At 70.7% G+C, this 57671-nt stretch carries 50 protein-coding genes, 1 tRNA gene and 1 riboswitch (1 of these 52 only partly in view); of the genes, 25 read left to right on the top strand and 26 right to left on the bottom strand.

Annotated features, from left to right (window positions below):
• The 4 genes from ACYVNR_RS04830 to ACYVNR_RS04815 all read right to left on the bottom strand — a co-directional run.
• Positions 1–598, bottom strand: the 5' portion of a protein-coding gene (locus ACYVNR_RS04830; RefSeq protein WP_461048282.1) for a nitrate reductase subunit alpha. 3158 nt of this gene lie to the left of the window's left edge; only the first 598 of its 3756 coding nucleotides appear in the window; it begins with the start codon at positions 596–598; the stop codon falls past the left edge of the window.
• 137 nt (positions 599–735) lie between these two features.
• On the bottom strand, positions 736–1197 hold the full coding sequence (locus ACYVNR_RS04825; protein WP_045191083.1) for a hemerythrin domain-containing protein: 462 nt from the start codon (positions 1195–1197) through the stop codon (positions 736–738).
• 46 nt (positions 1198–1243) lie between these two features.
• Positions 1244–3940, bottom strand: coding sequence for a multicopper oxidase domain-containing protein (locus ACYVNR_RS04820; RefSeq protein ID WP_461046936.1), 2697 nt, complete (start codon positions 3938–3940; stop codon positions 1244–1246).
• Positions 3941–3986: 46 nt separating this feature from the next.
• Entirely contained in the window at positions 3987–4286 is a 300-nt protein-coding gene (locus ACYVNR_RS04815) for a DUF2249 domain-containing protein (RefSeq protein ID WP_461046934.1), read from the bottom strand.
• A 121-nt stretch (positions 4287–4407) separates the two neighbouring features.
• On the opposite strand from ACYVNR_RS04815, the gene ACYVNR_RS04810 reads away from it, so the two are divergent.
• Together ACYVNR_RS04810 and ACYVNR_RS04805 are read left to right on the top strand one after the other, a co-directional pair.
• Positions 4408–5121, top strand: coding sequence for a helix-turn-helix transcriptional regulator (locus tag ACYVNR_RS04810; RefSeq protein ID WP_461046932.1), 714 nt, complete (start codon positions 4408–4410; stop codon positions 5119–5121).
• A gap of 107 nt (positions 5122–5228) precedes the next feature.
• On the top strand, positions 5229–5900 hold the full coding sequence (locus tag ACYVNR_RS04805; protein WP_461046930.1) for a hypothetical protein: 672 nt from the start codon (positions 5229–5231) through the stop codon (positions 5898–5900).
• A 339-nt stretch (positions 5901–6239) separates the two neighbouring features.
• Here the strand turns inward: ACYVNR_RS04805 and ppsA are convergent, their stop codons facing one another.
• The 3 genes from ppsA to ACYVNR_RS04790 all read right to left on the bottom strand — a co-directional run bounded on the left by ppsA (position 6240) and on the right by ACYVNR_RS04790 (position 10057).
• Positions 6240–8684: a phosphoenolpyruvate synthase gene (ppsA, locus tag ACYVNR_RS04800; protein WP_461046928.1), complete on the bottom strand. Its 2445-nt coding sequence runs from the start codon at positions 8682–8684 to the stop codon at positions 6240–6242.
• 65 nt (positions 8685–8749) lie between these two features.
• Positions 8750–9592, bottom strand: a complete 843-nt coding sequence (locus ACYVNR_RS04795; protein WP_045190889.1) for a pyruvate, water dikinase regulatory protein — start codon at positions 9590–9592, stop codon at positions 8750–8752.
• A 204-nt stretch (positions 9593–9796) separates the two neighbouring features.
• Entirely contained in the window at positions 9797–10057 is a 261-nt protein-coding gene (locus ACYVNR_RS04790) for a hypothetical protein (protein ID WP_461046926.1), read from the bottom strand.
• A 166-nt stretch (positions 10058–10223) separates the two neighbouring features.
• On the opposite strand from ACYVNR_RS04790, the gene ACYVNR_RS04785 reads away from it, so the two are divergent.
• The 4 genes from ACYVNR_RS04785 to treS all read left to right on the top strand — a co-directional run bounded on the left by ACYVNR_RS04785 (position 10224) and on the right by treS (position 17729).
• Positions 10224–13718, top strand: a complete 3495-nt coding sequence (locus tag ACYVNR_RS04785; protein ID WP_461046924.1) for an ATP-binding protein — start codon at positions 10224–10226, stop codon at positions 13716–13718.
• A gap of 130 nt (positions 13719–13848) precedes the next feature.
• Positions 13849–14439 carry a carboxymuconolactone decarboxylase family protein gene (locus ACYVNR_RS04780; RefSeq protein WP_045190892.1) on the top strand — a complete coding sequence of 197 codons (591 nt, stop codon included), beginning with the start codon at positions 13849–13851 and terminating at the stop codon, positions 14437–14439.
• Positions 14436–15323 (top strand): RNA polymerase sigma-70 factor, encoded by an 888-nt coding sequence (locus ACYVNR_RS04775; protein ID WP_461046922.1) that lies wholly within the window; start codon positions 14436–14438, stop codon positions 15321–15323. Before ACYVNR_RS04780 ends, ACYVNR_RS04775 begins: the two co-directional genes overlap by 4 nt.
• A 114-nt stretch (positions 15324–15437) precedes the next feature.
• Positions 15438–17729, top strand: coding sequence for a maltose alpha-D-glucosyltransferase (gene treS / locus ACYVNR_RS04770; protein WP_461046920.1), 2292 nt, complete (start codon positions 15438–15440; stop codon positions 17727–17729).
• A gap of 91 nt (positions 17730–17820) precedes the next feature.
• Here treS and ACYVNR_RS04765 read toward each other — a convergent pair whose 3' ends face one another.
• Positions 17821–18192, bottom strand: coding sequence for a hypothetical protein (locus tag ACYVNR_RS04765; RefSeq protein ID WP_045190894.1), 372 nt, complete (start codon positions 18190–18192; stop codon positions 17821–17823).
• 625 nt (positions 18193–18817) lie between these two features.
• Here ACYVNR_RS04765 and ACYVNR_RS04760 point away from each other — a divergent pair.
• From ACYVNR_RS04760 to ACYVNR_RS04725, 8 genes are all read left to right on the top strand, one after another.
• On the top strand, positions 18818–19000 hold the full coding sequence (locus ACYVNR_RS04760; protein WP_045190895.1) for a hypothetical protein: 183 nt from the start codon (positions 18818–18820) through the stop codon (positions 18998–19000).
• Between the two features lie 191 nt (positions 19001–19191).
• Positions 19192–19449 carry a type II toxin-antitoxin system Phd/YefM family antitoxin gene (locus tag ACYVNR_RS04755; protein WP_045190896.1) on the top strand — a complete coding sequence of 86 codons (258 nt, stop codon included), beginning with the start codon at positions 19192–19194 and terminating at the stop codon, positions 19447–19449.
• 1 nt (position 19450) lies between these two features.
• Entirely contained in the window at positions 19451–19708 is a 258-nt protein-coding gene (locus ACYVNR_RS04750; RefSeq protein WP_045190897.1) for a Txe/YoeB family addiction module toxin, read from the top strand.
• A 160-nt stretch (positions 19709–19868) separates the two neighbouring features.
• Positions 19869–20456 (top strand): ATP-binding protein, encoded by a 588-nt coding sequence (locus ACYVNR_RS04745; protein WP_461046916.1) that lies wholly within the window; start codon positions 19869–19871, stop codon positions 20454–20456.
• A 426-nt stretch (positions 20457–20882) separates the two neighbouring features.
• Complete coding sequence (locus tag ACYVNR_RS04740) at positions 20883–22808, top strand: LuxR C-terminal-related transcriptional regulator (RefSeq protein WP_461046914.1); 1926 nt, start codon at positions 20883–20885, stop codon at positions 22806–22808.
• 80 nt (positions 22809–22888) lie between these two features.
• The gene (locus tag ACYVNR_RS04735) at positions 22889–23152 is read left to right on the top strand and encodes a hypothetical protein (protein WP_461046912.1); all 264 of its coding nucleotides are present in this window, start codon (positions 22889–22891) and stop codon (positions 23150–23152) included.
• 1198 nt (positions 23153–24350) lie between these two features.
• Positions 24351–24758: a hypothetical protein gene (locus tag ACYVNR_RS04730; protein ID WP_461046910.1), complete on the top strand. Its 408-nt coding sequence runs from the start codon at positions 24351–24353 to the stop codon at positions 24756–24758.
• Positions 24759–24927: 169 nt separating this feature from the next.
• Positions 24928–25188, top strand: coding sequence for a transposase (locus tag ACYVNR_RS04725; protein WP_082080913.1), 261 nt, complete (start codon positions 24928–24930; stop codon positions 25186–25188).
• Between the two features lie 845 nt (positions 25189–26033).
• Here the strand turns inward: ACYVNR_RS04725 and ACYVNR_RS04720 are convergent.
• The gene (locus ACYVNR_RS04720) at positions 26034–26807 is read right to left on the bottom strand and encodes a beta/alpha barrel domain-containing protein (protein ID WP_045190901.1); all 774 of its coding nucleotides are present in this window, start codon (positions 26805–26807) and stop codon (positions 26034–26036) included.
• A 535-nt stretch (positions 26808–27342) separates the two neighbouring features.
• On the opposite strand from ACYVNR_RS04720, the gene ACYVNR_RS04715 reads away from it, so the two are divergent.
• Together ACYVNR_RS04715 and ACYVNR_RS04710 are read left to right on the top strand one after the other, a co-directional pair.
• On the top strand, positions 27343–27720 hold the full coding sequence (locus ACYVNR_RS04715) for a nuclear transport factor 2 family protein (RefSeq protein WP_461046908.1): 378 nt from the start codon (positions 27343–27345) through the stop codon (positions 27718–27720).
• 627 nt (positions 27721–28347) lie between these two features.
• Complete coding sequence (locus tag ACYVNR_RS04710) at positions 28348–29814, top strand: PQQ-dependent sugar dehydrogenase (protein ID WP_461046906.1); 1467 nt, start codon at positions 28348–28350, stop codon at positions 29812–29814.
• 180 nt (positions 29815–29994) lie between these two features.
• On the opposite strand, the gene ACYVNR_RS04705 is transcribed toward ACYVNR_RS04710, so the two are convergent.
• Together ACYVNR_RS04705 and ACYVNR_RS04700 are read right to left on the bottom strand one after the other, a co-directional pair.
• Entirely contained in the window at positions 29995–30327 is a 333-nt protein-coding gene (locus ACYVNR_RS04705) for an HAD-IA family hydrolase (protein ID WP_461046904.1), read from the bottom strand.
• Complete coding sequence (locus ACYVNR_RS04700) at positions 30264–30713, bottom strand: HAD family hydrolase (protein WP_461046902.1); 450 nt, start codon at positions 30711–30713, stop codon at positions 30264–30266. Before ACYVNR_RS04700 ends, ACYVNR_RS04705 begins: the two co-directional genes overlap by 64 nt.
• Positions 30714–31281: 568 nt before the next feature.
• Here ACYVNR_RS04700 and ACYVNR_RS04695 point away from each other — a divergent pair.
• The 3 genes from ACYVNR_RS04695 to ACYVNR_RS04685 all read left to right on the top strand — a co-directional run bounded on the left by ACYVNR_RS04695 (position 31282) and on the right by ACYVNR_RS04685 (position 34240).
• Positions 31282–32838, top strand: coding sequence for a replication initiator (locus tag ACYVNR_RS04695; protein ID WP_461046900.1), 1557 nt, complete (start codon positions 31282–31284; stop codon positions 32836–32838).
• Between the two features lie 45 nt (positions 32839–32883).
• Positions 32884–33039, top strand: coding sequence for a helix-turn-helix transcriptional regulator (locus ACYVNR_RS04690; RefSeq protein ID WP_461046898.1), 156 nt, complete (start codon positions 32884–32886; stop codon positions 33037–33039).
• A 121-nt stretch (positions 33040–33160) separates the two neighbouring features.
• On the top strand, positions 33161–34240 hold the full coding sequence (locus ACYVNR_RS04685) for a tyrosine-type recombinase/integrase (protein ID WP_461046896.1): 1080 nt from the start codon (positions 33161–33163) through the stop codon (positions 34238–34240).
• A 44-nt stretch (positions 34241–34284) separates the two neighbouring features.
• Here ACYVNR_RS04685 and ACYVNR_RS04680 read toward each other — a convergent pair.
• From ACYVNR_RS04680 to ACYVNR_RS04665, 4 genes are all read right to left on the bottom strand, one after another.
• Positions 34285–34357 (bottom strand) — tRNA-Thr (locus tag ACYVNR_RS04680).
• 134 nt (positions 34358–34491) lie between these two features.
• Positions 34492–35151: a transglycosylase family protein gene (locus tag ACYVNR_RS04675; RefSeq protein ID WP_458798764.1), complete on the bottom strand. Its 660-nt coding sequence runs from the start codon at positions 35149–35151 to the stop codon at positions 34492–34494.
• A gap of 5 nt (positions 35152–35156) precedes the next feature.
• Positions 35157–35330, bottom strand: a riboswitch (cyclic di-AMP (ydaO/yuaA leader).
• Between the two features lie 267 nt (positions 35331–35597).
• Positions 35598–37421: a serine/threonine-protein kinase gene (locus ACYVNR_RS04670; RefSeq protein WP_461046894.1), complete on the bottom strand. Its 1824-nt coding sequence runs from the start codon at positions 37419–37421 to the stop codon at positions 35598–35600.
• 162 nt (positions 37422–37583) lie between these two features.
• On the bottom strand, positions 37584–38015 hold the full coding sequence (locus ACYVNR_RS04665) for a CBS domain-containing protein (protein ID WP_045190907.1): 432 nt from the start codon (positions 38013–38015) through the stop codon (positions 37584–37586).
• Between the two features lie 206 nt (positions 38016–38221).
• Between ACYVNR_RS04665 and ACYVNR_RS04660 the strand changes: the two genes are divergently transcribed.
• Both ACYVNR_RS04660 and otsB read left to right on the top strand, forming a co-directional pair.
• Positions 38222–39757, top strand: a complete 1536-nt coding sequence (locus tag ACYVNR_RS04660; RefSeq protein ID WP_461046891.1) for an alpha,alpha-trehalose-phosphate synthase (UDP-forming) — start codon at positions 38222–38224, stop codon at positions 39755–39757.
• Positions 39754–40557, top strand: coding sequence for a trehalose-phosphatase (gene otsB, locus ACYVNR_RS04655; RefSeq protein ID WP_461046889.1), 804 nt, complete (start codon positions 39754–39756; stop codon positions 40555–40557). The genes ACYVNR_RS04660 and otsB overlap by 4 nt, the downstream gene beginning before the upstream one ends.
• A 70-nt stretch (positions 40558–40627) precedes the next feature.
• Here the strand turns inward: otsB and ACYVNR_RS04650 are convergent, their stop codons facing one another.
• The 5 genes from ACYVNR_RS04650 to ACYVNR_RS04630 form a co-directional block, all read right to left on the bottom strand.
• Positions 40628–41641 carry a LacI family DNA-binding transcriptional regulator gene (locus ACYVNR_RS04650; RefSeq protein WP_458798768.1) on the bottom strand — a complete coding sequence of 338 codons (1014 nt, stop codon included), beginning with the start codon at positions 41639–41641 and terminating at the stop codon, positions 40628–40630.
• 1 nt (position 41642) lies between these two features.
• Entirely contained in the window at positions 41643–43529 is a 1887-nt protein-coding gene (locus ACYVNR_RS04645; protein WP_461046887.1) for a glycoside hydrolase family 13 protein, read from the bottom strand.
• Positions 43526–44470 (bottom strand): sugar ABC transporter permease, encoded by a 945-nt coding sequence (locus ACYVNR_RS04640; RefSeq protein WP_461046885.1) that lies wholly within the window; start codon positions 44468–44470, stop codon positions 43526–43528. Before ACYVNR_RS04640 ends, ACYVNR_RS04645 begins: the two co-directional genes overlap by 4 nt.
• Complete coding sequence (locus ACYVNR_RS04635) at positions 44470–46011, bottom strand: ABC transporter permease subunit (RefSeq protein WP_461046883.1); 1542 nt, start codon at positions 46009–46011, stop codon at positions 44470–44472. The genes ACYVNR_RS04640 and ACYVNR_RS04635 overlap by 1 nt, the downstream gene beginning before the upstream one ends.
• 178 nt (positions 46012–46189) lie before the next feature.
• Positions 46190–47515 carry a sugar ABC transporter substrate-binding protein gene (locus tag ACYVNR_RS04630; protein WP_461046881.1) on the bottom strand — a complete coding sequence of 442 codons (1326 nt, stop codon included), beginning with the start codon at positions 47513–47515 and terminating at the stop codon, positions 46190–46192.
• A gap of 305 nt (positions 47516–47820) precedes the next feature.
• On the opposite strand from ACYVNR_RS04630, the gene ACYVNR_RS04625 reads away from it, so the two are divergent.
• The 3 genes from ACYVNR_RS04625 to ACYVNR_RS04615 all read left to right on the top strand — a co-directional run bounded on the left by ACYVNR_RS04625 (position 47821) and on the right by ACYVNR_RS04615 (position 50962).
• Complete coding sequence (locus ACYVNR_RS04625) at positions 47821–48924, top strand: ABC transporter ATP-binding protein (RefSeq protein ID WP_045190913.1); 1104 nt, start codon at positions 47821–47823, stop codon at positions 48922–48924.
• 137 nt (positions 48925–49061) lie between these two features.
• Positions 49062–49721, top strand: coding sequence for a Pr6Pr family membrane protein (locus ACYVNR_RS04620; RefSeq protein WP_461046879.1), 660 nt, complete (start codon positions 49062–49064; stop codon positions 49719–49721).
• Positions 49718–50962, top strand: coding sequence for a DUF4032 domain-containing protein (locus tag ACYVNR_RS04615; RefSeq protein WP_458798774.1), 1245 nt, complete (start codon positions 49718–49720; stop codon positions 50960–50962). Before ACYVNR_RS04620 ends, ACYVNR_RS04615 begins: the two co-directional genes overlap by 4 nt.
• A gap of 9 nt (positions 50963–50971) precedes the next feature.
• On the opposite strand, the gene ACYVNR_RS04610 is transcribed toward ACYVNR_RS04615, so the two are convergent.
• The 4 genes from ACYVNR_RS04610 to cysS all read right to left on the bottom strand — a co-directional run bounded on the left by ACYVNR_RS04610 (position 50972) and on the right by cysS (position 54976).
• Positions 50972–51469, bottom strand: coding sequence for a vitamin K epoxide reductase family protein (locus tag ACYVNR_RS04610; RefSeq protein ID WP_461046877.1), 498 nt, complete (start codon positions 51467–51469; stop codon positions 50972–50974).
• A 5-nt stretch (positions 51470–51474) separates the two neighbouring features.
• A complete protein-coding gene (locus ACYVNR_RS04605) occupies positions 51475–52326 on the bottom strand; it encodes a DUF929 family protein (protein WP_045190916.1) in 852 nt (283 codons plus the stop codon).
• A 189-nt stretch (positions 52327–52515) separates the two neighbouring features.
• Positions 52516–53484, bottom strand: a complete 969-nt coding sequence (gene rlmB, locus ACYVNR_RS04600; RefSeq protein ID WP_461046874.1) for a 23S rRNA (guanosine(2251)-2'-O)-methyltransferase RlmB — start codon at positions 53482–53484, stop codon at positions 52516–52518.
• A gap of 1 nt (position 53485) precedes the next feature.
• Positions 53486–54976 (bottom strand): cysteine--tRNA ligase, encoded by a 1491-nt coding sequence (gene cysS / locus ACYVNR_RS04595; protein WP_045190918.1) that lies wholly within the window; start codon positions 54974–54976, stop codon positions 53486–53488.
• A gap of 118 nt (positions 54977–55094) precedes the next feature.
• Here cysS and ACYVNR_RS04590 point away from each other — a divergent pair, with 118 nt between their 5' ends.
• Positions 55095–55844: a hypothetical protein gene (locus ACYVNR_RS04590; RefSeq protein ID WP_045190919.1), complete on the top strand. Its 750-nt coding sequence runs from the start codon at positions 55095–55097 to the stop codon at positions 55842–55844.
• A 5-nt stretch (positions 55845–55849) separates the two neighbouring features.
• On the opposite strand, the gene ACYVNR_RS04585 is transcribed toward ACYVNR_RS04590, so the two are convergent.
• Both ACYVNR_RS04585 and ACYVNR_RS04580 read right to left on the bottom strand, forming a co-directional pair.
• Entirely contained in the window at positions 55850–56515 is a 666-nt protein-coding gene (locus ACYVNR_RS04585; RefSeq protein ID WP_461046871.1) for an MBL fold metallo-hydrolase, read from the bottom strand.
• Positions 56512–57594 carry an S-(hydroxymethyl)mycothiol dehydrogenase gene (locus ACYVNR_RS04580; protein ID WP_461046869.1) on the bottom strand — a complete coding sequence of 361 codons (1083 nt, stop codon included), beginning with the start codon at positions 57592–57594 and terminating at the stop codon, positions 56512–56514. The genes ACYVNR_RS04585 and ACYVNR_RS04580 overlap by 4 nt, the downstream gene beginning before the upstream one ends.
• Positions 57595–57671: the final 77 nt, after the last annotated feature.

Raw genomic sequence — 57671 nt, 5'->3', positions numbered from 1 at the left:
CGGCGACGCGGTCGGGGCCGTACTCCTTGATGGTGTGCACGTGTGCGGCGGCGGCGATCTCGACGGCCTCGCCCCACGATGCCCGTACGAGGCCGCCCTTGCCCCGGGCGCTCTGGTAGCGGCGGCGCTTCTCGGGGTCGGTGGTGATCTCGTGCCACGCGGCGACCGGGTCGCCGAGACGCGCCTTCGCGTCGCGGTACATCTCGAGCAGCACACCGCGGACGTACGGGTAGCGCACCCGTGTGGGCGAGTAGGTGTACCAGGAGAAGGCCGCGCCGCGCGGGCAGCCGCGCGGTTCGTACTCCGGCCGGTCGTGGCCGACGGAGGGGTAGTCGGTCTGCTGCGTCTCCCACGTGATGATCCCGTCCTTGACGTAGACCTTCCACGAGCAGGAGCCGGTGCAGTTGACGCCGTGCGTGGAGCGGACGACCTTGTCGTGGCTCCACCGGTCGCGGTAGAAGACGTCGCCGGCGCGGCCACCCTCCCGGAATACCGCTCTGCCGTCAGCGGACTCGTCCCACCGGGTGAAGAACCGGCCGGCCCTGAGCAAGGCGGCCGATGCGGGGCCGTCGATGCCGGGGGCTCTGGGACCGGGCACGCTCGTGCGATCTCCGCTCGCCGTGGTCGCTCTCTCAGTCACAGGTCGCACTCCCTTGCGCTCCGTTGCTGGCACACGCCACCCCGGGGGGCGTCGTCACGAGCACCCTGTCACCGGTGTGGCCTGTGTGACTAGGGCTAGGACCCGATGTGGTTTCCACCTGATACTCCTCCTCGAGAGCGGGTGAGGGTGTCGACTTCGGCCCACTCGGGGCCACCGAGATGGATCGCCGCGGCCGGGAAGAGCCCGTTGTCCTCGCGGTCGATGTGCTCGCGCAGCAGCTTCTCGAAGCGGGCGAACTGTTCGACCTGGCCCGACCCGATGCGGGAGAGCAGGTCATCGAGCTCGTCGTGCTCGTCGCAGAGGGCGCCGATGTGGTCGGTGAAGAGCTCGTCGCGCGCCATGACCGTGAAGAGGCCGGCCTCCTCCGACGCCACGTGCGGGTCGAGGTGGGCGGCCAGCTGCTCGACCGCCGCGCACCGGCGAGGCTCGTCGTCGAGCGAGCGCCGGAGCTCGCCGAGGTGGTTGACGATGTGCTCGTGCTCGGCCATGAACCGGCCGATCACCTCGAGGTCGGCACAACCGCAGTAGCTGCACATCATCGGCTCCCGTCGAGAGCGGCGGTCTCGGTCGTGGTCTGTGTGGTCACGGGCGCACCTGCACGACGCCGTGCGCCCCACGTTCGGCGTCGGCCATGACGTGGCTGACGAAGGGGTAGTGGCCGGCCTCGTCGAAGACGGTCTCGACGAACCCGCCCTGGCCCGGGCCGAGCGAGAGCGACTGGCTGCCGCCGCGGGCGGTTCCGGGCCGCAGCAGCCAGACGCCTTCGGCGTAGGCCGTGTCGAACTGCGCGCCGACGACGTGGAAGATCGTGGGGCGGTTCGGCCCGGCGTCCAGCACCCAGAGGCGAACTCGCTCGCCGACGCGCGCGTCCAGCGGTGACGTGTCGTACTGTTTCGCGACCCCGTTGAAGGCGAGGAGGTCGGGCGCGTCGGCCTGCGCCTTGGCTGCGTCGACCTCGGCGGCAGACCCGCGGGAGGTGTCCGCGCCGAGGTAGAGCTCCGACTGCACGAGAACGTAGGAGCGGTCGACGGCGGGCAGGCCGGGCGGTTCGATGACGACCGCGCCCACGAGACCCGCGGCGAGGTGGGCCGACATCGGCATGGTCGAGCAGTGGTACATCCAGATGCCGGCCCGGCTCGCGGTGAACCGGTAGACGAGGCTGCCTCCGGGCGGCACCGTGCGCATCACATTGTCGGGCGCCCGCGAGCCCGCGTGGAAGTCGACCGAGTGGCCGATGGAGGCGTGGTTGACGAGGGTGACCTCGAAGACGTCGCCCACGCGCCCGTGCAAGGTGGGTCCCGGACTCGATCCGTTGAACGTCCACCGCCGCTGCCACCGTCCCGGCGCCACCTCCTGCTCGGCCTCTCCGACGGTGATGGTCACGCGGTGGAGGCGCTCGCTCGTCAGGGGCGGCAGCGCGGGGTCGTATGCCGTGCGGCCCGGTGACAGGGCCCCGGTCGCCGGCCCGGAGGTCGGGTTCGCCGTCGCCGCGTGGTCGTGGGGGCCCGCGGCGTCCGCCGGCGACACGTCACCGGAGACGATGACCTGCAGGAGCATTCCCATCTGCCGGTGGCCGACCACGGAGCACCAGCCCTCGAGAGGCCCGCTGACGACACCCGCGTCCAACGTCGCTGAGGCGCCCGGCGCGAGCCGCGGCGTGCGGTGACCGCCGGCCAGCACGAGGTCGTGCGTGGTGGTGCGGTCGCGGTTGGTCAGGCGGATGACGAGCCGGTCCCCGCGCGGCACGGTCACCGCCGAGGGGCTGAACGCCATGCCGTTCGCCGCGACCTCGACGGTGGTCGTGTGCCCGGTGGGCGTCACGGTGTCTCCGGTCCCAGCGCCCGTGGCCGTCCCGCCGAGACCCAGACTCGCGGCGACCACGAGGGCGACGAGGGAGACCGCGGCCGGCAGCTGCGTCGAGGACCAGAACGGCCTCTCCCCCAGGGGAGCTCGTGTCACGCCGGCCTGCGCGGCGGCCGTGGCGGCGGGGACGTCGGTGGTGTCGGCGGCGGTGTCGGCGGCCCGGCGCGAGCGCACGCTCGCCAGCACGGCGAGCACCGTGAGCGGCAGGAAGGCCGCGACCGAGACACCCACGAGCACCGCAGCAGCCACCCGAGTGGCCGCGGGCAGGGGCAGCAGCCACAGGACGAGGCCGAGGTTGAGCGCGGCGACCCGTGTCGGCGCGGCCCGCTCGAACCAGCCGAGACCGGCGCGGACGGCGGTCGGACCACCTCCGAGGACGCTCGGCACGAGATGGCTCAGGGCCGCGAGCACGAGCTGGAGCGCGAAGCCGACGGCCACCGCGGCGGCGACGCGGTCGTAGCCGTCGCCCACCTGCGGCCAGTCGGTCGCACGAGCGACGAGCACGGCGACACCGACCACGCTAGCGACGAACCATGCGAGCGCGCAGGAGGCGGAGACCGTGGCGAAGCGGCGCGGCGGGTTCCTCCGCGCGGGGGCGAGGAGGGCGCGGGCCCACCAGCCCAGCCCGGCGGCATACGCAAGGAGTGCGGTCGACGTGAGCGCCCGCGAGCCGAGGAGGGCACCGGCTGCGGCCGTGAGCACGGCGAGTGTCAGCACCGGAAGCGCTTGGCGCGACAGCGATTCCGCGCGATCGTCCATGCGCGCACGCAGCATCGTGGGCCAGAGCGTGACGAGCGTGCCCGCCACGGTGAGTCCGAGCCAGCCGAGCGCCATGGTCATCGAGTGGGCGACGAGCAGGCGCGTGTGCCACGGGTCGGCGGGGTGCCGCGCCAGCAGGACGCCGAAGGTCGCTCCGACGGGCATGCACGCGGCGGCCACGAGGTAGTAGCGGATGGTGACCCGGAAGCGGCCGGGCAGCGCGATGCGGAGCCGGCGCCAGAGCTGCGCGCCGTGCCAGGCGACGGCGGCCGCAGCAGTCACGGCGCCGGCGAGCGTGACCCACCACCATCCGGTCGGCACGCCGACGAGGACGAGGAACGAGCCGAGGAGCAGCATCGCGAGCCGGCGCCCCTGCTCCCTGCGGCCGTCGACGGTCGGGGGCGTCTTCAGCAGGGCCTGCGCGAAGTGCGTGCTCCACACCATGACGGCGTGGGTGACCGCCCCGAGGAGCACGAGGTGGACGACGAGCCAGTCGGCGGCGGGCAGGGCACGGCCGAACGCGGCGACGACGAGCGCGGCGGTCAGCCACAGGGTCGTCGGGTGGTCACGCAGGGCCCAGGCGCCGCGACCGGGCAGGGCGCCGACCGGTGGGCGCTGGGGCGTCGCCATGGTCGTCTGCGGGTCGGTGGTGGTCACGGGCGGTCGTGGGCTGTCGTGGGCGGTCGCGGTGCGTGGTCGGGCGTCAGGCGCGGCGGCTGAGCCGGAGCGTCCAGGCCTCGGGCCCGCGCTCGAGGTAGGTGACCTCGACGGCCTCACCCTCGCGACCGGCGATCTGGGCGAGCAACGGCTTCGGGTCGTGGGGTGCGACGAGTCGCATGGACGACCCGGCCGGCACTGCTGCCAGCGCGCCGAAGACCGTGCCGTGGCGCAGGGCGTGCGGGATGGCGCGGACGTCGAGCTCGGGCTCACCGCTGTCGGCGCACCCGCAGCCGCACGCGGGCTTGCTGACGTCGGAGACGGGAAGGGGGGCGGGCAAGGTCACGGTGAGCTCCTGGGATTGCGTGGGGCCAGCTATTTATTACACTGCTTGTGTGAAAAGTAGCCGACGGGACGAAGCCGCGCCAGTGAGGGTGCCCTTCCCTGCCGTCCGGCATGCTGGACCGATGGCCGAGCGAACGGGACCCACTCCTCTGCCCGAGGTGTCGTCGGCGAGGGGCAAGGTGCTCTCGGCCCTCGCCACCCACGAGGACGGCGGGCCCCCGGCCACCATCGCCGAGCTCGCCGAGTCGCTCGGCGGGCACCCGAACACGACCCGCGCCCACCTCGGCCGACTCGTCGACGACGGCCTCGTCGAGAGGGTCGGCATCGAGAGCGGCGCACGCGGGAGGCCGGCGCACGGCCACCGGCTCACCCAGCGAGGGCGACTGGCGCTGGAGGCCGCACGCGACGCGCGGCCCGTGTCCACCGACGAGCTGGTCCTGGCGATGGCCGAGCACCTCGCCACGACACCCGACGCCGAGCTGCACGCCCGGGCCATCGGGCGGCACTGGGCGGCCCAGCTCGCCGACGAGGACGCGACCGCCGGCGCCCCCCTCGACCAGGTCGTCTCGCTGCTCACGACCGCCGGCTTCTCGCCCGAGGTCGACGCGACCGGCGACGTCGCCCTGCGCACCTGCCCGGTGCTGCGCTCCGCGCGGGAGCACCCGGAGGTCGTGTGCACCATGCACGCGGAGATGCTGCGCGCCACGCTCGAGCGATCGGGGGGCGGCGACATCGAGGTCGGGCTCGTCCCCTTCGCCCGTGAGGGCGCCTGCCTGGTGAGGCTCACGAGCGCCGCCGGCCAACCGCTCGACCAGGTCGGCAGCGTCGACCGGTAAGAACGAGCTCGCGCGCTGCCGCCAACAGGTCGTGGCCACGTCGGCCACCTGACAGGAGGCACGACATGACCCGCACGAGAACGTTTCGGCGACAGATGATCTCGCTGGTGGCTCTCCTACTCGGAGCCCTGCTCGGCACGGTCCTGGCATCCGGCATGGTGTCGGCCAGGGCGGGAGACACGACCGTCACGTCCGTCACGGCCCATGCATCGCATGCGGCCGTCGCCACGACACCGAGGACGTCGCGAGCCGCCTTCCACGACCAGATGCGCAAGCTCTGGGAGGACCACGTGACCTGGACGCGCCTCGCGATCGTGACCTTCGCCGCCGGGTCGGCGGGCTTCGACGCCACGGCCGCCCGCCTGCTCCAGAACCAGCGCGACATCGGCAACGCCATCGCGCCGTACTACGGGACCGCAGCCGGCAACCGGCTCACCGCCCTGCTGCACGACCACATCACCATCGCCGTCGAGGTGCTGCAGGCCGCCAAGGCCGGCGACACGGCCGCGTTCACCGCCGCCGACGCCCGCTGGTACGCCAACGCGAACGACATCGCCGACTTCCTCGCCGCCGCGAACCCCCGGTCCTGGCCCAGGGCCGTGATGCGCGCCGACATGAAGGCGCACCTCGACCAGACCCTCGCCGAGGCGGCTCACGAGCTCGGCGGGCAGTACGCCGCGAGCGTCACCGACTACGAGGCGGTGCACGCCCACATCCTGATGATGGCCGACCAGCTGAGCGCCGGCATCATCGCCCAGTTCCCGTCCCGCTTCCGCTGACCCTCTCGTGTGCGGGGCCTTCCCTTCATCGAGAAGTCGGCCATCCGCAGGCGCGGGCTTCCCCATCAGGCGACGGTGCCTGGCCACGCCGAGGGCGTGTTGCTCTGCAGCGCACGGGCCGCGTCATGGCATGCTCCTGCTGCGTGACCGTCCGTCCCCCTGGCTCGACGGTCACGCTCACGCTCCGGCGCAACCCCCCTCCGCCGGAGCCACCGGCGCGGCCCGTCCACCCCCCACCCGGACGGGCCGCGCCACCACGACGCGCGACGCCCGCCGGTCGAGGACCGGCGGGCGTCTCTGTTGCGGGGGCGTCGCCGTCGCGGGGCGGATCGCGCGCGGTCAGCCGCCTGTGGAGCCGGCGACCTCCGCGCGGTGCTTCGCCAGACGGGTCCACGTCTCGACGACGGTGTCGGGGTTGAGCGACATCGACTCGATGCCCTGGTCGAGCAGCCACTCGGCCAGGTCGGGGTGGTCCGAGGGCCCCTGCCCGCAGATGCCGACGTACTTGCCGCGGTCGCGGCAGGCCTTGATCGCCATGGCGAGCATCTTCTTGACCGCAGGGTCGCGCTCGTCGAAGGAACCGGCGACGAGCGATGAGTCACGGTCGAGGCCGAGCGTCAGCTGCGTCATGTCGTTGGAGCCGATGGAGAAGCCGTCGAAGTGGTCGAGGAACTCGTCGGCGTTGACGGCGTTGCTCGGGATCTCGCACATCATCACGACCTGCAGGTCGTTCTCGCCGCGGCGCAGGCCGTGCGAGGCGAGCAGGTCGATGACGCCCTTTCCCTCGGCGACGGTGCGCACGAAGGGGATCATGATCTTGACGTTGGTCAGGCCCATCTCGTCGCGCACGTACTTGAGCGCCTCGCACTCCATGGCGAAGCACTCGGCGAAGTCCGACGAGAGGTACCGCGCGGCGCCGCGGTAGCCGATCATCGGGTTCTCCTCGTGCGGCTCGTAGCGCTCGCCGCCGAGGAGCCCTGCGTACTCGTTCGACTTGAAGTCCGACATGCGCACGATGACCGGCTCGGGCGCGAAGGCCGCTGCGATGGTCGCGACGCCCTCGGCGACGCGCTGCACGAAGAACTCGCGCGGCCCGGCATACGCGGCGATGTGCGCCTCGATCTCGGCCTTGAGCGCGGGCTCCTGGTCGTCGAGCTCGAGCAGCGCCTTGGGGTGGATGCCGATCTGGCGGTTGATGATGAACTCGAGGCGGGCGAGTCCGACACCCTTGTTGGGCAGGCTCGAGAACTCGAAGGCCTGCTCGGGGGTGCCGACGTTCATCATGATCTTGACCGGCACCTCAGGCATCTCGTCGAGGGCCGTCTCGGTGACGGTGAACTCGCGCAGCCCCTCGTAGACGAAACCGGTGTCGCCCTCGGCGCACGAGACCGTGACCTCCTGCCCCTCCGTGAGGGCCGAGGTCGCCGAGCCGGTGCCGACCACGGCAGGGATGCCGAGCTCGCGGGCGATGATCGCGGCGTGGCAGGTGCGGCCGCCACGGTTGGTGACGATGGCGCTGGCGCGCTTCATGATCGGCTCCCAGTCGGGGTCGGTCATGTCGGCGACGAGGACCTCGCCCGGCTGGAAGTCGTGCATCGCGTCGATGGACTGCAGCACGCGAACGGCCCCGGCACCGATCTTCTGACCGATGGCGCGACCCTCGACGACCACCGGCCCGCGCTCGTCCATGCGGAAGCGGCGCATCGTCGACCCCGTCTGACGCGACTGCACCGTCTCGGGACGCGCCTGCAGGATGTAGAGGCCGCCGTCGACGCCGTCCTTGCCCCACTCGATGTCCATCGGGCGCCCGTAGTGCTCCTCGATGCGCAACGCGTGCGTGGCCAGCTCGGTGACGTCCTCGTCGGTGATCGACAGCCGCGGGCGCTGCTCCTCCGGCACCGGCACGAACTCGATGGTGCGCCCGACGCTCGCGTCGGAGGTGTAGACCATCTTCGTCGCCTTGCCGCCGACCCCACGCTTGAGGATCGCCGGGCGGCCCGCTCGCAGCGCCGGCTTGTAGACGTAGAACTCGTCGGGGTTCACGGCGCCCTGCACGACCGCCTCGCCGAGGCCGTAGCTGCTCGTGATGAAGACGGCGTCGCGGAAGCCGGACTCCGTGTCCATCGTGAACATGACACCGGAGGCGCCGATGTCCGAGCGCACCATGCGCTGCACGCCCGCCGACAGCGCGACCACCGAGTGGTCGAAGTCGCTGTGCACGCGGTAGGCGATGGCGCGGTCGTTGTAGAGCGAGGCGAAGACGAGCTTGATGGCGTGCAGGACGTTGTCGATGCCGCGCACGTTGAGGAAGGTCTCCTGCTGCCCGGCGAAGGACGCGTCGGGGAGGTCCTCGGCGGTCGCGCTCGAGCGCACCGCGAAGCTGACCTCGTCGGCGCCGTCGCCGCCCTGTCCGCCGCCCTGGCCGCCGCCCTGTCCGCCGCCCTGCTCGCTGACGAGCCGGTCGAACGCCTCACGGATGTCCTGCTCGAGGTCGGCGGGGAACGCCTGCTCCTCGACCTGCTCGCGGATGCTGGCGCCGACCTCGGCGAGCTTGCGGGTGTCGTCGACGTCGAGGTCCGACAGCAGCGCGTTGATGCGGTCGGCGAGGCCGTCCTCGGCGAGGAAGCGGCGGTAGGCGTCGGCCGTCGTCGCGAAGCCGTCGGGCACGGTGACGCCGGCCTTGGACAGGTGCTGGACCATCTCCCCGAGGGAGGCGTTCTTGCCCCCGACCAGCTCCACATCGCCCAGTCCGAGGTCGGCGAACCTCTTCACGTTCTCGGTCACAGCAGGTCCTTCCGGTAGGTGGTGCGGCTCGGTGGTCGGGTGGGTCTGTGGTTCTTCGGGGGCCGTCAGCCGTTGCCGAGCCGGCGGCTCTGCATGATGACGGCCGCGATCTCCTCGACGGACATCGCGGAGGAGTTGACGACGGGCACCTTGTGCGCGCGGTACATCGCCTCGGCGCGGCGCAGCTCGTAGCTGCACTGGGCGAGGCTGGCGTAGCGAGAGCCCGGGCGCCGCTCGCCGCGGACCTGGCTGAGGCGGGCGGCGGTGGACAGCAGTCCGAAGCACTTGGCGGCATACGGCCGGACGGGACGCGGGAGGTCGCTCGACTCGAAGTCCTCCTCCACGAGCGGGTAGTTCGCGACCTTGATGCCGTGCTGCAGCGCGAGGTAGATCGAGGTCGGCGTCTTGCCGCAGCGCGAGGGTGCGATGAGGATCAGCTGCGCCTGCTCGAGGTTGCGCATGCTCTGGCCGTCGTCGTGCTCCATCGCGTACTCGACCGCCTTCATGCGGGCCTCGTAGCGGCCGACGTCACCGACACCGTGGAGCGCCCCGACGCTGTGGACGGCATTGACGTGCAGGACGTGCTCGACGGTGGCGAGGTGCGACCCGAAGAGGTCGATGAAGGCGCACCGCGTCCGCTGCAGCTCGGCACGGATCTCCTCGTCGGAGACGGTGGAGAAGACGAGCGGCGTCACGGTGTCGGTCATGGCGGCGTCGAGCTCGGCGACGACCTGGCGCGCCTGCTCGACCGTCGTGATGAACGGGATCTTGCGCCGGGTGAAGCTCACCGACGGAAACTGCTGGAGCATCATGTTCCCGAGCGTCTCCGCAGAGATGCCGGTGCCACCGGCGAGGAAGAAGGCCGGGGTCGGCTGGGGCGAGGACGCGGGCGTCGTCGATGAGGCCACGAGAGGAACTGTGGCACATCGTGACGTACGACTCGTCCCACGCAAGGCGCCGATGTGACCCACGACTCAACCGACTTCCATGGGTCGAGACCACCACCATCAGGTATGCCGTCGCGCACCGCCCGTGGGTCCGGTGCGGTCGCGCCGTGGTGGGGACGCAGGAGACGCGCGAGCCGCCGGCCGCGTGTCTCCGTGTCCGCTGGGTCAGAGGTCGCGGACGGCGTTCTCCGCGAGGCGGATCTCATTGTGCAGCATCGTCTTGGCCTGCAGACCCGCGGCTGCGCGACGTTCTGCCGAGAGTGACGCGATCCGGCCCGGTGCACTGCTCCCGACGGAGGCCGACGTGCCGAGCACCGGGTCCATGTAGCTCGCGGCGTCGGCGCCCGGTGCAGCCAGGACGACGGTGGCGACAGCCGCGGCCACGGCAGAGGCTGCGAGGGCGGTGGTGCGGCGAATGGCGTTCATGGCTTCCCTCTCCACTGCTTCTCAGCAACATCCCGCCGGCGCGGGGACGCACCACGGTCCACCCGTCCGGTATCAGGCCGGTCACGCACCGGGTGACGGCCGCAGCCCCACACCGAAGCGCCTCGAACCGCGACGACCGCAGGTCCGGCGGTCCTACAGTCAAGGGGTGCGGATCGCGGTTCTGGGTCCCCTCTGCGTCGACGGTGATCCCGGCAGGCTGTCGCGGCGCGACCGAGTGGTGCTGTCAGTGCTGACGGTCCGGCGGCCGGGTTTCGCCACCTCCGCGGAGCTCGCGGACGCGCTGTGGCCGGTGCACCCGCCGTCGTCGTGGGCCAAGGTCGTCCAGGGCTGCGTCGTGCGGCTGCGTCGCGAGCTCGGCTCCGACGCCATCGTCACGACGCCGACCGGGTACCGGCTCGAGGTGGACGACGACGACGTCGACGCGGCCTCCTTCGAGAGGACGGTCGAGCGAGCCCGTCGGCTCGTCGAGTCCGGAGAGCTGTCGCGCGCCGTCGCGCTGCTCGAGAGCGCCGTCGGTCTGTGGCGGGGACCTCCGCTCCCTGACCTGTCGGGCTGGCCACCCGGCGAGATCGAGGCGAGTCGCCTCGACGTCGTGGGGGCCGAGGCGAGGGAGCTGCTCGTCGAGGCCGGCATCGGGGTGGGCCGGGCGCCTGCGGTGCTCCCCGCCGCGCGGGTGCTCGTGGACGAGCTGCCCGCCTCCGAGCACCGTGCCATGCTGCTGGCTCGGGCGCAGTACCTCGGCGACGACCAGGCGCAGGCCCTGGCGACCCTGCGCAGCCTGCGGCGCAACCTGCGCGACGAGGGGCTGGACCCCGCGCCGGCGGTCGGCCGGCTCGAACGCGCGATCCTCGCCCACGATCCCGACCTCGACGTCGGGGTGCAGGGCCGAGCCGTCGTCTGGCGACGACCACCGCTGCCGTCCCGGTGGGAGTCCGAGGCGCCGACGTTCGTCGGGCGGCGACGCGACCTCGACACGCTCGAGGAGGCCTGGCGGACTGTCACGCGTGGGGCGCGTCGCGTCGTCCTGGTCGGTGGTGAGGCGGGTGCCGGCAAGTCCCGGCTCGTGGCAGAGGTGGGTGTCACCAGGTATGCCGTCGGGGCCGTCGTGCTGCTCGGTCAGTGCTCACCCGATCTGGAGCGTCCGTACGGGCCCTTCGTCGAGCCACTCCGGGTGCTCGTCGACGCCGCCGCGACGGGTGACCTCGTGCTGCCGGCCGCCACCCGCACTCAGACGATCGAACGCGTCGGCCACGTCGTCGGCCTGCGTTCTCGCGCTGCGGGTCGACCCGCCCCTGCCGCGGGCCGCCCGTTCGCCGGCGACCAGCTCTCCGACGCCGTCGTGGACCTCGTCCGGGCGGCGGCCCGGGTGAGGCCGGTCGTGCTCGTCCTCGAGGACCTGCACTGGGCCGGCGCCGCGACGCTCGAGCTGCTGGAGCACCTCGTGGCCGCGACGGCGGACGACCGGATCCTCGTGCTCGCCACGCACAGCCTCGCGCCGCCCGACCGCTCCCCTGCCGCCGTCGCTGCCATGGCCCGGCTGGCCCGTGTCGACGGGGTCGAGTCGCTCCATCTGGGCCCGCTGACCGCGACCGACATCGTGACGTACGTGAGACACGAGCTGGGTGCGACCCCCACGCAGGCTCGTCGGGCCGGGGCGCTCCTGCGGGAGCAGTCGGCGGGCAACCCGTTCTTCCTGCGCGAGATCGTGCGCGAGCTCGAGCGCCACGGCGGCCTCGACACTCTCGGCACGAGTCCCCTGGTCGCTCCCTCAGTGGTCCTCGACATCTACGAGCAGCGCCTGGGCAGGCTCGTGCCGTCCGAGCGGCGCACCCTCGAGGTGGCGGCCGTCGTGGGGCACGAGTTCGACGTCGACGTCGTCGCCGCCGCTGCCGGTGTCGACGCGGCAGCCGCCCTCGGGGCGGTCGACGCCGGCGCTGCGCTCGGCATCGTCGACGCTCGGCCCGGCGGGGACGGTCGCGTGGGCTTCGTCCACGAGATCGCCCGACAGGCGGTGCAGCAGCTCATGCGCCCCGGCAGCCTCATCGCCACGCACCTCGGCGTCGCCCGGGCACTGGAAGCCGGGTTCCAGGACGCACCCGACGTCATCGAGCGCCTGGCCCACCACTACGCCGCGGCCCACTCGACGGGGCACCGCGACACCGCCCAGAAGTACCTCAGGGCTGCTGCCCGGCTGGCGGCAGGACGTCTCGCCCACGCCGACGCCGCGGCGCTCCTCGAACGAGCCGTCGCGCTGTCCACGGGCACGGGTGACACCGACGAGCTGCGGCTCGAGGCGTCGGCGGCCAGCCGCCACGCAGGCGACTACGAGGCTGCCGCGAGGCACGCCGCGGCGGTGCTCTCCTCGGCCGACCCACGCGCCCGGCTGAGGGCCGCGGTCGCCTACGAGGACGCGGCGTTCCGTGTCGGTCGGCCGGCCGACGACACCGTCGAGATCCTGCAGCGCGCGCTGGACAGCGCCCTCACCGCAGACCCCCCGATGGAGCCGGAGGATCCCCTCGTGGTCCGGGCGCGGGCCAACCTGGCCCGGACGCTCGCGCAGGGCACCCGGCTCGACGAGCGTGGGCCCGTCTTCGCCGAGCTCATCAGGGCGGCGCGTGAGAGCGGCGACGCATCCCTCCTCGCGCACGTGCTCGAGGCCGCCGTCGTCCTGCCACCTCCGAGAAGTGCGGAGACGGCCGAGGCCCGCCTCGCCCGGGCCAGGGAGCTCGGCGACATCGCCCGGCGGATCGGCGACAGCGACGCACTCGCCTGGTCGGCCATGTCACACGCCGTGAGCGCGTACGTGCTGGGCCGTCCGGACGAGGTGCGCGAGGCGAAGGCGGTGGCGCACGCAGCAGCTCGGACCTCCGGCACGGTCACGGCAGCGCAGGTCGTGCTGTGCCAGGGCTATGCCCGCGCGATGGAGCTGGGGGACCTCGACCGGGCTGAGGCACTGGCGAAGGAGGCCGGCGACAACAGCCGGGTCACCGGCCGGTTCGCGGGAGCGAGCACGACCCAGCGCTTCCTCGTCGACCGTGAGCGGCTCGCTCTAGAGCGGATGCGCTCGGGGGTCTCGGGCGAGGAGCGCTCCACCGACGTGTGGGCGCCGGGCATGCTCGCGCTCTACCGCGAGCTCGGGATGCGCACGGCCGCTCGTCGGCTGCTGGGTGAGGCCCTCGCCCGGGGGCTGGCCCCGTGGCGAGCCCTGGGCACCTGGGAGCTCGCACTCGTCTTCTTCACCGAGTGCATCCTCTGGCTCGCCGACCGTGAGCTCGCCCTGGAGGTGAGGTCCCACCTCGAGCTGGTGTCCGGTCACAGCGTCGTCTTCGGTCCGATGATGGCGACCTTCGGTGCGGCCGACCGCTACCTCGGTTCGGTGGAGGCACTTCTCGGGAGTCCGCGAGCCGACGAGCTGCTGCAGCGCGCCGTCGAGCTCGACCGGCACATGGACGCCCCGCTGCACGAGGGCTACAGCCTCGTCGCGCTGCTGGGCAGCCGCGAGCTCGCCGGTCAGGGCGCCGGGGATGCCGCGTTGCGGGAGGAGCTCGACGAGCTGGCCCGGGCGCTGGCCGTCCCGAGGCTGTCTGCCGCGGTGGGCCGGCTGGGCGCGTCCGGCGGGACCGTGGAACCGTCCGGGTAGACCGCGGCGCCGACCCCGACGACCCCGACGACCCCGTCATGGAGAGGGCCGTCACGGCCGGATGTCACATTCCGCGGCCCGTCGGCGTCTGGATGTCGAACCCGGATGGAACCGACAGCAGGAGGACGACATGACCGACTCGACCCGCATCCCCGCCGCCCCGATCACCGGCCTGAAGGGGGCCGTCGTCAAACGCTTCGCACGCAAGGCACTTGGGCGCGTGCCGAGCTCCCTCGGCGTCTACTGGCACAACCAGAAGGTGCTCATGGGGATGACCGCCGTCGGCGGCAAGGTGCAGAAGTGGGACGCGTGCGACGAGCAGCTGAAGTCCTTCGCCCACATGGCGGTCGCCTCGCAGGTCGGCTGCAGCTGGTGCCTCGACTTCAACTACTTCGAGGCCCACAACAAGCACCTCGACCTGGCGAAGGCGCACGAGATCCCGAGGTGGCGAGAGTCGGACGCCTTCTCCCCGCTCGAGCGCGAGGTGCTGGCGTACGCCGAGGCGATGACCGAGACGGAGCCGACGGTGACGGACGAGATGGTGGCCTCGTTGCTCGCCCAGCTCGGTGAGGCCGCGGTCGTCGAGCTCACGGCCGTCGTCGCCTTCGCCAACTTCACGACCCGCGCGAACGTCGCTCTCGGCATCGAGTCCGACGGTTTCGCGACCGCGTGCGGTCTGAAGCCACTTGCGGGGCGGCCGGCCGTAGGGTCGACGGCGTGACGCAGAACGACGACCCGTTCATCGCCAACCGCGGGCTGCTCTTCACGGTGGCCTACGAGATGCTCGGGTCGGCGGCCGACGCCGAGGACGTCGTGCAGGAGACGTGGCTGCGGTGGGACGCCATCGGCGACGACGGGCGAGAAGACGTGGAGCACCCGCGCGCGTTCCTCGTGCGGATGGTGACCCGCAAGGCCCTGGACCGGCTCCGGGCGAACGCCCGGCGGCGCGAGGACTACGTCGGCGCCTGGTTGCCCGAGCCCCTGCTCACGGCCCCCGACCTGGCCGAGGACGCCGAGCTCGCCGAGAGCGTCTCCATGGCGATGCTCACCGTGCTCGAGACGCTGACGCCCACCGAGCGGGCGGTCTTCGTGCTGCGCGAGGTGTTCGACACCCCCTACGACGAGATCGCCGACGCCGTCGGCAAGTCCGCGGCCGCGGTCCGTCAGATCGGGCACCGCGCGCGTGACCACGTCGCGGCACGCCGGCCGCGGATGGACGTCGGGCGTCGCGAGCAGCAGGAGGTGGTGGAGCGGTTCCTCGCGGCCGTCACCGGCGGCGAGCTGCAGGCGCTGCTCGACGTCCTCGCCCCCGACGTGGTGCTCGTGGCCGACGGCGGCGGTGTGGTCCAGGCGGTCGTCAACCCGGTGGTCGGTGCGAAGAAGGTCGCCAACCTGCTGCGCCCGTTCGGCAGGCTCGCACCGGGGGCGCAGATCCTGCGGGTGCTGCTCAACGGCGCCGCCGGCGCGCGAATCGTCGACACCGACGACGGCTACGACACGGCGATCAGCTTCGTCGTCGAGGACGGCCGGATCAGCCGCATCTACGCCGTGCGCAACCCGGCCAAGCTCGGCCAGATCGACGTCGAGGCGACGATCAGCCGGTGACGGACGGCGCCGCCACGCCGCCGAGACCACGAGCCCGGCGCGCAGTCCCGCTGCCCACCCTCCGTCGGCGGGGAGCCGGGTGGCCGGCCCGCCACCAGGGACGAAAGTGCTTGGATGACGGACATGGAGCACGTCGACGCCAGGACCGAGACCGACCCCTCGGAGCACGGTGCTGCCGTGTCCGACCCGCGCGACCCTGCCGAGCGCGAGCCGACCGAGATCAGCTACTCCGAGCACTTCTTCGCCGCTCGCCCGCAACCGCTGCGGATGCGACCGCGGGCCCGCCTGCGCGCGCAGGGCACCCCCGAGCCGAGCGAGCGCGTCGGCGAGCCCGTCGGCACCAACCCGGCATACGTCGCGTGGCTGCGACGGGAGTCGATGCTCGCGGACGCGAAGGCGATCGCCGCCCAGTTCTCCGGCAAGGGGTCGATGTGGCAGAACCCCTACGCCCGACCCAACCCCGTCGCTGCGGTGCAGGCGGCACCCGTGTGGTTCACGGCATACCCCATCTCGATGGTGACCAAGGGCGGCACGTCGTTCCTCGGCACCCTCGCCGACCCGGACCTCTGGGACGTCTTCGCGCAGATCGGCATCCGCGCCGTGCACACGGGCCCCGTCAAGCGGGCGGGCGGGCTCTCCGGCTGGGACCCCACCCCCAGCGTGGACGGGCACTTCGACCGCATCTCGACCCAGATCGACGCGGCATTCGGCACCGAGGACGAGTACCGCTCGATGTGCGACGTCGCGGCGTCGCACGGCGGCACCATCATCGACGACATCGTCCCCGGCCACACCGGCAAGGGACCGGACTTCCGCTTGGCGGAGATGAACGTCGGCGACTACCCCGGCATCTTCCACATGGTCGAGATCGACCCCGCCGACTGGCACCTGCTCCCCGAGGTGCGCCCCGGGCGCGACTCGGCCAACCTCGACGGCGAGGCGGAGGCGGCCCTGGAGAGGGCCGGCTACATCATCGGCCGGCTGCAGCGCGTCATCTTCTACGCGCCCGGCGTCAAGGAGACGAACTGGTCCGCGACCGGCGAGGTCGTGGGTGAGGACGGCGTCACACGCCGCTGGGTTTACCTGCACTACTTCAAGGAGGGGCAGCCCTCCATCAACTGGCTCGACCCGACCTTCGCAGGCATGCGCCTCGTCATCGGCGACGCCCTCCACTCGATGGGCGACCTCGGCTCGGGGGGCCTGCGGCTCGACGCGAACGGCTTCCTCGGCGTCGAGAAGTCGAGCGAGGGCGAGGCCGCATGGTCCGAGGGCCACCCGCTCTCCGAGGCAGCCAACCAGCTCATCGGCTCGATGGTCCGCAAGGTCGGCGGCTTCAGCTTCCAGGAGCTCAACCTGACCGTCGACGACATCCGCGTCACCGCCGAAGCCGGTGCCGACCTCTCCTACGACTTCGTCAACCGGCCCGCCTACCACCACGCGCTCGCCACCGCCGACACCGAGTTCCTGAGGCTGACCCTCAACATCTCGCTCGAGTCCGGCGTGCACCCCATCTCACTCGTCCACGCCCTCCAGAACCACGACGAGCTCACCTACGAGCTGGTGCACTTCGAGACGCTTCACCACGACGACCTCTTCACCTTCCACGGCGTCGAGGTCACCGGTGCCGCACTGGCCGCGCACGTGAGGGGCCAGCTGGTCGAGCACCTCACCGGCGAGGCCGGACCGTACAACGCGATCTTCACGACCAACGGGATCGCGTCGACCACGGCGACCGTCATCGCGGCCGCGCTCGGCTACCGCGACCTCGACGTCGTCGACGGGCTCGACATCGACAACATCCGGCAGGCCCACCTGCTGCTCGCGATGTTCAACGCGCTCCAGCCCGGCGTGTTCGCCCTGTCCGGGTGGGACCTCACGGGCATGACCACGGTCGACCGCGACGAGATCGGCCACCTCCTCGCCACCGGTGACACGCGGTGGCTGCACCGCGGGGCCTACGACCTGATGGACTACCGGCCCGACCTGGCGCAGTCGGCCTCCGGCATGCCGCGTGGCCGGTCGCTCTACGGGTCGCTCCCGGCCCAGCTCGACGACCCCGACTCGTTCGCGTCCCGACTCACCCACGTCCTGCGGGTGCGAGAGGCATCGGGCATCGCCACCGCGACCCAGATCGAGGTTCCCGCCTGCAGCCACCCGGGAGTGCTCGTCATGGTGCACGACGACCTGCCCGGCGTGCTGCGGCAGGCCACGGTGCTCAACTTCAGCGCCGACCCGGTCGACGTGCGGGTCACGAGCAACCACTTCACGCCCGGGTGGAGCGTCGTCGACGAGCTCACCGGCGAGGAGCTCGGCGAGGTCGACGAGCTGCACGGCCTCGACCTCTCGCTCGAGGCCCACCAGGGCCGGTTCCTCACGTTCAGCGCGGGCGCCGCTGGGGCCGAGTGAGCGCCGTCGACGGGCGACGGCGCCCGAAGCGCAGACCAGCGGCAGCACGGGCAGGTCACTGCCAGGGACCCGGCCGGGTGGGGGCAGGACATCAGACGTAGTAGCCCCAGAAGGCGCCGGTCTCGTCCTTCTGCAGCTGGATCCCGTCGGGCTCTTCGAGCCGGAAACCGACGCTCATGAGGACCTCCTCGTAGAGGTCTGCGTCGCCCGACGCGACGGTGTGCACCGTCGGCCTGTCGGGCCCCGCGGTCGTGTGCCAGGCATGGCAGTAGAAGAACGGCCCTCCCTGGCTCTCGTCGCGCAGCTCTTGGGCGTCGCCGCGGCTACCGGACACGACCTGGATCAGGTCGGGCTGGATCAGGAGCCACGCCCCGGCATCGCCGGTCGGTACATGCCCGACCATGTCCGACGCGTCGCGCCACCCGGGCCCGGAGAAGAGGTTGACGACAACCAGGCGGCGCATCAACGGGGGAAGCTCATCCGTGCCATCGCTGTCGGACCCTCCGGTAGTGGTGTGTGCGGGCTGGATCGGCGGACGTCGCGCCACCTAGCCACGGCGGTGGCCCCGGATGCTGCGCTGGAGACGGAGGTCGTCACGCAGCCTCGTGGGGACCGGCAGGCTGAGGGCGGCAAGCTCCGCCGCGTATCGCTCCATCGCCACCAACAGCGACTCGTGCGCAGACGCCAAGGACCGTGGTGGCACGGCGACACCTCGCAGCTGCCTCACCTCATGGCGAGCACGGCGCAGGTCCTCGGCCAGAACCGTGAGCGAACGGCTACGGGGCGTTGGTGGGTCGTCGGACACTCGAGACCTCGACTCCCCCGCGGCCCGAGACTTTTCCGGTGTGCGAGACGTTCCCATGCTAGTCCGCCATGTCACCGAGCGGGTGCGTCTGCTCGGTTCGACCCTCACGCGCCGTCGTCGACGTCGAGCAACGTCGGCGTGTGACGTCGTCCCCCGTGGCGACCTGCCTCAGGGTCCCCGTGACCCATGTTCGCGGCTTGACGGTCGGTGCACACTGAAGTGAGGTCGCCTGACGCCAACCCGGCCGTTGCGTTGTCGTTCCCGCGACGGACTGGAGTCGACGATGAGCTCGCCACCTGAGGGCCCCGACCGCGAACTGCCCGACTGGGCTCTGGCGCAGGCCATGCACGGACGCGAGGAGGCCGACGACCTCGGCCGGGATGAGCGGGCACGGCTGCTCGTGCAGGCCGTGGAGAACGAGCGCCACGACGACGAGGACGACGAGGACCAGGGCGGCGAGGGATAGTCGCCCGGGCTTCAACCTCTTGAGGTCCTCGATGGTGGACAGAACGTAGCCGCTGGAGCCTGACCCGTCGTCGGCGCCAGCTGACGGGCGGTACACGACTCTCACTCTCAGCGTCGTCGGAGCGTGTGTGGTCACACACGGCTTGCCTCGAACTCCAGCCAGACGTACAATTTTCTGTACAGGAGGCGACCATGAAGACAATGAGCTACACAGAGTCCCGTGCCCACTACGCCGAGGTGCTCGACGCCGTCGCCAACGACCGCGAAGAGGTCATCATCACCCGCGCCGGGCACGAGCCGGTTGTCATCGTCTCCCTCGACGACTACGAGTCCCTGCGGGAGACCGCCTACCTGATGCGGTCGCCGGCCAACGCCCGACGCCTGCTCGACGCGATGGAGCGCCTCGAGGGCGGCCGAGGCCAGGCCCACGATCTCATCGAGACCGAGTGACGTGCTGCTCGTCTGGGACGAGAACGCGTGGGACGACTACCTGTGGTGGCAGGCGCAGGACCGCAAGGTGCTCAAGCGCATCAACACACTGCTGGTCGACATCCAACGCAACGGCAACGAGGGCATCGGCAAGCCCGAGGCGCTGAAGCACGACTTCGCCGGCTACTGGTCCCGACGAATCACCGATGAGCATCGCCTCGTCTACAAGATCACCACCGATGAAGTCCGCATCGCTGCCTGTCGATACCACTACGGGTAGCCACTCGACCTGCGGCACATGCGCGAGCGTTGCCGCACGCAGCGGGATCCCTGCAAGGGCGATCCGGAGCGCGCGCCGGCGCGCCACGGGATTCGGGACCTTCCCGACGATCGCCGCCGGAGCCGTTCCTGGATGTGCGCCGGCGATGCAGACTGGGGGGATGGCGGGGAACCCTCTCCGCGTGGTGGTCGGTCGGCGCTCTGAGCGCGCCGAGCTGGCCCATCTCCTGGACGACATCGACCAGGGGCACGGTCGCGTGCTCGTTCTGGAGGGCGAAGCCGGTACCGGGAAGACCACGCTTGCGCGCGAACTCCGCGAGGCCGCCGACGGCCGTGGGTTCACCACCCTCTGGGGCGCCTGCGTCCACTTCGCCTCGGCCCGCATTCCCTACGTGCCGCTGGTCCGAGCGACCGACGACTGGGCCGAGGGCAGGCAGGCGGGTGATCCCCTCGTCGACGTGGCCAACAGGCTGTTCGCCCGGCCCGTGGGGGAACTCGGCGAGCCCGACGTGGTGCGCAGCACCGAGCGCCTCCTCCGCAGCCTCGCCACAGCCGCGCCGACCGTCCTCGTCGTCGACGACCTCCAGTGGGCTGACACTGCGACTCTCGACGCCCTCGCCTTCGTCGCGTCCGGCCTCGTGCATCGGCGCCTGGGTCTCCTGCTGCCTCCTGCGGGCAGAGGATCGCCCCGTCGGCAGCCTGCTTCACGAGTGGCTCGCCGACCTCCGCCGACTGGAAGGCGTCGCTGAGCTGACGTTGTCGCGGATGTCGCAGGACGAGACGCTCGAGCAGGTGGCGGCACTTCGCGAGGCGGCTACGCCCGCTCTTGGGAGAGCAGTCCACGAGAGGACCGGCGGGAACCCCTACTTCACCGAACTGCTCCTCGAGGGGATGCCACCCGGGACGGCCGAGCTGCCGGCACAGGTGCCGGCGCGGCTGCGAGACGCCGTCCTGGCACGGTGGCACACCCTGTCGGCCGACGCCCGGTGGGTCACTCGCGTCCTGGCCATCGGCGGACGTCCCCGGCCCGTGGACATCCTGCGCGAAGTCGTCACCGGCCTGAGGGGGACCTCGACCTGCGAGGGTCGCTCGCGGAGGCGATGGACAAGGGCGTGGTAGCCCGGGGAGCGGTCGAAACCGTGTGGCTGCTTCACCCGCTCCTGCGCGAAGTCCTGGTGACCCAGGTGGCTCCGGGCGAGGACGATGCGGCCACGCACCTCGCCTACGCCGAGGTCCTCGGCCGCACGGCGGGTGACGACCCGGTGGCAGCAGGTGACGTGTCCGAGCACCTCGCAGCGGGCCGGGACGCCGACGGCGCGTTCCACTGGGCCCTCGTGTCCGCGGACCTCGCCGTCGAGGTCGGCGCCACCACGCAGGCCTGCCTCAGCCTCGCCATGGCGACGGACCTGTGGTCCAGCGTGTCCGACGGAGCGCGCGGCAACGAGCTGGACCACGTCGACCTCCTGCGCCGGGCCGCCCGGGCGGAGTGGTCGACCGGTGTCGCAGACCGCGGGAGCGCATGGCTCGACGAGGCGGTGTCGATCCTCGAAAGACGTGACGATCCTCTTCTGCTCGCCGAGGTCCTCCTCCAGCGCTCCGGGCAGGAGGATATCGACTTCGACATCGGGTCCTCCGCGGCGGACCTCCGGCGAGCCGCGGAGCTCGTCGAGGGCAGTCCGCACAGCGACACCGGGGTCGCCGTCCTGTCCGAGTACGCCTGCGCACAGTGGGTGATGGGAGACCGGGCCGCGGCGACAACGACCGCTGGGCGAGTCGTCGAGCTCGCTGTTGGCGCGGGACCGCGCGCCCTTGCCTGGGCGACGTACGCCTCCGCAATCGTGGACCTGTCGAGCGACCGGGCTGATCGGATGGGCGAGGCCCACCACCTCGCGAAGTCGGCCGGCGACCCGATGTGCCTGGCGTACACGGCGGGCTGGTGGCCTCGCCTGCTCCATGATGCGGAGCGATACGACGAGCAGGTCGCCGCCGCCGACCGAGCCGCCGCGGACCTCCGCGAGTCCGGCGATCTCGAGGGCCCGAAGTGGCTCGCCGTCGAAGCGGCGAGGACGCTGATCATGACCGGCGACTGGGCCCGGGTCCGGACGCTGCTCCGTGGTCCCTTCGCGACGGGGACGCGCTCCAGCGGCGATGTCGGGTTGGCTTGGGCGTCAGCCCTGCTCGGGGTGCGCGCCGGGCAGATCGGATGGGCGGCCCGACAGTTCGACCGGCTCCTGGAGTTCGGCGCCTGGACCAACTGGTTCTGGCCACTCGCCCAGCCGGTGGCCGAGCTCGCGCTGGCCACCGGACGGCCGTGGGACGCCCTCGAAGTCCTCGACTCCCGCCATGAGCCGGACCTGTTTCACCGCTGGGTCGGGCCGCTCCATGTCGCGCTCGCGACCACGGACTGCGCCGATCTGGCCGAGGAGCCGGTCCGCCCGGACGAGCTCGACTCGCGGGCGCTCGCCGCCCTCGACGGGATCAAGAGGTGGGTGGACGACGTGGCCGCGGCTCAGCCCGGCGGGGGCCGCCGACGGCATGACGTGCTGTGGGAGGCCCGAACCGCGGCCGAGGAGGCCCGGCTCCGGTGGGCTCTCTCGGACAGCTCCTACGCGAAGGCCGGCTCTGACTGCGTCGACGCCTTCTCCTCATTCCGGACCCACGCTCGCCGGGACGGGTTCCCCTGGGAGGAGGCGTACGCCGGCCTCCGGCTGGCCGAGGCCATGATCCGGAGGCAGGCGCCTCACGGCGAGGTCGCGGCGGTCCTCCGAGAGGCCCACGCCCGGGCGGTCGCCCTGGGGGCGGATCACCTGGCCGCGCGGCTCGCGACGCTGGCCAGAGTCACCCGAACCTCGCTGGAGGCGGTGTCCGCAGACCTCGGGGCCCGCCTACCCGTCGACCCACTCACCCCCCGCGAGCGGGAGGTCCTGGCGCACCTGGTGGCCGGGCGCACGAACGCCGAGATCGCCGACGCCCTCTTCCTGTCGGTCAAGACGGTCGGCATCCATGTCTCGAACGTGCTCCGCAAGACCGGCACGCACAGCCGTGGCGAGGCGGCCCTCTGGGCGACGCGGACGGATAGGGCGGCTGTGGACGAGATCTAGGGTGCCGTCCCCGATGTCCGAGCAGGCGGGACGGCGCATCGTCGAGGAGTCATTTCAAACCCTCGGATCGGAGGCTCGTCATGTCGAACCACCTCGCACATCGCGCACTGTCCGCTTTCGCGGGCGCCGCGACGGCCGGCGTCCTGTCGGTCGCCCCCGCCTACGCCCAGCTCCCCGTCCCGCCCGACCCCGGGCCGCTCGTGAGCACTCCGACGCCAACCCTTTCCCAGGACGGACCGGAGGTGCTCCAGATCGCCCTCGGTGCCCTGGGCGGAGCCGCCCTGGCGGCGGCCGCGGCCGGCGCACTGAGCCGCAGTCGCCACGCCTCCGGCGTGCCCGCCTGACCAACTGCAGCGCCACAACAGCCCCTGCCGGGGCTCATGGAGGACGTGTGGAGCTGGCGGGGGGACTCGAACCCCCAACCACCTGTTTGTGTCTGGCACTCTTGCTGGCCCTTGTTGTCTGCGCGAAAGCCCTTGGCGCTGAGCGCATTCGGGGCCTCATTCTCTGCCGTCACCTCTCCAGGCTGCTGGTCACTTCGGCGCGAAAGAGGTGGGCAAAGCGGTGGGTGATGCGAGTGCCTCCCCCAGCTACGCGGGTCTGCGCATCGACCATCACCGGGCCGCTCGAGAAGGTGCCGCGCAGAAGGCGTTTGGCCGACCCAACCGGGCGGGCCGTAATCCGCAGGTCGCGCTCGAGGTGGGCAGCGGTCCTCCAGGGGGCTCGGCCGAAGCGGCGACTGCGGGGGCTTCCCTCGTCCAGGCGCCTGTGTCGCAACGACGGAGCATCGAGCCTGCCGATGGGAGTGGCCTCGACGGGGCGGGCGCCGCCCTGAGTTCGTAAAAGTGTGGGGGCGGCGGGGTGCGCGAGGACGGCGCGCCAGCGCCGCCCGCAGCGCGGGGCCCCTGCCGCGGGTCCCCGCGCTTTTCTGCGCCGGAGGCGCAGCTTGAGCCAGTACAGAAACTCTTCACCGATTCGAGTTCCGATTGAACGTCCCCGTGGATCCAACGCCCTCGGCGGAGCGGCAGATCCACGGGGACCGCCGGGGGTGAACGAGACGGACCCGAGGAGAGCAACGTGGTCGCACGTGCGTGATCGCGAGCTGGGCAGCACGGGGATGTCGGTAGCGGAGGTCGGTTTAGGCGCATGAGCGATCGGCGGTGACGCGTGCTGGTCCGTCGAGGACAAGGCGTCGGTGGCAGCCGGGGGTGCGCTCTGTAACTGAGGGTGATCCCCTTCCACACGGCCGACGTGTACGGGACGGCCACAACCAAGAGCTCTTGGCGAAGGCCATCCAGGGCCGTCGGAGCGGGGGTTTGGTCGAGAAGCTATGGGCGCCTCCCGCCGAGGGCTTCCGTAGGTCGATGGAACCGGGGCTAAGCGACGCATTTGCGGAAGTTCCGGATATTCATAGCCATTAATGAACGAAGGTTTCGCCGCGCAGCAAAACGAAAGGCGGCACATCTCGTCGTTTGGATCCGAGGGCCACGCCCGGGGGTGTACTCTCCTGCAATCGGGGCCCGGAAAAGATGGAGGGCGATGATGAAGCGTATTGCGAAGTGCGTATCGGCGCTGGCGATGACAGCGGGGGTGCTCGTTGCGAGCGCCACTCCGAGTAGCGCGTTCATCCACGAGATGATCGGTGCGTCGTGCCGTTTTGGCGGTCAGGATGTGGAGCCTCCAGGGCAAGTCGGTGCGTCGAGCGGCAACTCGTTCATCCGTGCACTGCAGGCCACCGGGGTGATCTCGTCGATCGTCCAGTCCGCGACTGAGGTGACGATCAACTTCGATCTGGACCGGCCCAACGCAAAGTTCGTGTCCGCAGGATTCGCCCTGAGGATTCCCAATGGCTTTGCGCCTGGAGTCGATCTCGTATTGAACCCGTTGCCCACGATCAACGGGTCGACGTTCCCCGCGTTCATTCACTGCGCGAACCTTCGGACCCCGTAGCTGATTGTCGATGCTGAGCCGAATTTGAGGCGCTTAGCATTGGCTTGCGGGGAAAAGCGCATTTGCCGGGGAATTGTGCATCTCGCTCCTTGACGGGAAATGCCGGACTCAGGGACGCGGCGCAATTGTCCCGATCTCGCGTTCGGTGGATACCAAGAGATGTTCGGTGATGTGGCACTGCTCGCCACGGTCACACCGGGGGACCTCGTCTGCAGAACGAGGCCTCGGTTCGTCGGTGAGCTCATCGGTGAGCTCGAGGGGAGCGACCGCAAGATCAAGATCGCCCAGAACGAGCTTTGCCGCCCTGGTCCAAGAGCGCGGCTCGAGCCTGCCGGAGCTTACCGGGATCGGACCGACCGGCGCCGCGCGGCTGCTGGCCGACGTCGGCGACATCCACCGGTTCCGCGACAAGGACCGCTTCGCCTCGTAAAACGGAACCGCGCAGCTGGACGCCTCCTCCGGGGCCCAGCAACGGCACCGGCCGTCCCGGGCGGGCAATCGCCGGACCAACCCGCCCCGCACATGATGGCCGTCGTGCAGCTGCGCAAGGCAACCCCGGGAAGGGAGTTCCACGACGCCCGCAAGGCCGGCGGCACACCGTCATTGATGGCGATGCGTTCGCTCGAGAGACGCCTGTCCAACATCGTGTACGCACGCATGTTCGCCGACCAGAACCGGCGCGAGATCACCCACCAAATGGTTGAGGCGACGGGGGCTCGGGAGGGCCCGGGGGCAACGACTCTGACTCCAGCGCGACCGGCTCACAACCCCACACCGGCTCTTCGGACAAGCCACTTCCCGGACCGCCAGCAACCAGCGTAGAACCCCAGCCCTGGCCCGGTCTTGACCTAAAGGGGTGCGATGACAGGACGCCGGCGCGCGCGTCACATGGAGGCGCTTCAGCTGAACCGTACCGGCTGCGAATACTGTTCGGAGAGCTCGTATTCGGCTGCGTTGGGATCCCTGGAGTGCTCCTCATTCTCTGGCTCGGAGCACCATCCGACCCCCGTCTGCCGGGCGCCGCCGAGTGTGATCCAGATCCGTTCCAGGCCGATCGATGGCGTCATCGTGCGCTGACCGTAGCGCGAATCGGTCTCTCGCTTGCCGCGGTGACGAACGCGGGGCTCTGGGCAGGGTTCTGGGAGTTCAAGCGGCGTCGACTTCAGAGGAGCCGCGCCAAGGAACTTGGACGGTCCTGACCAGGTCTCGGTGAGCCGGCGATAGCGAACAGCGGCAGTAGCGGATCTCTGAGGTGGGGGTTTCGGGGCTTGGACCTTAGTAGTCCAGACCGGCTTTGGGTACGAGGAGGGGGGCGAGGCTTGCCTGTCTGGCTGCCTGCTGCAGGATCTGTGGGACGTCGGCGTTGAAACGGTCGATGCCCTCGGCGATGGCCAGGAGCAGGACGTGTAGCGACGGGACTGGGCTGGTCCATTTCAGAAGGACGGCGGTTCCGAGGGCTTCGCGCATCAGCACGGCATGGCGGAAGCCTGCCCGCTCGCCCAGCCAGGACCCGGTCTGCACCATCCACACACCCGCGGCGGCGAGATCACGACAGATCCCTATGACCTGCTGGTCGGTGAGGTCGCGCACGTCAAGATGCACCCGCAGCCGGAAGCCACGGGACTGCCCCAGTTCGACGAGCCGCTCCACGGCCGCGACGAAAGGAGCGGGGGCGTCCCTGGACAGCCGGGCAGCAGTCGCAACGACCGCCAGTTCGATCGCGCCGGCAGCAGCGAGAGCCTCCGCTTCCTCGACCCAGGCTGGTGCATCTGTCGGTGCGGCGGGGTTTGCGAACCCGAGCCCGGAGACCACCGCGACGGCGGTCCCGTCGAGGTGGCTGGCGGCGTGGGCGATGTGCTGGGGGCGGCAGGTGATCGCCGCCAGGCGATGGTCCGCAGCCAGCTGGCACCCGGCCCGCAGTTCCGGGATGCCGATCTCGGGCGCGTGCAGCCGATGGTCGAGGCGGCCGGCGACCTGCTCGAGCGTCAACGTCTGGCGCCCCTGATCGTCCAGCTCCGCCCACGGCAGATCCTGATCGCTCGTGCTCATCTCGTCAGCCCCTGTCAGTGAAAAGACACCCTCATTGGTCGTTCCGCACCGAACCAAGAAACAGCCCAGACACAGCCCGCCCCGGGACGTCGACACTGTCGACACCGTCGAGCCTACCCAAATCGGTCCTTTCCAGACGGCGCGCGTGCCGTAACTCTGCGGTCTGGTGCTCGTTGGTCCGGCAGCACCGACCGTGCCGCCGCGAGCCCGACTTCTGGGCGCTGCGTCTTGGTTCGTGCGCCTGTCGCGGCTCGCCCCCACCAGCCGGGCAGGCTGGCGCTGCCGACGTACCTCCCCCGAGCGTCGGCAGCGCCGCCGGGTCACGGCACAACAGGCACGCACTGCCTGGGCCACGCCGGCAGCCCGACGCAGTGGGTCAACCAGCTCGAACACGTCGCCGACATGCAGAAGGTCCTCCGCTGGGCCTGAGCGAGTCGCCTTGTCCGCGTGACACGGTGTCATAGAGCCGTGTCCGAGACTCGTCGAACCCGGGTTCTCCCGGCACGGGCCAAACGCGTACGACAGCATGGGGGACATGTTCGACGCCCAGAGGACGACAGAGGCGCTCCAGCAAGCCGTTCGGCTCCGCGACCGGAGGTATCTGGAAGCGGCGGTGAGCGACCGGATGATCTGGGTGATGCCGCTGCACGACAACCGGCGGTCGAAGCAAGACTGGATCGAGGCCAGCTGCACGGTGAGGTGGAACTGGTTCAAGGTCGAGACGCGGCGAGTCCTCGACATGGGCGACGATGGTCGCGTAGTCGAGTCCTGGGTCAGCCAGTCGCGTGAGCCCGTGGCCGGTGAGGACACTGCAGGTCCTGTCACCGCCGCCGGCGTCGTCCTTGACGTCTGGGCCCGCGAGGGCGGGATGTGGCGCCTGATCGCGCGACATCCGCAACGGCGCGACGAGTAGGGCCGTGCAAGACCCCGCGACGAACATGTCGTTCATCGCCAGGCGGGCACGCGGGGACCGCTGGCTCCTATGAACGGCCGCTGACGCGGGTCGGCCGGCACCGCTCGACGCCACACGCCCTCTTCCATTCGCGGGCGTCGATCGGCGTGAGGGCCCCGCAGCCCGTGACGGCGGCATCGGCGAGACGTCCGGGTCGTCTGATGCGGCTGGAGGTGGCGTCGTTCGCGCGTGGGGTTGCATATAGGCGCGGTCGACGGCCGCGATGGCCTTGGCTCGGTGGGTACGTGAGTTCCGGCGGTGCCGTCCCTGGCCCAGTTACCCCCTGTCTCTCGGTCCGGGGCGGCGCCGTCCCCGACCCGCGCGATGCGGTCACGCTCGCCACCATCGTCGGGCGAGGGGGTCGACACCCGGTTACCTCCCGAGGGTCGTTGTCGACATGTGGGCCGTGAAGGCGTCTGAGGGGGCTGAGGGGTCTCGGGGCGCCACCAAGCGCCGATTTCCGGGACCGTCACGGTGAGAGATGCGCCAGGTCCATCCTGTCGAGGTACTAGGACTTATGTCGTATTGCCCTGTGCCGCCACGCCCGAGGAGCGTCGAACGGAGCCGGGTCCTAGACAGGAGCTTCCAATGCGTCGTGACTCCAACTCACCGTCCCAGCGTCGCGGCTGGTTCGCCACCGTCGGGCTCTGCTGCGTGGTCGCCGTCTCGGCGGCGGCACCTGCTATGGCGAGCGCCGCGCCCGAGCCGCTGGGTGACCCGGTGCCTGATGTTCGGCCCGGGCCGGTCCGGGTCGCGTTGACCACCGTGACGAACGACGTGCTCGCGCCCGTCGCCGGGATCACGGCCGCAGGGCAGCCGACGCATCTGTACGTCGTCGACCAGGTCGGGTTCCTGTGGGACGTCCCGGTCGGCAACCGTGCCCAGTGGCCGGTGGGTGCAACCAAGGTCCTGGACGTGACTGACCTCGTCGTCGGTCCCTCGCGCGACGGGGACGAGCGCGGGTTCCTCGGTGCCGCGTTCTCGCCCGGATTCGCCAGCGACGGCTTGCTCTACACGTACACCTCGGAAGCCTTCGACGGGTCGGCGGACTACAAGGTGCCGGTCAGCACCGCCGCCTGCGCTCTGGTCCTGCCCCCGGATCACCAGAGCGTGATCCGTGAGTGGCGAGTGACCTCCAGCCCGAGTGGTGGCCTCGTGGTGGACCGCGCGACGCAGGGTCAGGGCCGTCGTGTCTTCAGCTTCGACCAGCCGCAGTTCAACCACAACGGCGGTGACCTCGACTTCGGACCTGACGGGCTGCTCTACATCACCTCTGGGGACGGCGGCGGCAAGGACGACCAGGACTGCCAGACCGACTTCGACGCGCGGCCCATGTTCGGCCACCCGGGAGACGGCAACGGCCAGAACCTCGCCACCCCGCTCGGGAAGATCCTGCGCATCGACCCCGCCGGGCGCACGTCACGCAACGGCCAGTACGCCATCCCAGGCACCAACCCGTTCGTCGGCACGGCCGGGGCAGCGCCGGAGGTGTACGCGTACGGCTTCCGCAACCCGTTCCGGGCCTCGTTCGACGGGACCGACCTCTGGGCCGGGGACGTCGGGCAGAACGATGTCGAGGAGGTCGACCACGTGGTCGCGGGAGGCAACTACGGGTGGCGCCTGCGTGAGGGGGCGTTCGGGTTCGACCCGGCGGGCTTCCAGTCCAAGGGTTTCAAGTCCGACGCGTTCGTCTTCGCCCAGCCGCCTCAGCCCGGTCTCGTCGACCCGGTCGCCAACTACGACCACGACGACGGGTCCGCCGTCATCGGCGGCTTCGTCTACCGCGGCACGGCCATGCCGGCCCTGACCGGCACCTACGTGTTCGGCGACTTCACCCGACGCCTCAACAACCGACACGGGCGGCTCTTCGGAGTCGACGTGACCAGCCCGTCGCCCGTCACGGCCGCGAACGTCATCAACGAGCTGCGGGACGGGCCGATCGACGCGGGCATCACCGGGTTCGGCCAGGACAAAGCCAAGGAGCTCTACGTCCTGACCGTCAACCGGGACGGAACCGGCGGGGCCGTCATGCGCCTAGACCAGGCTCGCCCCTGAACGAGACGCCAGACCGCATCCTCTTCGGCCACCCGCCGAGCACACCATCGTCGGCCCGCCAGGACCGTGTGTCGGCGAGCGTGCAGCGACCGTAACAGCGCAGCAGCCCAAACATGCCTCCACGTGATCGTGCACGTGATCGTGCACGTGATCGACGCGCACTCGTGCTGGCAGGGTCGCTTAGCCCAGCCGCCGCGCGAGGCTGACGAGATCGCCCGCCTGCACCGTGGGGGCCGTGAAGTAACTCGGATAGCGCTGCGCCCTCCGGTTCAGCCACCCGGTTCGAAGGCCAGCCCGGGCAGCGCCGTCGATGTCCCAAGGGTGCACCGCGACCAGCATGGCCTCACTGGGTGTCACACGGCAGGCCTGAAGCGCGTAGGCGTAGGACGCAGGGTGCGGCTTCCACGCGCCTGCATCCTGCACGCTCAGCAGCGCCTCGAACGCGTCCGTCAAGCCAGCGCGTGCCACCAAACCCTCGGCAACGCTGGCCGACCCGTTGCTGAGGGTCGCCATGCGCACCCCAGCTCGCTGAGCGCCCGCACCCCCTCCACAACGTCAGAGTGCACGGTCAACGAGCTGAACGTTGCCATGACGTCGTCGACCAAGGGCTCCAGGTCGGTTCCACCGGTGCCCTCCGTACTGGAACCCGAGTTGCGCGCGGCGGCCAGCCGCACCCTGAGCGCCTCGGAAGCGACATCGGCGAAGGCGGGGTTCACGCCGACAGAGGTCAATGCGAACCCGTCGCGCAAGAGAGAGGCGAACCACGGCTCGACCGCGCCCGAACCGAGCCCGACCCGCTCGAAGCTGTCCGCGAGCGGCGACATGTCACTCAAGGTCTCGTTGACGTCGAAGAAGACAACCGCCGGAGTCGAGGCTGCTACTGAGGCAGGCGTGGTCATGTACGCGTCGCTTCTTTCTGGCGATGTACCGCGAGGCCCCGTTTGCGAGGACAACTGTTCCCGGTCCGTACCCGAAACGCCGATATACCGAAAGGCCGACCGCCGGTGGTTTGGTCTGCCACGACTTCATCGCTCGTTCGGGTGCGACGAATGCCAGGCCAAAGCAACGCCCGCACACCGGCATGTTGGTGCAACTTCGACCGCGCGACACGCGGCGTGTTTCTTCGTGGATCGGCACCTTGGGCGTGGATGGTGGGAGTGCGGACATACCCAAACAAAAGACCTGAACTGACAAAACTGCGGGCTTGATGCCCTGGGGGTCGGCTCCCCACCCCGGCCAGAGGCCATACACACGAATTGCCGTCACACACACAGACACGCATCTCCTGGTCCGCCATCTTCTTCGTGACCTTTGACGTGGTCGGCGTGTGAGCAACCCGCGGCGCCGGCATCTCTTTCTCGGACAACGCTTTCAGTGGCCGCCCTTTCGGACCGGGTGTGTCGTGCAGCGCGGGTTGCTCTAGCTGCACGGCACACCCACCCGGAACAGGGAAGGGGGGTGGCCGAGATGAGCCGGGCAACACGAGACCGCATCTGGGACGCCGTCCCCCTGCACCCCCATCACGCCGATGATGGTTCGGACCGTGAGGGCCACCCACTCGACCTAAGCCACCTCGACGCGGCAACCGAGGCGCAGGTCCTGGCCCGCTTGCTGTCACGGGACTTCGACGCCTGGTCCGAGGCGGCCTCCCGGGTTGGCCACTGCGCCAGACCGATTCGGCTGCACGGCTCGTCCCGAACGGTCGACGCGGTGACCGGCGAGGTGCTCTCGAGCTTCTCCTCGGCCGACAGCCCACTCGGAGTGCTGCACGTGCGCTGCGGCAACCGGCGAGCCGCCGACTGCCCGTCGTGCTCGCGCGTCTACGCGGCCGACACGTTCCACCTGATCCGGGCCGGCGTCGTCGGGGGCAAAGGCATCCCCGACGCGGTGTCGGAGAACCCACTCGTGTTCGCGACCCTGACCGCGCCCTCCTTCGGGTCGGTCCACGGCACCCGCAACGGCCGCCGCTGCCGCCCCTACCGAGCCAAGGAACAAGCGGACCGCTGCGCGCACGGCCGGCCCACGGTCTGCCACGCCACCCACGTCGACGGCGATCCGCTCCTCGGGCAGCCCTTGTGCGGCGACTGCTACGACTATCCCTCGCACATCGTGTGGCAGTGGTGGGGACCCGAGCTGTGGCGCCGCTTCACCATCGCCCTGCGCCGGGCTTTGGCCCGGATGCTCGGGATCACTCCCCACCGGCTCGCGCAGGTCGCGACCGTCCAGTTCGCCAAGGTCGCCGAGTACCAGCTGCGCGGCCTCGTCCACTTCCACGCCCTCGTCCGCGTCGACGGCAAGACCACCGACGAGGAATCCCACGCCCAGGCCCCGGCCGGGATCACCGCCGCCCTGCTCTCGTCGGCGATCGAGGCCGCCGCCGCAAGCGTGTGGTTCGACGCCCCGCCGCTCTTCGGCGGTGACCTCGTCCGGCGGCTCCGGTTCGGCAGCCAGGTCGACGCCCGGCCGGTCCGCGACGCGCACCGGACCGACGACCCCGACGGGCAGCTCGAGGCCGAGCAGGTCGCCGGCTACCTCGCGAAGTACGCGACGAAGTCCGCGACCGACTCGACGAACACGGGCAGCCCGCATCTGCACCGGCTCCGCGCGACCATCGCCCAGACCGTCGCCCGGCAGCAGCACGAGGCGGCCGCCACCGAGGCGCCCATGGCCGGGCACCCGTACGCGCTGCTCGTCAAGTGGGCCCACATGCTCGGGTTCCGCGGCCACTTCTCCTCCAAGTCACGCCGCTACAGCGTCACCCTCGGCCGGCTGCGCCGCGCCCGCGTCCGGTTCCAGCGCCGCCTCGCGACCGCCAACCGCGAAGGCCGCACCTTCGAGGCCCGCGAGCTCGACGACCTCCTCGAAGACGACGACACCGAAACCACCCTCGTTGTCGGCCACTGGACCTACGCCGGATCCGGCTGGGACACCGACGGCGACGCCGAACTCGCCAAAGCCGCTGCCGCTCGCGCCCGCGAGTACGCACAGGAACGAGCAGCCCAGCGCAAAGACAAGTCCAACTGAGAGAGGCAGATTGAAGTGAAGACGACATTTGTTCCGCTGCTCAAGGTGGCGGAGGTTGCTGAGTATCTAGGGATCCCGGTCCAGACGCTCTACGACTGGCGGATGCGCAAGCGCGGACCGCGGGCGGTCAAGGTCGGGCGCCACCTGCGCTACCGGCCCGACGACGTGGAGCGTTGGCTCGACGAGCAGACGGCGGCGTGAGATGCCTCGTGAGCGTCTGAAGCCCGGCGAGTGGGGTGAAATCTCGACAGCCCGGGTGTCGGCCAGTCCGATCCGGCACCGCGCTCGGGCCCGACTTCGTGGTCAGGATGGGCGCGTCCGCGTGGTCGAGCGCATCGGTAGGACGCGCCGAGCTGCTGTCGAGTCACTCACGGAGGCGCTGGAGGAGCTCGCACGGGCAGCCGGCGAGGGTGGTCTGACGCGCCAGGACACGTTCGACGCCGCCGCGCGAGCCTGGCTGGGTGAGATCGCCCGGTTGGTGGAGAGTGGCCAGCGCTCCGCAGGGACCTTGGAGACGTACACGCGCGCCTTGGACGGCCACGTGCTGCCGGCGCTCGGCGGGCTTCGCCTGGGGCAGGTGACGACACCGGCCGTCAACCGCGTCATCGTCGACCTTCACACGACGGTCGGGGCAGCGACTGCGCGGACGTGTCGCTCGATCGTCTCGGGCGTGATGGGCCGCGCTGTTCGCCACGGCGCCGTGCCGGTCAACCCGGCCCGCGACGTCGAGCGTCTGCGATCGCGGCCGAAGCGTCAGCCTCGAGCTCTGACCGTCGCCGAGCGGACGCAGTGCTTCGTCGGGGTGGCGGCCGACAGGAAGGCGATGGAGCGGGACATCCTCGACCTGTCCGCGTTCCTCCTGGCGACCGGTCTCCGCATCGGTGAGGCACTGGCGGCGATCTGGTCCGAGATCGACTTCGACACCTCGACGGTCACCGTGTCGTCGACCCTGATCCGCGTCACCGGACGAGGGCTGATCCGGAAGGGCACCAAGTCGGACGCCGGCCAGCGTCGGCTCCTGCTCCCGGGCTGGTGCATGGCGATGCTGCGCCGTCGCGCGCGAACCCTCTACGACCCGGGCCGTCCGGTGTTCGGCACGATCGACGGCGACTTCCGCGACCCACGCAACGTGAGTCGGTTCCTCAAAGAGGCGCGCGAGGCGGTCGGCCTGGAGTGGGTGACGGCGCACGCCTGGCGCAAGACGACGGCGACCGTCCTCGACGAGATGGGCGCGACGGGTCGCATGATCGCCGACCAGCTGGGCCACACGCGCGTCTCGATGGCACAGGATGTCTATCTGGGCCGCGGTTTGGTCGACCCTCGGGTGCTGGCCGCGCTGGAGTCGGTGGACCCGCTCCGCGGTCTCGCCACGGCCGAAAAAAGTGGGCAAAGCGGTGGGTGACGCGCGCTGGAGCGCGACTCGCGCCACGTATCCGCAGGTCAGAGAGCTGGCGGGGGGACTCGAACCCCCAACCACCTGTTTACAAGACAGGTGCGCTGCCAATTGCGCCACGCCAGCACGCCCGCGACACAGACGCCGCGGACGGGCGAAAGCGTAACCGAGGCGGACGGCATACGCCCAAAAAGAGGGACGGCCCCGCGCAACCCAGGGGTTGGTCGCGCGAGGCCGTCCGGCTCAGTTTTACCAGCAACTCAGGGCAGTCGCAGGACCTGCCCCACGAAGATGAGGTTCGGGTTGGAGACGCGGGAGGCGTTGGCCTTCCACAGCGCCTTCCAGCCGCCTGCGACGTGGTAGCGCGCGGCGATCTTGCCGAGGGTGTCGCCGCTGCGCACGGTGATGCGCGCACCCTTGCCGGTCGACACGGCGGGCTTGGCGTAGGACTTCTTCTTGACGACCTTCTTGACGACCGGCTTCTTCGCCGCGACCGGCTTGCGCACCGTGGAGCGCGAGACCGGTGCGGAGGTGGCGCCACCGTTGGCCCGGGTGAGACCGGCGCGCTTCGAGCACACGGGCCAGGCACCCGGGCCCTGCGACGCGAGCACGCGCCGCGCGACGGCGATCTGCTCGGCCTTGGTCGCGAGGTCGGCGCGCGGGGCGTAGGCGCGGCCACCGTAGCCGGCCCACGTGCTCTGCACGAACTGGAGGCCTCCGTAGAAGCCGTTGCCCGTGTTGATCGACCAGTTGCCGCCGGACTCGCACGCGGCGACGCGGTCCCAGACGGAGGCGGCCTTGGCCGACCCCGCGGTCGTGATGCCGCCGACGATGGTGGCGGCTCCGGCGATGCCGACTCCTGCGATGCGCTGCTTGACCGAGATCTTCTTGGCGGCAGCGTGCTTGGAAAGGTACTGCATGAGGTTGTTCCTTCCTGACGCGCGCCTGCGGGGTTAGCTGTCGGGTTAGGGCGTCAGGTGCCCCGTCGCTCGCGCGACCTCACCCCAAGGCCAGATCTCGTCCTCTTGTCATGCGCTCGAACACACATGCACTCACTGGCCACACTGGGTCCCCCGTCCTCGCCCGGCCCACGGGTGTGGGCTGCATCCCTGGCTGGCGAGGCTCGGCGCACGCAGGGAACGGTTCTCTTGATGGGTGTCCATGTGAAGTTGTGGAGCGTTCGTGTGGAGCCGGACGCCAGGAAAGCGGCACGAGGTCTTCGCATGGATCGCCCTTGTCCCGTGAGGGTGGGAGCCGCCGAGCACAGACGGTACGTGATGCCTGCAGCGCCGCACAAGGCAACCCGAGATAGTTTCGTGATCTTTTCGCGATACGAGCGAGATCTGGAAGGACGAGGTCGCTACCGTCAGCGGCCGAGCGGGTTGCTCCCGAAGGGTGCCCAGGTGAGGCTCTCACCGGCCTGCAGCGCGACGAGCGCGACGACGACGCCGGCGACGGCGAGCACCAGGGTGACCGCCTGGTTGGCGATGCCGGCGGGCACGATCCGGCGCGCCATCGAGCGCGACCCGCGACGCAGCGACGCCCCTCCGGGCCCCCACCAGAGCACGAGCAGACCGACGGCGCCGCCGACGGCCAGCGTGAGCGGCGCGCCCGGCCCGAGCTCGGTGCCCTGCGTGCCGGCGAGCAGCAACGCGACCGCGTAGATGCTGGCCAGTGCGACCGCGACGGGGAGCAGGAGACCGACGGCCGTCGCCACGGTGCCGACGACGAGGTGCCAGGGGCTCGAGACGACCGCGAAGGGTACGTCGCTGCGCCTGCGGCCGTAGTCGTAGCGGCGCAGCACGAGTGCCGTCACCGAGCGGTCGGTGGCGCGGGCGAGCGCCGAGAGCACGACGAGCGCGACGAGCGCTGCGCCCGGCCAGGCCATGAGTGCCCCCGTCCAGGCGACCGCGACGGCCGCGAGCAGCCCGCTGCGCATCGGCAGCCCGATGCGAGGGTCTCCCTCGCGCTCGACGACCTCGTCGTCGCCGTCCCACTCGTCCTCGGGCCAGTAGTCGGAGGCGCCGTGTCTCTCGTCGTAGGCCTCCGCGCCGCCCCAGTCGCCGTTGGGCTCGTCGTCCCACCTGCCTGCGTATGCCGCCTGCCCGGGTGCCGCCGCCGGCACCCCGCTCGGGGGTGGTGCCCACCGCGCAGGGTCGGCTGCGGGCTGGACGACCGTCGCGCCGACCGGTGGCATGACGGCAGTGCTGTGCCCTTCGACGACCTGGGTGTCCCCCGGCCCCGAAGGTGGGGCGCCGGCTCGGCCGGTGTCCCAGACCCCACCGCTCGGCGTCGGCACGGTCGCGGCGCGCCCGGCGGCATACAGCTCGAGGGCTGCGAGCACCTCGTCGGCGTGGGGTCGGCGCGACGGGTCGGGCGAGAGGGACGCGCGCAGCAGCGGGACCAGGCGCGGGTCGACGCCCTCGAGATCGACGTCACCCGCGCGGACGCGTGCGAGCACGGCGTCCATGCGGGCGCGGCCGAACGGCGGGCGCCCCGACGCGGCATACGTGATCGTGGCGGCCCAGCCCCACCAGTCGGTGGCGTCGGTGATCGCGGCCCCCTCGACGAGCTCGGGCGACAGGTAGCCGGGCGTGCCCATGACCAGGCCGCCCACCGTGTGGCGCACGTCGTCCTGCAGGTGGGCGATGCCGAAGTCGATGAGCACCGGCTCGCCGTCCTCGATGAGGACGTTGCCCGGCTTGATGTCGCGGTGCACGACACCGCACGCGTGGATGGACCGGACCGCCTCGGCGATGCCGCGCGCGACGCGCACCAGCTGCGCCGGTTCCATGGGCCCGTGGTCCTCCACGACCTCGTCGAGGGCGGGACCGGGCACGTAGCGGGTGACGATGTAGGGACGCGGGGCCATGACGTCGGCGTCGATGACGGTGGCGACGCGGGCGTCGCGGATGCGCGAGAGCGTCTCGACCTCGCGGGCGAGCCGCTGGCGGGCGTCGGCGTCGTGCGCGACGTGGGCCCGCAGGACCTTGATGGCGACCGCGCGACCGCGCGGGTCGAGGGCGAGGTGGACCACACCCATGCCGCCCTCGCCGATCTCCTCGATGAGGCGGTAGCGCCCGATGCGCGGGGCGGTTCCCGGGCCGCCGGGTGCGCCCACGGGCACACCGCCGGTGCGTGCGCCGGCGCGCGGGCTGGGAACCCGCTCGGTCCGGTCGTACGCAGTCATGCCCCTACGGTATGCGACCAACCCGTGCACGCCGGAACCCCGCGACAGCGTGCCGCGGTTGTCCTGGTTCGTCCGGCCTGTCGTGGCAGGCCTGCCGCCCGCTGAGGCGGCCTGCGTCAGCGTGGCATCTCGTCGGCGCGTCGGCTGGTCGGCGCCCCTGTGTCAGCTCGTGATGTAGTCGCGCAGCTGGTCGCGCTCGGACTGCAGCTCGGACAGGCGGTGCTTGACGATGTCGCCGATGCTGACGATCGCCGCGAGGCGGCCGTCGGCGTCGACGATGGGCACGTGGCGCACCCGCATCTCGGTCATCGTGCCGGCGAGGTCGGCGATGTTGTCGCTCGCCTGGCCCGTGGTCACGTCGCTCGTCATGATCTGCGAGACGGGTGCGTCGAGGATGCTCGGGCCGGTGCCGTGCAGGTGACGCACGATGTCGCGCTCGCTCACGATGCCGTCGACAGCCCCACCATCGGTGCTCACGACCACGGCGCCGATACCGTGCTCGTCGAGCAGGGCGAGCAGGGTCGCCACGGTCTCGTCGGGCTTGATGGTGATGACCTCGCTGCCCTTGTTGCGCAGCACGTCGGAAATCTTCACGGCGACTCCTTCACCTCGGCGCGTTGCCCTCGGCGGTCGTGCGACGACCGCCAGAGATGCCCTGACTTGACCCTAGAGCGGGACCGCATCGGGCGCCACCGTTCCGTCGTTAGAGTGAGACCGAATCGCCGTGCCCTCGTCGTCCGGACTGCCCCGGGAGGGTACGCACCGAGTTGAGTCCCCCTCGAACCGCAGGAGCTGATTGGGTGCCGTCCGAAAGTCCGACCTTCGATCTCGTCATCGCGGCGAACCGGCTTCCTGTCGACAAGGTCGTCACTGACGCCGGGGAGGTTGAATGGCGCCGCAGCCCCGGCGGCCTCGTGACCGCGATGGAGTCCGTCATGCGCAGCCAGCCCGGCGCCTGGGTCGGTTGGGCCGGCGACGCCGGCGAGGCTCCCGAGCCGTTCGACGAGGACGGCATCCACCTGCACCCCGTCGCGCTGTCGGCCGAGGAGGTGCGCGACTACTACGAGGGCTTCTCCAACGACACCCTGTGGCCGATCTACCACGACGTGATCGTGCCGGCGACGTTCCACCGCGAGTGGTGGGCCGCCTACCGCGCCGTCAACGAGCGGTTCGCGCATGCCATCGCCGAGGTGGCAGCCGAGGGCGCCCGCGTCTGGGTGCAGGACTACCAGCTGCAGCTCGTTCCGGCGCTCGTGCGCAAGCTGCGCCCCGACGTGCGCATCGGCTGGTTCAACCACATCCCGTTCCCGCCCGTCGAGCTCTTCGCGCAGCTGCCCTGGCGCACCCAGCTGCTCGAGGGGCTGCTGGGCGCCGACTTCCTCGGCTTCCAGCGCCAGGCGGACGCCCGCAACTTCGTGCGCGCCTGCCGCCAGCTCCTCGGCGCACCGACCAAGCGTGACCTCGTCACCGTGGAGGGCCAGCACCGTCGCGTCCGCGCCGCAGCGATCCCGATCTCTGTCGACTTCCGGGGGCTCGAGGAGCTCGCCAAGCGGCCCGACGTCATGGCCCGGGCCCGAGAGATCCGCGAGAGCCTCGGCAACCCCGACGTGCTGATGCTCGGGGTCGACCGCCTCGACTACACCAAGGGGATCCGGCACCGGCTCAAGGCCTACGAGGAGCTGCTCTCGGAGCGCCGTCTGGGGCCCCCCGACGTCACCCTCGTGCAGGTCGCGACCCCGAGCCGTGAGCGCGTCGAGGCCTACCGGCAGCTGCGCAACGAGATCGAGCAGACGGTCGGGCGCATCAACGGCGAGCTCGGCCAGATCGGCGCCCCGGCGGTGCACTACCTGCACCACTCCTACCCCCGCGAGGAGATGGCAGCCCTCTTCCAGGCGGCCGACGTCATGCTCGTCACGCCCCTGCGCGACGGCATGAACCTCGTGGCCAAGGAGTACGTCACCTGCCGACACGACCTCGGCGGGGCCCTCGTGCTCTCGGAGTTCACCGGTGCCTGGCACGAGCTGCACCAGGCCTTCGCCTGCAACCCCCACGACATCGAGGGCCTCAAGCAGACGATCCTCCGCGCGATCAACACGCCCGCCAAGGACAAGCAGCGCATCATGAAGGCGCTGCGCCGGAGGGTCGCCGACCACGACGTGCAGCGCTGGGCGGCCCGATACCTCGCCGCGCTCGACGCGGCTCCCGACCAGCCCACCCCCGAACCACGCGGCCGCTCCACCGCGCACACCGAGACGCCGCCTCTCATGCCCTCCCCGAACGAGCAGACCCGCGCTGCAAGGCAGTCCGGTTCGTCGCAGACCGGGTGGCGCTCATGAGCGCCGAGGTGCCGAGCAGCGAGGTGCTCGAGCGCGCGGCCGGCGCGTCGACGCTGCTCGTGGCCACCGACTTCGACGGCGTGCTCGCGCCCTTCGAGGCGGAGCCGATGGACGCCGCCCCGCTGCCGGGCACCATGGACACGCTGCGCGCCTTGGCAGCCCTCCCCCACGTCCACGTCGCGGTCGTGTCCGGCCGCGACCTCGAGACCCTGCGCACCCTGACCGGACTCGCACCCGACGAGGAGATCGTGCTCATCGGCAGCCACGGCGCGGAGTCGTCCAGCGAGGCGGTGCGTGGGGCGATGGAGGCCGCCGCCGTCACGCCCGACGACGAGGTGACGCTCGCCGAGCTCCGTTCCGACATCGAGGCGCTCGTCAAGGAGTCGCACCCCGAGGCCGGCATCGAGTACAAGTCGGCGGCCGTCGTCGTCCACGTCCGCGGGCTGCCGCGCGAGGTCGGCGACGCGGCCATCGCCGACGCGCGCCGGGTCGCGCTCGACCACTCGGGCGTCAAGGTGCTCAAGGGCAAGTCGGTGCTCGAGCTGTCGGTCTCGCACGCCGACAAGGGATCTGCCGTGACCGCTCTCGGACGTCATGTCGGCGCCACGGCCCGGGTCTATCTCGGCGACGACGTCACCGACGAGGACGCCTTCATGCGCATGACCCGTCCCGAGGACGTGACCGTCAAGGTCGGCACCGGCTCGACCGCGGCTCGCTACCGCGTCGCCGACGAGGCCGCCGCCGCCGACCTGCTCACCGAGCTCTGCCGCCTGGCCTCAGCCACTCACGTCGCCGGCTGACGGTCGGCTCAGGGACCGCGCGGGGCCTTCGTGGGCCTGGGCGTATGCCGGCCGGGTCAGGTGCGTGCGCTCAGTGGCGCCGGACTGCGCCGGTCGAACCGCGCACGACCAGCTCGGGGCGGAAGACGTACTCCGCTCTCGGGGAGGGCTGCCCGGCGATCTCGTCGAGCAGGGCACGCACCGTGGCGGCGCTCATCGCGTTGACGCTCTGGCGCACCGTCGTCAGCGGCGGGTCGGTGAAGGCGATCAGGGTGGAGTCGTCGTAGCCGACGACCGAGAAGTCGCGCGGCACGTTGAGCCCACGCTTGCGCGCCTCGCGGATCGCTCCGAGCGCCATGAGGTCCGAGCCGCAGACCACAGCCGTCGCGCCCCGGTCGAGCAGCCGACCGGCAGCGGAGGCACCGCCCTCGACGCTGAAGAGCGAGCGCTCGATGAGGTCGTCGACGTCCGAGCGCCCGGTGAGCTCCTGCATCGAGTGCCGGAACCCGGTGATCTTGCGGATGACCGGCACGTAGCGGTCGGGCCCGACGGCCAGGCCGATCTCACGGTGTCCGAGGCTGACGAGGTGCTCCAGCGCGAGACCCATCGAGGCGACGTCGTCGTTGCTGATGAACGGCGCGTCCACGCCCTCGATGAAGCCGTTGACGAGCACGAGCGGCAGGTTGCGGTCTCGCAGCGCGATGTAGCGGTCGGGGTCGGTCGTCGTGTCGGCGTGCAGTCCGGAGATGAAGATGATGCCGGCGACGCCGCGCTCGAGCAGCATCTGCACGTAATCGTCCTCGTGCACGCCGCCCGCGACCTGGGTGCACAGCACCGGCGTGTAGCCGTTCTGCGCGAGCGAGTTCTCGATGATCTGCGCGAACGCCGGGAAGATCGGGTTCGTCAGCTCGGGGACGATGAGCCCCACGAGCCCGGCGCTCTTGCGCCGCAAGCGACTCGGCCGGTCGTAGCCCAGCACGTCGAGCGCCGTCAGCACCGCCTGCCGGGTCGACTCTGCGACCCCCGGCTTGCCGTTGAGCACGCGCGACACGGTGGCCTCTGACACGCTCGCCTGGTCGGCGATGTCCCGCAGTCGTGCCTTCACGTCACCTTCCCCTTCGGCGCGCATGACGCGGCCCGTCGTCCGCGGGTCTCCACGTCCAGATGCTGACGCCCGGACCCGTGGCGCTCAGTGTGACAGCACGCTTCCCGATCTTCGGCCGGGGTCCGTATTCCGATGTGCCCGACCCGATTCCGGCGAGGTGTCGCGCGTCCAGGACGACGGGTTCGTGAGCGGCGCGGGCGACGTGGACGAGCGCGACCTCGTCGAGGGTCTCGCGCAGGTAGACCATGGCGTCACCGTCGGCGTGCACCCAGCGCAGACCACCGCGACGGAGCGCGACCGAGCGCTGGCGAGCCGCGATGAGCCCACGGTAGACCTCGAGCGTCTTTGCGTCCCAGTCCTTCTCGTCCCACGGCATGGGCCGCCGACCGTCCTCGCCGAAGGTGCCCTCCATGCCGATCTCGTCGCCGTAGGTGAGCATCGGCATCGACGGGAAGGTGAAGAGCAGGCCAGCTGCGGCCTCGACGGAGTCCGGGCCCACGAGGGTGCGGATGCGGGGCACGTCGTGCGAGCCGACGAGGTTGAAGGAGTGCACCAGCGACTGCCAGGCGATGCGCGAGGTGAAGTCGCGCATCGTCTCGACGACCGAACCGGCGTCGAGCAGGGGCAACGGAACGGGTGCCCCGAGGAAGCGGGGGTCCTTCGGCTCCTGCCGCAGCCACGTCCAGGCCGGCTTGCAGAACCCGGCATAGTTCATGACACCGTGCCAGCCGTCGCCGGGCATGTCGACGGTGTAGTCGTGGAAGTGCTCGCCGACGAGGAGCGCGTCGGGGGCCACGCGACCCATGACGTCGCGCATCTGCCGGGCGACGTCGTGGTTGACGTCGGTGTCGCGCCAGCGGCCGGTCATGTTGGCGACGTCGACGCGCCACCCGTCGAGGCCACCGGAGCGACCGAGCCACTTGCGCACGACGCCCTGCGGGTCCTCGAAGATGCGGCGTCGCAGCGCGGCGTTGAGGTGGTTGAGCTTCGGCAGGGAGGGCACGCCGAGCCAGGCGACGTAGTCTCCGTCTTCCCAGATGTAGTAGTCACGCTCGGGCTTGCTCTTTCCGCCCGGCCCGGCCGCTGCGAGGAACCACTCGTGGGCGTTGCCCGTGTGGTTCGTCGTGAAGTCGCCCATGACCTTCATGCCGCGCTCGTGCGCCGCCTTGGTGAGCCGGCGCAGGGCCGGTGCGCCGCCGAGCAGCGGGTCGATCTGCTCGAACGACGAGGCGTCGTACCGGTGGTTGGAGCGCGCCGGGAAGAACGGCGTCATGTAGACGACGTCGACGCCGAGCGACTCGAGATGGTCGAGGTGCTCGGTGATGCCGTCGAGGTCGCCGCCGTAGAGCTGGTGCGCGACTCCCTTCGAGCTGATGTCGACCGGGTCGGACCACTCGGCCGGGATCGCCCAGTCGGGCGTCTCGTGCCGGTCGGCACCCTTCGAGCGCGCGAAGCGGTCGGGGAAGATCTGGTAGACGACCGACCCCAGCGCCCACTCCGGCGGCGGCGAGTCGTGCGCGACGAGCCGGAAGTCTCCGGCGTCGGGCACGTCGCGCCGGTGCACGCCCGCCCCGTTGAGCCACGCGTACTTCGTCGGGCCACCGGTGAGCAGGAAGCGGTAGTTCGTGACGGGGTTGTGGCACGTCAGGCTCGCGCGCCACCAGTCGTCGCTCGCCGTGGTGCGCACCCTCTTGGCAACGGTGAACGTCGCCTCGCCGTCGGGTGCCGTGCGCACGTGGACGGCATCGACCTCGGCCTCGAGGGGCACGCGTACCAGGACGTCGACGCGGTCACCCAGTCGCGGGGCGAGGTTCGAGACGTACCGCCCCGACCCGTCGTGGTGCGGCTGGCTCAGCCACGTGTCGCGGCGGGTCGGGGCAGGGCTCACTTGACGGATCCGGTGGTGAGACCGCCGACGAGCTGCTTCTGGAAGGCCAGGTAGAGCAGCATGACGGGGATCGAGCCGAGCAGGGCACCCGCCGCGAACGGACCGAACAGCTCGTTGGCGTTGTTGCCGAGCGTCATGCCGTAGAGGCCGACACCGAGCGTCTGGGTGTCCACGTCGGTGAGGAAGACGCTGGCGAGCATGAACTCGCCGTAGAGGCCCACGAAGACGAGCATGAAGACCGTGACGAGGATCGGCATGACCAGGCGCAGCGTCATCGTGAAGAAGATGCGCACGTGGCTGGCACCGTCGACGATGGCCGCCTCGTCGAGCTCGCGGGGCACCGTGTCGAAGTAGCCCTTGAGCAGCCAGACGTTGGCGCCCAGCGCTCCGCCGAGGTAGGCGAGGATGAGGCCCGTCAGGGTGTTGAGGCCGAAGGACGGCAGGGCGTCACTGATGCCGGCGAAGATGATGTACATCGCGACGATGGCGAGCAGCGCCGGGAAGAACGTCGTCAGCAGCAGGAACATCATGCCGCCGCGCCGGCCCTTGAACCGCAGGCGCGAGAAGGCGAAGGCCGCGCAGGCGCCGATGAAGACGGCGCCGATCGCCCCGACGAACGAGATGATCATCGAGTTCTTGTACCAGGACCAGAACGGGCGCGAGGTGTCGCTGAAGAGCGTGTCGAAGTTCGCTGTGGAGAAGCCCGACGGCCACAGGCTCGCGGTGTTGAGCGTGCCGCTCGGGTTCGTCGCGGCCGACCAGATGAAGAGGATCGGGAAGAGCGCCCAGGCCAGGGCCACCAGGCCAAGGGCGTGTCGCCACCACACCCGGCCGCCGAGGCCTGAACGCTTGGGCGACGCGGGGGTGCTGCCACCGGTCTCGGACCCAACGCGGGTGTCGAGCCGTGGGTCGGTGGGGACGGGGGCGTTGACGGTGGACATCAGTTGACCTCCTCGAGGGCCTTGGTGCGCCGGAAGCCCGGGATGCTCATGAGCGCCACGAGCAGGAAGATCACGACCGAGACCGCGGCGGCGAAGCCGTAGTTGGGAGCGGTGCCCGAGAAGGCCAGGCGGTACGCGTACGTGATGAGCAGGTCGCTCGACCCGATCGAGGTGTCGACGCCGCTGAACGGGCCACCCTTGGTCAGCAGGTAGATGAGACCGAAGTTGTTGAAGTTGAAGGCGAACGACGCGAGCAGCAGCGGCCCCACAGCCACGAGCAGCAGCGGCATGATGATCGAGCGAAGGGTGCGGAAGGCGTTGGCGCCGTCGATGGTCGCCGCCTCGCGCACGTCCTGCGGGATCGACTGCAGCGCACCGGTGCACACGATGAACATGTAGGGGAAGCCCAGCCAGAGGTTCGTGATGAGGATCGCGGCCTTGGCGCCGAGGTCGGTGCCGAGCCAGTCGATCGAGAGCCCGAGGGTCTGGTTGATGATGCCGTAGTCCTGGTTGAACATGCCCTTCCACACCAGCGCAGTGACGAAGCCGGGCAGCGCGTACGGGAGGATCAGCAGCGAACGGTAGATGGCCTTGCCGCGCAGCCTCGGGTCGTTGAAGAGCAGCGCGATGAGCATGCCGAGCAGGAAGGTCGAGAGCACCGACACGACGGCGAAGACGACGTTCCAGATGAAGATCTTGATGAAGCCGCTGCGGATCGTGTCGTCGGTGAGGATGCGCGTGTAGTTGGAGAGCCCGATGCCCTCCTTCCAGCCCTGGGGGAAGGACTGCGAGGCGTCGGCGGTGTTGACCCACCGGGCGTCGCGCGGCTCGTAGACGGTCGGCGGCTGAGTGGAGGTGTCCGTGAGGCGATCGGCCTTGGCGTCGTAGCTGACGCTGGACTTGCCCTCGAAGGCCTCGGACAGTCCGACCGGCTTCACACCCCCACCGTCGGTGGTGGGGACGGCCAGGGACTGGAGGTCCTTGCGGGCGTTGACCTGTCGCGCATTGAGGATGGTGTAGCCGGGCGCCTTGGTGATCTTGCCGACCGGCGTCTTCTCGACGCCCGCGGCGTCGAGCGACTTCAGGCCGGTCTTGTCACCCACGAACGTCGAGCCGTCGGGCTTGGTCAGCAGCAGGACGAGGTCGCCCGTGGTGACGCTGTCGCCCTCCTTGGTCGCGACCGACATCTTGTAGCGCGGGGTGTTGGGCACCTCGCGCACCGACTGGGCGATGATGTCGGAGATCGACTGCTCTTTGGTGTTGAGGTGTCCGTCGCCGTAGTTCGTCAGCGAGAGGTTCGCGGTGTAGAGCACCGGAAAGAGCTGGAAGAGGGCCATGAAGATGAGGCCCGGCACGAGGTACTTCAGGGGGACGGCGCGTCGTGTCGCGTAGACGGCGAGGATCCCCATCCCCACCAGGCCGGCGATGACGACGGCCGTCACGTTGCCTGCCGCGGCCAGCTTGGCGGCGATCCACAGGATGCCGGCCAGCGTCGCGATGATGAGGACCCACTTGATCGCGAGCGCGATGGGCTTGGTCATGTGACACGTCCTTTTGCGCCGAGCCGGCGCCGTTGCCGTAGGTGCACGGAGGGGGTGGGGTCTCTCGTGCTCAGCGTCTCGAGAGGCCCCGGGGTGCGGCCGGGACCGAACGGGCCTGGCCGGGACCCGGGGCCCGCCGCATGGGCGGACCCCGGGATCCCTTTCAGATCAAGGGAGCTCAGCCCTTGGCGATGTTGGCCGCGATCTCCTTGGCCGCAGCGTCGAGACGCTCCTTGGCGCCGGCCTTGCCGGAGATGATGTCAGCGGTCGCCTGGCCGAAGGGGCCCCAGACCGAGTTCATCGCCGGGATGTTCGGCATCGGCTTGCCGTCGACACCAGCCTCGTACCAGGCCTTGACGTCGGGGTCGGTCGCGGCGACCTCGTCGTAGGCCTCCTTGAGAGCCGGCGGACGCTTGCCGACCTCGAAGAGCGCGAGCTGGACGTCCTTGCGCGGGATGTAGTTCGTGACGAACTCCTGCGCGAGGGTCGCGTTCTTGGCCTTGCTCGAGACGTAGAACATCTGCACGCCGAGGAACGGCTTCATGGCGCCGCCGCCGGAGAGGCTGGGCAGCGGGGCGATGCCGTAGTTGATGCCGGCCGCCTTGGCCTTGGCGACGCTCCACGGGCCGCTGATCATGAACGGCGCGGCCTTGGAGTCGAAGATCGCGTCCTGGTTCGTGTCGTCGACGTTGGTCGAGAGGACCTTCTGCTTGCCGAGCTCGGCGAGGACGTCGCCGCCCTTGACGGAGCCGGCGCTGTTGACGATCAGCTTGTTCGGGTCGTAGTCGCCGTTGGGCTTGGTGGCGAAGATGCCGCCGTCGGGGAACGCCGCGAGGTACGGGTAGGCGAAGTAGGCGTTGCCGACCTTGGAGACGAACTGCGACATGACCTGCTTGGCCTTGCCCTCCTTGACCAGCTTCTGGCCCACGGAGACGAGCTCGTCCATGGTCTTCGGCGGGTTGGGGACGAGGTCCTTGTTGTACATGAGGCCGATGTTCTCGACGGCGTAGGGCACGCCGTAGCTCTGGCCGTTGAACTTGGTCGCGGCGACGGCGCTCGGCAGGAACTTCGCGGCGACGTCGGCGCTCAGGTTGACGGGGGCGACGGTCGAGTTCTGGACGAGCTCGCCCAGCCAGTCGTGCGCACCGACGATGACGTCGGGGCCCTTGCCGACCTTCGTCGCGTCCTTGAACTGGGCGCGGGTGTCGGTGGAGATCTGGACCTTGACGGTGATGCCGTTCTCGGCGGCGAACTGGTCGGCGTACTTCTGCACGGCCTTCGAGCGGTCGGCGTCGGTCCAGATGACGAGGTCGACGTTCGCGTCGCGGACAGGAGCGGCGGTGCCGCTCGGCGTCTCCGGGGTGCCGGTCGTGGTGGCGGCGGCCTTGCTCGTGCCGGCGCCGCCGGTGTTGGACGGGGTGGTGGGGCTGGACCCACCGCAGGCGCTGAGGGCCAGGGCGGCAACACCCGTGACGGCAGCAGCGCCGAGCGCACGCTTGTGCATGGATTCTCCTTTGAAGCCAGGTGGCACACGCCGCCACCGGTTTGTGCCACGGACCTTAGCAAGAACTTGCAGGACGTCGGAACCTCCTTGCAGCAAGTTTTTGCAACGTTCTGGACACAGCCGTTGGACAGGCGAAGAAGGTCGTCGCGGGTCAGCCGCACGGGGGACCTCGACTGCCAGACGGACCGGGGGTGGCCAAGCCGCCACGCTTGGGACATGATGACGATGCCTGCTCACTCGGGCAGGCGCACCTTTACAACGGATCGTCCGGCACGTTCCTGCCGGTGAAGGAAGGCAATGAAGCCATGGCAACTGTGACGTTCGACAACGCGACGAGGCAGTACCCCGGGAACCCGGTTCCCTCCGTCGACAAGCTCAACATCGACATCGCGGACGGGGAGTTCCTCGTCCTGGTCGGTCCCTCCGGGTGTGGCAAGTCCACCTCCCTGCGCATGCTCGCCGGCCTCGAGGAGGTCAACGGCGGACGCATCCTCATCGGCGACCGCGACGTGACGAACCTGTCCCCCAAGGACCGCGACGTGGCGATGGTGTTCCAGAACTACGCGCTCTACCCGCACATGTCCGTCGCCGACAACATGGGCTTCGCGCTCAAGATCGCCGGCGTCGACAAGTCCGAGATCCGCAAGCGCGTCGAGGAGGCAGCCAAGATCCTCGATCTCACCCCCTACCTCGACCGCAAGCCGAAGGCGCTCTCCGGTGGCCAGCGCCAGCGCGTCGCCATGGGCCGCGCGATCGTCCGCTCGCCCCAGGTGTTCCTCATGGACGAGCCGCTGTCCAACCTCGACGCCAAGCTCCGCGTCCAGACGCGCACGCAGATCGCCTCGCTCCAGCGCCGCCTCGGCGTCACGACGGTCTACGTCACGCACGACCAGGTCGAGGCCATGACGATGGGTGACCGCGTCGCGGTGCTCAAGGACGGCATCCTCCAGCAGTGCGACAGCCCGCGCCGCATGTACGACCACCCGGCCAACGTCTTCGTCGCCGGCTTCATCGGCTCGCCGGCCATGAACCTCATGAACGTGCCCGTCACCGACGGCGGCGTCGACCTGCACGGCCACACCGTGCCGATCTCCCGGGAGGACCTCGGCGGGGTGGGCAAGGACGTGACGCTCGGCGTCCGTCCCGAGGACCTCGAGCTGTCCTCCGACCAGTCGGGCATCCCCGTCACGGTCGACGTGGTCGAGGAGCTCGGCGCCGACGCCTACATCTACGGCTCGACCGAGCAGAAGCTGCTCGAGGCCACCGGTGAGAACGCCGGCGCCGTGCCGTTCATCGCGCGCGTCGACGGTCGGCGCCCCCCGGAGAAGGGCGAGAAGATCTACCTCAAGCCCAAGACCGGTCACGTCCACGTCTTCAACTCGGAGTCGGGTCTGCGCGTCGGCGACTGACCCGAGGCGCCTCTGGCGCAAGCAGATCGCGTATGCCGCCGGGCCGGCACCCCTCGTGGGTGCCGGCCCGGCGTCGTTGTCTCGCAACGCTGGACAGGGCTCCGCCACAGCGCCCGCCGAGGCTCTAGGCTCCGCGTGTGACGACATCGCGGATCGGACGCGCCTGGCACACCCTGACGCTGCTCGTGGCAGCCATCGCCCTCGTCCTCCAGCTCTACCTCGTCGTCACCGGCGAGAACATCCTCGACTCGAGCGCGGTGACGACCGCCCTCCCCGAGCAGGTGCGCCGCTACTTCAGCTACTTCACCATCCAGTCCAACATCCTCGTCGCCGTGTCGATGTTCCTCATCGTCCGGGACCGCCTGGACACCCAGGGCGCCCGCGTCGTGCGGCTCGCCTCGCTCATCGGCATCACCGTCACAGGCATCGTCGCGGCCGTCGCGCTGCCGCCGTCGCCGACCTACACGACGGCCAACCTCGTCTGCGACCGTCTGCTCCACATCGTCGTGCCGTCGCTGACCTTCGTCGGATGGGTCGCGTTCGGGCCGCGCGGGCACGTCACGCGCGCCGACGTCCTGCCCTCCCTCATCTGGCCGGTGCTGTGGCTCGCGGCGACGCTCTCGCTCGGCCCCCTGGTCGACTGGTACCCCTACCCGTTCCTCAACGTGGGCACGATCGGCCTCGGCCGCACCCTCGTCAACTGCGCCCTCGTCGCCGTTCTCTTCCTCGCCCTCGGGACCCTTGCGCTGTGGGCAGATCGACGGCTGTCGCGCGACCGTGCCACGATGACCGTGTGACCCTCGAGATCACCACCGCGCGACCCGAGTCCGCCCTGCTCGACCTGCCCTGGTCGACCCCGCTCGAGGAGTGGCCCGAGAGCTACCTGGCGGCCCTCCCCCGCGGCATCTCCCGCCACGTCGTGCGCTTCGTCAAGCTCGGGCCACGGGTGCTGGCCGTCAAGGAGATCAAGGACGACATCGCGGACCGCGAGTACGCCATGCTGCGCAACCTGCGCCGGCTCGACGTGCCCAGCGTGGAGCCGTTCGGCGTCGTGCACGGCCGCACGACCGCCGACGGCGAGCCGCTCGACGCGTGTCTCATCACGCGCCACCTGCAGTTCTCCCTGCCCTACCGCGCGCTCTACAGCCAGAACCTCCGACCCGACACGGCGGTGCGCCTCATGGACGCCCTCGCCCTGCTGCTCGTGCGCCTGCACCTCGAAGGGTTCTGGTGGGGCGACGTGTCGCTCTCGAACACGCTGTTCCGGCGCGACGCCGGATCGTTCGCGGCCTACCTCGTCGACGCCGAGACGGGCGAGCTGCACGCGAGGCTCTCCGACGGCCAGCGCGAGCACGACCTCGACATCGCCCAGGTCAACATCGCCGGCGAGCTCATGGACCTCGACGCGGGCGGCTTCCTCGAGGAGGCTGCCGACCCGTTCGAGGTGGCCGCCTCGATCATCGAGCGCTACCACACCCTCTGGGACGCCCTCACCGGCACCGAACGCTTCGAGGTGGGCGACCGCTGGCGTGTCGACGAGCGCATCCGCCGCCTCAACGAGCTCGGCTTCGACGTCGACGAGCTCTCGATCACCACCGACATCGGCGGCACCGAGATCGTCATCACGCCCAAGGTCGTCGACGCGGGCCACCACTCGCGCCGCCTGCTGCGCCTCACGGGCCTCGACGTCGGCGAGAACCAGGCACGCCGACTCCTCAACGACCTCGACGCGTACGCCGCCGCGACCGACCGCCAGGGAGAGGACGAGGAGATCGTCGCCCACGACTGGCTGTCGCGCTGTTACGAGCCGGTGGTGCGGGCGGTCCCCCGTGACCTCAAGACCCGCCTCGAGCCGGCCGAGATCTTCCACGAGGTGCTCGAGCACCGCTGGTACATGAGCGAGAGGGCCGGTCACGACACCCCGATCGAGGACGCCCTGCAGGACTACCTCGCGACGGTGCTGCCCGCCAAGCCGGAGGAGAAGGCGGTGCTCGGCGTCGACACCGAGGAGATGCCGGTCATCAGCAGGTTCGACTGACCCGCCCGCTCACTCGTCGGCGGGTCCGGACAGGATCTGGCCGAAGAGCACGGCGACCCAGAGCGCGAACGTCAGGACGTGCACGACCGTGCACCACAGGCAGATGGCGTGGATGCGGAACAGCTCGGCCCACACGAGGTAGAGCGCCATGCCGAGGCCGACCGTCAGCCAGGCGAGGCGTGCCGGGTCGAGCCATCCGTCCGTGCGACGCCACGTGGGGGGCAGGCAGAGCCACAGCGTGACGGCGAAGAAGACGAGCCCCAGCAGCGCGACCGGCACACCCATGAAGGTGCTCCACGGCGAGCTCGTCACCTTGGCGCAGTCGACGACGCCGCCGATGCTGCAGGCGAGGGTCGAGTTCGCGGTGAAGTGCTCGAAGGTGAGGTACGCCGAGACGAGCAGGCCGAGGACGCTGAGCGTCACGGTCACGGGCGCGAGCCACACCGGCCGCACGCGTACGGCCGTGGTGGACACCTGCCCCGTCACGTCACCGCGAAGGGAGCCCATGGAGCTCACCGCTTGAGCAGCACGGACGCGGTGACCACGCCGCTGCTCTTGCAGACGTTCGCCGGCTGGTTGTCGGTCTGTGCGCAGATCTGGGCCGTCAGCATGTTGATGGCCGGCAGGACCGTTTTGCCGACGTCGGACTTCGGGTCGGAGATGCCGGCGATGATCTGGTCGTAGGTCTTGCCGTCGAAGACGTTCGCGTCGACCGTCGCGCCGTTCGTCGCGTGGGTGCCGCCGTAGCTGACCCACGGGATGCCGCCCTCGGGGTTGAACTTCTGGAAGAGCGCGAGGTTCTCGCCCTCCAGCGTCTGCAGCGGCTTGTTGTTGCGGTCCTGGGTCTCGACCGCGTCGAAGGACACGTAGTCGCTGGTGTACTTCGCGTCCTTGAAGGAGAACGTGGGGGTGTCGGGGTGCACGTCGCTGCTCGAGCTCGTCGTGTCGGTGAGCCCGGTGAAGCTGCCGAAGCGCGAGAGCGCACCGATCATGGCCCAGCGCTCCATCGCGCAGAACGGGCAGAACTCGGCGCCGACGTAGAGCACCTTGGTCTTGGCGCCGTCCTTGAGAGGCGTGCCGCCGTTGAGCTTGGCGGGTGCCTGCGACGGGGAGGGCGCGGGCGCGGAGTCGAGGAGCGTCGCCGGCAGGGTCTCGAGCTTCTGCAGGGCGGCGGCCCCACCCGAGGCCGCAGGCGCCGGCGCGGGACGGTTCGCGATCGTGATGCCGACGACGACGGCGATGACGACGACCACCACCGCGACGACCGCCGCGATGACCTGCGTGCGCTGGCGGTCCTTGCGGGCGGCCTCGGCGCGCAGCTGCGCTGCCCGGGCCGCCGTCTCTGCGCGGTTGCTCTTCGCCACGGGTTCCGTCCTCCGTCTGTCTGCTGCCGTCCCGGCACTTGTACTACGCGCTGTAGTTGACACCGCCAACTCTAGCGAGGTCCCCCTGACCAGCGTCGGGCGGTTCGGCGGAGTTCCCGGGAGTCACCGGTCACACCCGGACCACCGCGCGGCCCAGCACGCATGCCGTCCGACGCCGGACGGCATACGTCAGCCGCGACGCTGGCGGGCGATCTCGTAGAGGGTGACGCCCGTGGCGATGCCGGCGTTCAGCGACTCGACCGCCGAGCTCATCGGGATCGAGACGATCTGGTCGCAGGTCTCGCTGACGAGGCGCGAGAGACCCTTGCCCTCGGAGCCGGCGACGATGACGAGCGGCTCGGAGGCCAGGGTCAGGTCGGGCAGCTCGACGTCCCCGTCCATGTCGAGGCCGAGGATGAAGAAGCCGGCCTTCTTGAACTCCTCGAGGGCACGGTTGAGGTTGCTCGCCTTGGCGACCGGCACGCGCGCGGCAGCACCGGCCGACGTCTTCCACGCCGAGGCGGTCATGCCGACCGAGCGGCGCTCGGGCACGACGACGCCGTGGCCGCCGAAGGCCGCGACGGAGCGGATGATCGCGCCGAGGTTGCGCGGGTCGGTGATGCCGTCGAGCGCCACGACGAGCGGAATGCCGGGCATCTCGGGGTCGATGAGGTCGCTCGGGTGCGCGTAGTCGTAGGGCGGCACCTGCAGGGCGAGGCCCTGGTGCACGGCGCCGTCGGTGAGCCGGTCGAGCTCGCCGCGCGGGGTCTCGAGGATCGGCAGGCCCCGCTCGGTCGCGATCTTGAGAGCCTCGCGCACGCGGTCGTCGGAGTCGATGCGGCCCGCGACGTACATCGTCGACACGGGGATGTCGGCGCGCAGGGCCTCGACCACCGAGTTGCGCCCGGCGACGATCTCGCTCGAGCCCTTGGTGCGTCGCTGCGGTCGGGCCGGTCCGCGGGAGGACCCGCCGCCCGGGCCACCCTGGCGCTTGGCCACGGCCTTCGCGCGCTTGTGCGCCGGGTGGTACTCGCGGTCGGCGGCCTTCGGCGTGGGCCCCTTGCCCTCGAGGCCGCGACGACGCTGGCCGCCGGAACCGACGGTCGCGCCCTTGCCGCCCTTCCGGATGGCGCCGCGCCGCTGGGAGTTGCCTGGCATGTCAGCCCTGTGCCTTCTCGGCCCCGAGGGCCGCGTTCGTGGAGTCGGTGGCGTCGGCCGCGGCCCTCGTCGGGCGCGCGAGCGACCACTGGGCCCCCGACTGGGTGTCGGTGATCTCGATGCCGACCGCGGTCAGCTGGTCGCGGATCTCGTCGGCGCGCTCGAAGTCGCGCTCCTGCCGGGCGACCTGGCGGGCGTCGAGCTGGGCGCGGACGAGCGCCTCGAGCGCGAGCTCGACGGCAGCCTCCTCGCGCGCGTCGCCCGAGCCCCAGTGGGCCGCGAGCGGGTTGACGCCGAGCACGTCGGTCATCGCCACGACGGCGGCCGCGGCCTCGAGTGCCGCCTCGTCGTCGTCCTCGTCGAGCGCCGTGTTGCCGGCCCGCACCGTGTCGTGCACGACGGCGAGCGCCCCACTGACGCCGAGGTCGTCGTCCATCGAGGCGACGAAGGCCTCGGGCAGCGCCGCCACGTCGAGCGGCACGATGGCGCCCCGCCGCGACGCCCGCTCGAGGAAGCCCTCGATGCGGTCGACCGCGGCCGACGCCTCGTCGAGCGAGCCGGGGTGGTACTCGATCATCGAGCGGTAGTGCGCGGCCGTGAGGTAGTAGCGCAGCACGATCGGGCGCGTGTCCTCGAGCAGGTGGCGCACCTCGAGCGCGTTGCCGAGCGACTTGCCCATCTTCTGGCCCTTGACCGTCACCCACGCGTTGTGGAGCCAGTAGCGGGCGAAGCCGAGGCCGGCCGCGCGCGACTGCGCCAGCTCGTTCTCGTGGTGCGGGAACCGCAGGTCGATGCCACCACCGTGGATGTCGAACTCGTCGCCGAGCCAGCGCCGGGCCATCGCCGAGCACTCGAGGTGCCAGCCCGGGCGGCCCGTGCCGAACGGCGTCGGCCACGAGGCGCTCTCGGGCTCGTCGGCCTTGCGGCCCTTCCAGAGCGCGAAGTCGCGCGGGTCGCGCTTGCCGCGCGGGTCGGCGTCGTCGGCGCTCGCCATGTCGTCGATGGACTGGCCCGTGAGCGAGCCGTACTCGGGCCACGAGCGCACGTCGAAGTAGACGTCGCCGCTGCCGTCGGGGGCGGCATACGCGTGCCCCTTCTCGATGAGCGTCTCCATCAGCGTGACCATGTCGGGCACGTGCCCGGTGGCGCGCGGCTCGTAGGTGGCCGGCTCGACGCCGAGGGCGTCGAGCGCCTGCGCGGTGAGGCGCTCGTTGCGGTAGGTCAGGGCGAACCAGTCCTCGCCCGCCTCGGCCGCCTTGCGCAGCACCTTGTCGTCGATGTCGGTGACGTTGCGCACGAGCGTCACGTCGTAGCCGTGACCCGTCTCGAGCCAGCGGCGCAGCACGTCGAACGCGACGGCGAACCGGATGTGCCCGATGTGCGGCGCACCCTGCGTCGTGAGACCACAGATGTACATGCCGACCTTGCCCGCCTCGCGCGGCGTGAACTCGCGCAGCTCCCGGGTTGCGGTGTCGAACAGTCGTAGGGTCACCCGCCGAAGTCTATCGGCGCACGACGTCGCACCCGACCACGCGCACCCGAGCACGTATGCCGTCCGGCCGGCATACGCTCTCGGCCTCCTCGCGCGTCCCCGCGGCTACGCTCGCGCCATGGCGGAACCGCGGCTCACGAGCTACGAGCGGCTCGACGGCGCAGAGGTGCGGGCCGTCATCACCTACCTCGGCGAGCGCATCGACACCTACCTGCCGCGCCACCCCGGGCTGCGCGCGGCGACCGACGAGCTCGGCAAGGTCGTCGACGGACTGCAGGAGCGGTCGCTGAGCGCACCCCGGCAGCGGGCCGCACTCGTGCTCGTCGCCCGCGCGCTCATCCTCGTCGTCGCGGCCGTGTCGGTCGTCGCCGTGGTGACGGCCGTGCGCGACGCCCTGACGCGGGTCGGCAAGCTGGCCGCGTTCGAGTGGCTGCCCGTGCTCGAGAGCCTCATCAACGACCTCGTCTTCGCCGGCATCGCCATCTGGTTCCTGCTCTCGCTCGCCGACCGGGTGGTGCGCAACGACCTCATCCGGCGGCTGCACCGGCTGCGGTCGCTCGCGCACATCATCGACATGCACCAGATGAGCAAGGACCCCGCGCCCGTGCTCGGCCGCTCGGTGCCTGCGGAGCCTGCCGCCCCCGAGCGGGTCAGCCCGCGCACGATGTCGGCCCGCGACTACGGCCTCTACCTCGAGTACTGCTCGGAGCTGCTGTCGCTGACCTCGAAGGCGGCCGCCCTGTGCGCCGAGGAGTCCACCGACGCCCTCGTGCTCGACACGGTGAGCGAGATCGAGAACCTCACGACCGGGATGAGCCGCAAGATCTGGCAGAAGATCAGCCTCCTGCGCGAGACCCCTCACACCTGACCGGGTCAGTGGCCCCGGCGGACCCACTCGTCGAGGTCGGGCTGCTCGGCGCCGATCGTCGTCGAGTCGCCGTGTCCGGTCAGCACCACGGTCTCGGGTGGCAGGCTCAGCAGCCGGTCGCGGATCGAGTCGACGATCGTCGGGAAGTCGGAGTACGACCGCCCCGTCGCGCCCGGCCCGCCCTGGAAGAGGGTGTCGCCGGTGAACACGACGCCGAGCGCCGGAGCGTGGAAGCAGCAGGCGCCCGGGGCGTGACCCGGCGTGTGGAGCACCCGCAGCTCGACGTCGCCGACGGTGATGACGTCGCCGTCCGCGAGGTCCTGCGTCGGCTCGAGGTCGGGGTGGCTCTGGCCCCACAGCACGCGGTCGTCCGGGTGCAGAGCGACCTGCGCGCCGGGGTGGGCCGCGAGCAGCTGGGGAACGACGGTGACGTGGTCGTCGTGCGCGTGGGTCAGCAGCACGTGCGTCAGGCGCCGGTCGCCGACGAGCTCGAGGATGGGGGCGGCGTCGTGCGGGGCGTCGACGACGACGCAGGTCTCCTCGTCACCGACCACCCACACGTTGTTCTCGACGTCCCACGTGCCGCCGTCGAGACTGAAGGTGCCCGACGTCGTCGTGCGGTCGATGCGCACGCCTCCCGCCGAGGGCTGGATGTCTGCGGCCGTCGTCACAGCTCGACCACCGATCGCAGCACTTCGCCGGCGTGCATCTTGTCGAACGCGGCCTCGATGTCGCCGAGGCCGATGCGCTCGGTGACGAACGCGTCGAGGTCGAACCGGCCCTGCTTGTAGAGCTCGACGAGCATCGGGAAGTCGCGGCTCGGGAGGCAGTCGCCGTACCAGCTCGACTTCAGCGCGCCGCCGCGGCCGAAGATCTCGATCATCGGGAGCGTCACCTGCTTGTCGGGCGTCGGCACACCGACGAGCACGACGGTGCCGGCGAGGTCGCGGGCGTAGAACGCCTGCTCGTACGTCTCGGGACGCCCGACCGCCTCGACGACGACGTCGGCGCCGTTGCCGCCCGTGAGCCCCCGGATCGCCTCGACCGGGTCGGTGGTCGCGCTGTTGACGGTGTGCGTGGCACCGAAGTGCCTGGCCTGCTCGAGCTTCCGGTCGTCGATGTCGACGGCGATGATCGTCGTCGCGCCGGCCACCTGCGCCCCCGCGATCGCGGCGTTGCCGACCCCACCGCAGCCGATGACGGCGACCGAGTCGCCGCGGGTCACGCCGCCGGTGTTGACGGCCGCGCCGAAGCCGGCCATGACACCGCAGCCGAGCAGGCCCACGGCGGCCGCGTCGGCCTCGGGCACCTTCGTGCACTGGCCCGCCGCCACCAGGGTCTTCTCTATGAACGCGCCGATGCCGAGCGCCGGCGTGAGCTCGGTGCCGTCGGTCAGCGTCATCTTCTGCTTCGCGTTGTGGGTGTCGAAGCAGTACCAGGGCTTGCCCTTGGCGCAGGCGCGGCACTGGCCGCAGACGGCCCGCCAGTTGAGGATGACGAAGTCCCCGGGCGCCACCTCGGTGACGCCCTCGCCTACGGCCTCGACCGTGCCGGCCGCCTCGTGGCCGAGCAGGAACGGGTAGTCGTCGTTGATGCCGCCCTCGCGGTAGTGCAGGTCGGTGTGGCACACGCCGCACGTCTTGATCGCGACGACGGCCTCACCGGGCCCCGGGTCGGGCACGACGACGTCGACGACCTCGACGTCGGCCCCCTTGGCCCGGCTGATGACACCCTTGACGGTCTGCGGCATGACGGCTCCTTCTGCCTCGTCGGTACGGTCCGTTCGATCCTGCCAAACGCCGAGGAGGTCCCGTCGAGCGGTCGCCG

It is taken from the genome of Terrabacter koreensis (genome assembly GCF_054783315.1).
Note: the sequence above shows the minus strand (reverse complement) of the source record. Positions and strands in the feature narration are given on the sequence as shown.

Bases quoted from the DNA above. Each gene is read 5' to 3' on its own strand.
- ACYVNR_RS04825 (WP_045191083.1), bottom strand. From the start codon at position 1,197: ATGTGCAGCTACTGCGGTTGTGCCGACCTCGAGGTGATCGGCCGGTTC.
- ACYVNR_RS04810 (WP_461046932.1), top strand. From the start codon at position 4,408: ATGGCCGAGCGAACGGGACCCACTCCTCTGCCCGAGGTGTCGTCGGCG.
- ACYVNR_RS04790 (WP_461046926.1), bottom strand. From the start codon at position 10,057: ATGAACGCCATTCGCCGCACCACCGCCCTCGCAGCCTCTGCCGTGGCC.
- ACYVNR_RS04780 (WP_045190892.1), top strand. From the start codon at position 13,849: ATGACCGACTCGACCCGCATCCCCGCCGCCCCGATCACCGGCCTGAAG.
- treS (WP_461046920.1), top strand. From the start codon at position 15,438: ATGACGGACATGGAGCACGTCGACGCCAGGACCGAGACCGACCCCTCG.
- ACYVNR_RS04765 (WP_045190894.1), bottom strand. From the start codon at position 18,192: ATGCGCCGCCTGGTTGTCGTCAACCTCTTCTCCGGGCCCGGGTGGCGC.
- ACYVNR_RS04760 (WP_045190895.1), top strand. From the start codon at position 18,818: ATGAGCTCGCCACCTGAGGGCCCCGACCGCGAACTGCCCGACTGGGCT.
- ACYVNR_RS04755 (WP_045190896.1), top strand. From the start codon at position 19,192: ATGAAGACAATGAGCTACACAGAGTCCCGTGCCCACTACGCCGAGGTG.
- ACYVNR_RS04745 (WP_461046916.1), top strand. From the start codon at position 19,869: ATGGCGGGGAACCCTCTCCGCGTGGTGGTCGGTCGGCGCTCTGAGCGC.
- ACYVNR_RS04735 (WP_461046912.1), top strand. From the start codon at position 22,889: ATGTCGAACCACCTCGCACATCGCGCACTGTCCGCTTTCGCGGGCGCC.
- ACYVNR_RS04730 (WP_461046910.1), top strand. From the start codon at position 24,351: ATGAAGCGTATTGCGAAGTGCGTATCGGCGCTGGCGATGACAGCGGGG.
- ACYVNR_RS04725 (WP_082080913.1), top strand. From the start codon at position 24,928: ATGTGGCACTGCTCGCCACGGTCACACCGGGGGACCTCGTCTGCAGAA.
- ACYVNR_RS04720 (WP_045190901.1), bottom strand. From the start codon at position 26,807: ATGAGCACGAGCGATCAGGATCTGCCGTGGGCGGAGCTGGACGATCAG.
- ACYVNR_RS04715 (WP_461046908.1), top strand. From the start codon at position 27,343: ATGTTCGACGCCCAGAGGACGACAGAGGCGCTCCAGCAAGCCGTTCGG.
- ACYVNR_RS04710 (WP_461046906.1), top strand. From the start codon at position 28,348: ATGCGTCGTGACTCCAACTCACCGTCCCAGCGTCGCGGCTGGTTCGCC.
- ACYVNR_RS04705 (WP_461046904.1), bottom strand. From the start codon at position 30,327: ATGGCGACCCTCAGCAACGGGTCGGCCAGCGTTGCCGAGGGTTTGGTG.
- ACYVNR_RS04700 (WP_461046902.1), bottom strand. From the start codon at position 30,713: ATGACCACGCCTGCCTCAGTAGCAGCCTCGACTCCGGCGGTTGTCTTC.
- ACYVNR_RS04695 (WP_461046900.1), top strand. From the start codon at position 31,282: ATGAGCCGGGCAACACGAGACCGCATCTGGGACGCCGTCCCCCTGCAC.
- ACYVNR_RS04675 (WP_458798764.1), bottom strand. From the start codon at position 35,151: ATGCAGTACCTTTCCAAGCACGCTGCCGCCAAGAAGATCTCGGTCAAG.
- ACYVNR_RS04670 (WP_461046894.1), bottom strand. From the start codon at position 37,421: ATGACTGCGTACGACCGGACCGAGCGGGTTCCCAGCCCGCGCGCCGGC.
- otsB (WP_461046889.1), top strand. From the start codon at position 39,754: ATGAGCGCCGAGGTGCCGAGCAGCGAGGTGCTCGAGCGCGCGGCCGGC.
- ACYVNR_RS04640 (WP_461046885.1), bottom strand. From the start codon at position 44,470: ATGTCCACCGTCAACGCCCCCGTCCCCACCGACCCACGGCTCGACACC.
- ACYVNR_RS04635 (WP_461046883.1), bottom strand. From the start codon at position 46,011: ATGACCAAGCCCATCGCGCTCGCGATCAAGTGGGTCCTCATCATCGCG.
- ACYVNR_RS04630 (WP_461046881.1), bottom strand. From the start codon at position 47,515: ATGCACAAGCGTGCGCTCGGCGCTGCTGCCGTCACGGGTGTTGCCGCC.
- ACYVNR_RS04625 (WP_045190913.1), top strand. From the start codon at position 47,821: ATGGCAACTGTGACGTTCGACAACGCGACGAGGCAGTACCCCGGGAAC.
- ACYVNR_RS04610 (WP_461046877.1), bottom strand. From the start codon at position 51,469: ATGGGCTCCCTTCGCGGTGACGTGACGGGGCAGGTGTCCACCACGGCC.
- rlmB (WP_461046874.1), bottom strand. From the start codon at position 53,484: ATGCCAGGCAACTCCCAGCGGCGCGGCGCCATCCGGAAGGGCGGCAAG.
- ACYVNR_RS04590 (WP_045190919.1), top strand. From the start codon at position 55,095: ATGGCGGAACCGCGGCTCACGAGCTACGAGCGGCTCGACGGCGCAGAG.
- ACYVNR_RS04580 (WP_461046869.1), bottom strand. From the start codon at position 57,594: ATGCCGCAGACCGTCAAGGGTGTCATCAGCCGGGCCAAGGGGGCCGAC.